The sequence below is a fragment of the Arcticibacterium sp. genome (assembly GCF_055134445.1).
The window spans coordinates 1-57,377 of sequence record NZ_JBSRVI010000083.1; the positions used below are offsets into that span (position 1 = coordinate 1).

Annotated in this window: 55 protein-coding genes (1 of these 55 running past the window's edge); 21 read left to right on the forward strand and 34 right to left on the reverse strand. The window is 38.4% G+C overall.

What is annotated here, in order from left to right:
• Window positions 1-376 precede the first annotated feature (376 nt).
• Window positions 377-1,999 (forward strand): dipeptidyl-peptidase 3 family protein, encoded by a 1,623-nt coding sequence (locus tag ACTBZY_RS10460; protein WP_463046282.1) that lies wholly within the window; start codon window positions 377-379, stop codon window positions 1,997-1,999.
• 94 nt (window positions 2,000-2,093) lie between these two features.
• Here ACTBZY_RS10460 and ACTBZY_RS10465 read toward each other — a convergent pair whose 3' ends face one another.
• From ACTBZY_RS10465 to ACTBZY_RS10480, 4 genes are all read right to left on the reverse strand, one after another.
• Entirely contained in the window at window positions 2,094-2,840 is a 747-nt protein-coding gene (locus ACTBZY_RS10465) for a cupin domain-containing protein (RefSeq protein WP_463046283.1), read from the reverse strand.
• 23 nt (window positions 2,841-2,863) lie between these two features.
• Window positions 2,864-4,231 (reverse strand): putative oxidoreductase C-terminal domain-containing protein, encoded by a 1,368-nt coding sequence (locus ACTBZY_RS10470; protein ID WP_463046284.1) that lies wholly within the window; start codon window positions 4,229-4,231, stop codon window positions 2,864-2,866.
• A gap of 77 nt (window positions 4,232-4,308) precedes the next feature.
• Complete coding sequence (locus ACTBZY_RS10475; protein WP_463046285.1) at window positions 4,309-5,688, reverse strand: Gfo/Idh/MocA family protein; 1,380 nt, start codon at window positions 5,686-5,688, stop codon at window positions 4,309-4,311.
• Window positions 5,685-6,923: a DUF6807 domain-containing protein gene (locus ACTBZY_RS10480; RefSeq protein ID WP_463046286.1), complete on the reverse strand. Its 1,239-nt coding sequence runs from the start codon at window positions 6,921-6,923 to the stop codon at window positions 5,685-5,687. Before ACTBZY_RS10480 ends, ACTBZY_RS10475 begins: the two co-directional genes overlap by 4 nt.
• A gap of 156 nt (window positions 6,924-7,079) precedes the next feature.
• On the opposite strand from ACTBZY_RS10480, the gene ACTBZY_RS10485 reads away from it, so the two are divergent.
• From ACTBZY_RS10485 to ACTBZY_RS10500, 4 genes are all read left to right on the forward strand, one after another.
• The gene (locus tag ACTBZY_RS10485; protein ID WP_463046287.1) at window positions 7,080-7,526 is read left to right on the forward strand and encodes an NUDIX domain-containing protein; all 447 of its coding nucleotides are present in this window, start codon (window positions 7,080-7,082) and stop codon (window positions 7,524-7,526) included.
• Window positions 7,527-8,498 (forward strand): phosphotransferase, encoded by a 972-nt coding sequence (locus ACTBZY_RS10490; protein ID WP_463046288.1) that lies wholly within the window; start codon window positions 7,527-7,529, stop codon window positions 8,496-8,498.
• Between the two features lie 13 nt (window positions 8,499-8,511).
• Window positions 8,512-9,612: an ADP-ribosylglycohydrolase family protein gene (locus ACTBZY_RS10495; protein ID WP_463046289.1), complete on the forward strand. Its 1,101-nt coding sequence runs from the start codon at window positions 8,512-8,514 to the stop codon at window positions 9,610-9,612.
• A 96-nt stretch (window positions 9,613-9,708) separates the two neighbouring features.
• Window positions 9,709-10,476, forward strand: coding sequence for a ThuA domain-containing protein (locus ACTBZY_RS10500; protein ID WP_463046290.1), 768 nt, complete (start codon window positions 9,709-9,711; stop codon window positions 10,474-10,476).
• 92 nt (window positions 10,477-10,568) lie between these two features.
• Here ACTBZY_RS10500 and ACTBZY_RS10505 read toward each other — a convergent pair whose 3' ends face one another.
• From ACTBZY_RS10505 to pdhA, 15 genes are all read right to left on the reverse strand, one after another.
• On the reverse strand, window positions 10,569-11,693 hold the full coding sequence (locus ACTBZY_RS10505) for a hypothetical protein (RefSeq protein WP_463046291.1): 1,125 nt from the start codon (window positions 11,691-11,693) through the stop codon (window positions 10,569-10,571).
• A gap of 280 nt (window positions 11,694-11,973) precedes the next feature.
• Window positions 11,974-12,858, reverse strand: coding sequence for a DMT family transporter (locus ACTBZY_RS10510; RefSeq protein WP_463046292.1), 885 nt, complete (start codon window positions 12,856-12,858; stop codon window positions 11,974-11,976).
• 171 nt (window positions 12,859-13,029) lie between these two features.
• A complete protein-coding gene (locus ACTBZY_RS10515; protein WP_463046293.1) occupies window positions 13,030-14,022 on the reverse strand; it encodes an aspartate-semialdehyde dehydrogenase in 993 nt (330 codons plus the stop codon).
• A 194-nt stretch (window positions 14,023-14,216) separates the two neighbouring features.
• Window positions 14,217-15,269 (reverse strand): hypothetical protein, encoded by a 1,053-nt coding sequence (locus ACTBZY_RS10520; protein WP_463046294.1) that lies wholly within the window; start codon window positions 15,267-15,269, stop codon window positions 14,217-14,219.
• A gap of 214 nt (window positions 15,270-15,483) precedes the next feature.
• The gene (locus ACTBZY_RS10525; RefSeq protein ID WP_463046295.1) at window positions 15,484-15,684 is read right to left on the reverse strand and encodes a hypothetical protein; all 201 of its coding nucleotides are present in this window, start codon (window positions 15,682-15,684) and stop codon (window positions 15,484-15,486) included.
• A gap of 95 nt (window positions 15,685-15,779) precedes the next feature.
• The gene (locus ACTBZY_RS10530; RefSeq protein WP_463046296.1) at window positions 15,780-15,974 is read right to left on the reverse strand and encodes a hypothetical protein; all 195 of its coding nucleotides are present in this window, start codon (window positions 15,972-15,974) and stop codon (window positions 15,780-15,782) included.
• A 288-nt stretch (window positions 15,975-16,262) separates the two neighbouring features.
• Complete coding sequence (locus ACTBZY_RS10535) at window positions 16,263-16,448, reverse strand: addiction module protein (protein WP_463046297.1); 186 nt, start codon at window positions 16,446-16,448, stop codon at window positions 16,263-16,265.
• 27 nt (window positions 16,449-16,475) lie between these two features.
• Entirely contained in the window at window positions 16,476-17,057 is a 582-nt protein-coding gene (locus ACTBZY_RS10540) for a 5-formyltetrahydrofolate cyclo-ligase (protein ID WP_463046298.1), read from the reverse strand.
• A 3-nt stretch (window positions 17,058-17,060) separates the two neighbouring features.
• A complete protein-coding gene (gene serS, locus ACTBZY_RS10545; RefSeq protein WP_463046299.1) occupies window positions 17,061-18,332 on the reverse strand; it encodes a serine--tRNA ligase in 1,272 nt (423 codons plus the stop codon).
• Window positions 18,333-18,334: 2 nt separating this feature from the next.
• Window positions 18,335-18,772 carry a DinB family protein gene (locus tag ACTBZY_RS10550; RefSeq protein ID WP_463046300.1) on the reverse strand — a complete coding sequence of 146 codons (438 nt, stop codon included), beginning with the start codon at window positions 18,770-18,772 and terminating at the stop codon, window positions 18,335-18,337.
• Window positions 18,772-20,103, reverse strand: a complete 1,332-nt coding sequence (locus tag ACTBZY_RS10555; RefSeq protein ID WP_463046301.1) for an aspartate kinase — start codon at window positions 20,101-20,103, stop codon at window positions 18,772-18,774. Before ACTBZY_RS10555 ends, ACTBZY_RS10550 begins: the two co-directional genes overlap by 1 nt.
• Window positions 20,104-20,158: 55 nt before the next feature.
• The gene (locus ACTBZY_RS10560) at window positions 20,159-20,521 is read right to left on the reverse strand and encodes a four helix bundle protein (RefSeq protein ID WP_463046302.1); all 363 of its coding nucleotides are present in this window, start codon (window positions 20,519-20,521) and stop codon (window positions 20,159-20,161) included.
• A gap of 40 nt (window positions 20,522-20,561) precedes the next feature.
• A complete protein-coding gene (gene ribH / locus ACTBZY_RS10565; RefSeq protein ID WP_463046303.1) occupies window positions 20,562-21,041 on the reverse strand; it encodes a 6,7-dimethyl-8-ribityllumazine synthase in 480 nt (159 codons plus the stop codon).
• Between the two features lie 74 nt (window positions 21,042-21,115).
• Complete coding sequence (locus tag ACTBZY_RS10570; protein ID WP_463046304.1) at window positions 21,116-21,817, reverse strand: tetratricopeptide repeat protein; 702 nt, start codon at window positions 21,815-21,817, stop codon at window positions 21,116-21,118.
• Window positions 21,818-21,975: 158 nt separating this feature from the next.
• Entirely contained in the window at window positions 21,976-22,995 is a 1,020-nt protein-coding gene (gene pdhA, locus ACTBZY_RS10575) for a pyruvate dehydrogenase (acetyl-transferring) E1 component subunit alpha (RefSeq protein WP_463046305.1), read from the reverse strand.
• A gap of 254 nt (window positions 22,996-23,249) precedes the next feature.
• On the opposite strand from pdhA, the gene recF reads away from it, so the two are divergent.
• Both recF and ACTBZY_RS10585 read left to right on the forward strand, forming a co-directional pair.
• The gene (gene recF / locus ACTBZY_RS10580) at window positions 23,250-24,326 is read left to right on the forward strand and encodes a DNA replication/repair protein RecF (protein ID WP_463046306.1); all 1,077 of its coding nucleotides are present in this window, start codon (window positions 23,250-23,252) and stop codon (window positions 24,324-24,326) included.
• A 16-nt stretch (window positions 24,327-24,342) separates the two neighbouring features.
• Entirely contained in the window at window positions 24,343-24,903 is a 561-nt protein-coding gene (locus ACTBZY_RS10585) for a YqgE/AlgH family protein (protein ID WP_463046307.1), read from the forward strand.
• Here ACTBZY_RS10585 and ACTBZY_RS10590 read toward each other — a convergent pair.
• Together ACTBZY_RS10590 and ACTBZY_RS10595 are read right to left on the reverse strand one after the other, a co-directional pair.
• Window positions 24,900-26,090, reverse strand: coding sequence for a molybdopterin molybdotransferase MoeA (locus tag ACTBZY_RS10590; protein WP_463046308.1), 1,191 nt, complete (start codon window positions 26,088-26,090; stop codon window positions 24,900-24,902). The two genes, ACTBZY_RS10585 and ACTBZY_RS10590, sit on opposite strands and share 4 nt — an antisense overlap.
• Window positions 26,090-27,178 carry an XdhC family protein gene (locus ACTBZY_RS10595; protein WP_463046309.1) on the reverse strand — a complete coding sequence of 363 codons (1,089 nt, stop codon included), beginning with the start codon at window positions 27,176-27,178 and terminating at the stop codon, window positions 26,090-26,092. Before ACTBZY_RS10595 ends, ACTBZY_RS10590 begins: the two co-directional genes overlap by 1 nt.
• Before the next feature lie 123 nt (window positions 27,179-27,301).
• Between ACTBZY_RS10595 and ACTBZY_RS10600 the strand changes: the two genes are divergently transcribed.
• Together ACTBZY_RS10600 and ACTBZY_RS10605 are read left to right on the forward strand one after the other, a co-directional pair.
• Window positions 27,302-27,544 carry a MoaD/ThiS family protein gene (locus ACTBZY_RS10600; RefSeq protein WP_463046310.1) on the forward strand — a complete coding sequence of 81 codons (243 nt, stop codon included), beginning with the start codon at window positions 27,302-27,304 and terminating at the stop codon, window positions 27,542-27,544.
• 9 nt (window positions 27,545-27,553) lie between these two features.
• Window positions 27,554-27,988, forward strand: coding sequence for a molybdenum cofactor biosynthesis protein MoaE (locus ACTBZY_RS10605; RefSeq protein WP_463046311.1), 435 nt, complete (start codon window positions 27,554-27,556; stop codon window positions 27,986-27,988).
• Window positions 27,989-28,008: 20 nt separating this feature from the next.
• Here the strand turns inward: ACTBZY_RS10605 and ACTBZY_RS10610 are convergent, their stop codons facing one another.
• The 3 genes from ACTBZY_RS10610 to ACTBZY_RS10620 form a co-directional block, all read right to left on the reverse strand.
• Window positions 28,009-29,106 carry an NTP transferase domain-containing protein gene (locus ACTBZY_RS10610; RefSeq protein ID WP_463046312.1) on the reverse strand — a complete coding sequence of 366 codons (1,098 nt, stop codon included), beginning with the start codon at window positions 29,104-29,106 and terminating at the stop codon, window positions 28,009-28,011.
• A 2-nt stretch (window positions 29,107-29,108) separates the two neighbouring features.
• Entirely contained in the window at window positions 29,109-29,600 is a 492-nt protein-coding gene (gene moaC, locus ACTBZY_RS10615) for a cyclic pyranopterin monophosphate synthase MoaC (RefSeq protein WP_463046313.1), read from the reverse strand.
• Window positions 29,601-29,720: 120 nt separating this feature from the next.
• Window positions 29,721-30,197: a hypothetical protein gene (locus tag ACTBZY_RS10620; RefSeq protein WP_463046314.1), complete on the reverse strand. Its 477-nt coding sequence runs from the start codon at window positions 30,195-30,197 to the stop codon at window positions 29,721-29,723.
• A gap of 168 nt (window positions 30,198-30,365) precedes the next feature.
• Between ACTBZY_RS10620 and ACTBZY_RS10625 the strand changes: the two genes are divergently transcribed.
• From ACTBZY_RS10625 to ACTBZY_RS10635, 3 genes are read left to right on the forward strand one after another with little or no spacing between them, the layout of a single operon-like run.
• Window positions 30,366-31,031, forward strand: a complete 666-nt coding sequence (locus ACTBZY_RS10625; RefSeq protein WP_463046315.1) for a nitroreductase family protein — start codon at window positions 30,366-30,368, stop codon at window positions 31,029-31,031.
• A gap of 36 nt (window positions 31,032-31,067) precedes the next feature.
• Entirely contained in the window at window positions 31,068-32,141 is a 1,074-nt protein-coding gene (gene prfA / locus ACTBZY_RS10630) for a peptide chain release factor 1 (RefSeq protein WP_463046316.1), read from the forward strand.
• 11 nt (window positions 32,142-32,152) lie between these two features.
• The gene (locus ACTBZY_RS10635) at window positions 32,153-32,737 is read left to right on the forward strand and encodes a non-canonical purine NTP diphosphatase (protein ID WP_463046317.1); all 585 of its coding nucleotides are present in this window, start codon (window positions 32,153-32,155) and stop codon (window positions 32,735-32,737) included.
• 31 nt (window positions 32,738-32,768) lie between these two features.
• Here the strand turns inward: ACTBZY_RS10635 and ACTBZY_RS10640 are convergent, their stop codons facing one another.
• Window positions 32,769-33,236 (reverse strand): DUF4293 domain-containing protein, encoded by a 468-nt coding sequence (locus ACTBZY_RS10640; protein ID WP_463046318.1) that lies wholly within the window; start codon window positions 33,234-33,236, stop codon window positions 32,769-32,771.
• A 27-nt stretch (window positions 33,237-33,263) separates the two neighbouring features.
• Entirely contained in the window at window positions 33,264-33,761 is a 498-nt protein-coding gene (locus ACTBZY_RS10645; protein WP_463046319.1) for a cupin domain-containing protein, read from the reverse strand.
• 60 nt (window positions 33,762-33,821) lie between these two features.
• Here ACTBZY_RS10645 and gldG point away from each other — a divergent pair, with 60 nt between their 5' ends.
• Together gldG and dnaN are read left to right on the forward strand one after the other, a co-directional pair.
• Window positions 33,822-35,480: a gliding motility-associated ABC transporter substrate-binding protein GldG gene (gldG, locus tag ACTBZY_RS10650; protein ID WP_463046320.1), complete on the forward strand. Its 1,659-nt coding sequence runs from the start codon at window positions 33,822-33,824 to the stop codon at window positions 35,478-35,480.
• Between the two features lie 97 nt (window positions 35,481-35,577).
• On the forward strand, window positions 35,578-36,702 hold the full coding sequence (gene dnaN, locus ACTBZY_RS10655; RefSeq protein WP_463046321.1) for a DNA polymerase III subunit beta: 1,125 nt from the start codon (window positions 35,578-35,580) through the stop codon (window positions 36,700-36,702).
• A 497-nt stretch (window positions 36,703-37,199) separates the two neighbouring features.
• On the opposite strand, the gene ACTBZY_RS10660 is transcribed toward dnaN, so the two are convergent.
• The 4 genes from ACTBZY_RS10660 to ACTBZY_RS10675 all read right to left on the reverse strand — a co-directional run bounded on the left by ACTBZY_RS10660 (window position 37,200) and on the right by ACTBZY_RS10675 (window position 41,961).
• On the reverse strand, window positions 37,200-37,652 hold the full coding sequence (locus tag ACTBZY_RS10660; RefSeq protein ID WP_463046322.1) for a cold-shock protein: 453 nt from the start codon (window positions 37,650-37,652) through the stop codon (window positions 37,200-37,202).
• A 157-nt stretch (window positions 37,653-37,809) separates the two neighbouring features.
• Window positions 37,810-38,652 (reverse strand): 1,4-dihydroxy-2-naphthoyl-CoA synthase, encoded by an 843-nt coding sequence (locus tag ACTBZY_RS10665; protein ID WP_463046323.1) that lies wholly within the window; start codon window positions 38,650-38,652, stop codon window positions 37,810-37,812.
• 35 nt (window positions 38,653-38,687) lie between these two features.
• Complete coding sequence (locus ACTBZY_RS10670) at window positions 38,688-39,593, reverse strand: DUF4249 domain-containing protein (RefSeq protein ID WP_463046324.1); 906 nt, start codon at window positions 39,591-39,593, stop codon at window positions 38,688-38,690.
• Window positions 39,594-39,597: 4 nt separating this feature from the next.
• Window positions 39,598-41,961 carry a TonB-dependent receptor gene (locus ACTBZY_RS10675; protein WP_463046325.1) on the reverse strand — a complete coding sequence of 788 codons (2,364 nt, stop codon included), beginning with the start codon at window positions 41,959-41,961 and terminating at the stop codon, window positions 39,598-39,600.
• Between the two features lie 221 nt (window positions 41,962-42,182).
• Between ACTBZY_RS10675 and nagB the strand changes: the two genes are divergently transcribed.
• A complete protein-coding gene (gene nagB, locus ACTBZY_RS10680) occupies window positions 42,183-44,105 on the forward strand; it encodes a glucosamine-6-phosphate deaminase (protein WP_463046326.1) in 1,923 nt (640 codons plus the stop codon).
• Between the two features lie 153 nt (window positions 44,106-44,258).
• Window positions 44,259-44,426 (forward strand): hypothetical protein, encoded by a 168-nt coding sequence (locus ACTBZY_RS10685; RefSeq protein WP_463046327.1) that lies wholly within the window; start codon window positions 44,259-44,261, stop codon window positions 44,424-44,426.
• A gap of 49 nt (window positions 44,427-44,475) precedes the next feature.
• Here ACTBZY_RS10685 and ACTBZY_RS10690 read toward each other — a convergent pair whose 3' ends face one another.
• The 4 genes from ACTBZY_RS10690 to ACTBZY_RS10705 all read right to left on the reverse strand — a co-directional run bounded on the left by ACTBZY_RS10690 (window position 44,476) and on the right by ACTBZY_RS10705 (window position 50,129).
• Window positions 44,476-45,201, reverse strand: a complete 726-nt coding sequence (locus ACTBZY_RS10690) for an RluA family pseudouridine synthase (protein WP_463046328.1) — start codon at window positions 45,199-45,201, stop codon at window positions 44,476-44,478.
• 39 nt (window positions 45,202-45,240) lie between these two features.
• Window positions 45,241-46,392 carry a 1-deoxy-D-xylulose-5-phosphate reductoisomerase gene (locus tag ACTBZY_RS10695; protein WP_463046329.1) on the reverse strand — a complete coding sequence of 384 codons (1,152 nt, stop codon included), beginning with the start codon at window positions 46,390-46,392 and terminating at the stop codon, window positions 45,241-45,243.
• A 73-nt stretch (window positions 46,393-46,465) separates the two neighbouring features.
• Window positions 46,466-48,898, reverse strand: coding sequence for a DUF5686 and carboxypeptidase regulatory-like domain-containing protein (locus ACTBZY_RS10700; protein ID WP_463046330.1), 2,433 nt, complete (start codon window positions 48,896-48,898; stop codon window positions 46,466-46,468).
• Between the two features lie 70 nt (window positions 48,899-48,968).
• Window positions 48,969-50,129, reverse strand: a complete 1,161-nt coding sequence (locus ACTBZY_RS10705; protein ID WP_463046331.1) for a PQQ-dependent sugar dehydrogenase — start codon at window positions 50,127-50,129, stop codon at window positions 48,969-48,971.
• Between the two features lie 342 nt (window positions 50,130-50,471).
• Here ACTBZY_RS10705 and ACTBZY_RS10710 point away from each other — a divergent pair, with 342 nt between their 5' ends.
• The 5 genes from ACTBZY_RS10710 to ACTBZY_RS10730 form a co-directional block, all read left to right on the forward strand.
• A complete protein-coding gene (locus ACTBZY_RS10710; protein WP_463046332.1) occupies window positions 50,472-52,445 on the forward strand; it encodes a YgiQ family radical SAM protein in 1,974 nt (657 codons plus the stop codon).
• A 352-nt stretch (window positions 52,446-52,797) separates the two neighbouring features.
• On the forward strand, window positions 52,798-54,528 hold the full coding sequence (locus tag ACTBZY_RS10715) for a M3 family oligoendopeptidase (RefSeq protein WP_463046333.1): 1,731 nt from the start codon (window positions 52,798-52,800) through the stop codon (window positions 54,526-54,528).
• 33 nt (window positions 54,529-54,561) lie between these two features.
• Complete coding sequence (locus tag ACTBZY_RS10720) at window positions 54,562-56,238, forward strand: ATP-binding protein (protein ID WP_463046334.1); 1,677 nt, start codon at window positions 54,562-54,564, stop codon at window positions 56,236-56,238.
• A 2-nt stretch (window positions 56,239-56,240) separates the two neighbouring features.
• Window positions 56,241-56,867, forward strand: coding sequence for a response regulator (locus tag ACTBZY_RS10725; RefSeq protein WP_463046335.1), 627 nt, complete (start codon window positions 56,241-56,243; stop codon window positions 56,865-56,867).
• 136 nt (window positions 56,868-57,003) lie between these two features.
• Window positions 57,004-57,377, forward strand: the 5' portion of a protein-coding gene (locus ACTBZY_RS10730; protein ID WP_463046336.1) for a hypothetical protein. 4 nt of this gene lie beyond the right edge of the window; only the first 374 of its 378 coding nucleotides appear in the window; it begins with the start codon at window positions 57,004-57,006; the stop codon falls past the right edge of the window.

A 57,377-nucleotide genomic window follows, 5' to 3' on the forward strand; every position in this document is an offset into this window, starting at 1 on the left:
GATAAAGTCTATGAAATCAACGAAGTATATTAAAAACCTAAAGTTATATCCAGAGCTGATAGAGAAGTTGTTAACTATTTAAAGTAGGCGGTTCTCCCGATAGCTATCGGGACCGTCCATCACCACAAAAAGACCATCTCGAAAGAGGTAGCTTTTTTTGTTTATAGAGCTTTTGATTATGATGTTCCGATTCGTTTTCATGAAAGCTTGTATTTAGAACATCGTTCAGCTCTTCCAGAACTCTTAAAATCAACAATTCCATTGCTTCGGAAGAAAACGGCATTTATTTCTATAGCCGCGTAATCAATATTCTAATTTCTATTTTGACTAAGGCCGTTCTTTCACGTTTTTTGTATACACTCAAAATCAATAACCTATGAAAAAATCAATAGCCTCCATTCTTTTAGCGAGTATACTTTTTGCTTGTACTCCAAATGGAGAAAAGGGAGTATCAGAAATGCAGCAAAAAGTAAATGAATATGCGGAGTTTACACTTAATGCTGACCTAAGCCACTTATCTGAGAATCAGAAAAAAATGATTCCAATTTTGATAGAAGTCGCAAAAATCATGGACGACATTTTTTGGAAAGAAGCCTATGGAGATAAAGAGGCATTGCTAAATAGCATAAATGACGAAGCAACAAAAACTTTTGTACGCTATAATTACGGTCCTTGGGATAGGCTTGGAGGAAACGAACCATTTTTAGAAGGAGCAGGCGTTAAGCCAGCAGGTGCTCAATATTACCCTTCTGATATGTCAAAGGAAGAGTTTGAGGCTTTTGACCATAAAGATAAAACCAGCCTTTATACCATGATAAAGCGAAACGATAAAGGGGAATTATATGCCGTACCCTATCATGAGGCCTTTGAGAAAGAAACTAGAAAGGCCGCAGACTTACTGAAAGAGGCTGCTGCATTGGCAGATGATCCAGGGTTTAAAAACTATCTTCAATTAAGGGCCGAGGCATTACTTACAGACGACTATTTCACCAGTGACATGGCATGGATGAATATGAAATCAAATATGATTGATTTTGTGGTGGGACCTATTGAAAACTATGAGGACCAACTATTTAATTATAAGGCAGCTCACGAGGCTTATGTTTTAATAAAAGACATGAAATGGAGTGAGCGATTGGCGAAGTTTGCGTCTTTTCTACCTGAGCTGCAAGCTAATTTGCCAGTAGAAGAAGCTTATAAAAAAGAGAAACCAGGTACCGATTCAGACTTGAATGCTTACGATGTTATCTATTATGCGGGTGACTGTAATTCAGGAGGGAAAACCATAGCGATTAATTTACCAAATGATGAGCGAGTGCAGTTAGCAAAAGGGACACGGAGAATTCAGCTTAAGAATGCCATGAGGGCCAAATTTGATAAGATTTTGATTCCTATAAACCAACTTTTGATTGACAAGGAACAACAGAAGAATGTCACTTTTGATGCATTTTTTGCCAATACCATGTTTCATGAAGTAGCTCATGGTTTGGGTGTTAAGAATACCATTAACGGCAAAGGAACAGTAAGAGAGGCATTAAAAGAGCATAGCTCTGCATTAGAAGAAGGTAAGGCAGATATTTTAGGACTATACATGGTTACGCAGCTTCATAAAAAGGGCGAAATAGACGGTGAGCTGATGGATTATTATACCACCTTCTTAGCTGGAATTTTTCGTTCTGTGAGGTTTGGAGCATCTAGTGCTCATGGGAAAGCAAACATGATTAGGTTCAATTATTTTAAGGAACAAAATGCATTTACCTATAACCCAGAAAAAGGAACCTATAAAGTCAATTTTAAGGAGTTTAAAATGGCAATGAATACTTTATCCGAGAAAATACTAATGCTTCAGGGAAATGGAGATTATGAGGGTGTAGGCAAGTTGTTTGACGAGATGGGCATAGTAGGAGCAGAACTTCAAAAGGATTTAGATAGAGTTAGTAAAGCCGGAATTCCAAAAGATATTGTTTTTAAACAAGGTGTGGAGGTCTTGGGTTTGTAAGCACACAGTGTGATACATATAAAAAGGCTTGGCAGAATTAACTGCCAAGCCTTTTACTTTTTGGGTTATTTAAACTCTCTAAAACCAAATGGTTTTATTCAAACTGATATGCGAAATATTGAATTTGTTTTGAATCAATATTCTTAATTCCGTGTGGCACCTCAGATTCTATAAAATAGAAATCTCCGGTTTGTGCTTTCACAATGTCGTTGCCTAGTTCCATTTCTGATTGACCAGTAGTCAGCAGTATAATTTCTGCCGCTCTATGTGTATGTGGCTCATGGCTTTTAATACCTGGGTTTAAATTGGTGACGTGCATTTCCATGCGTTTACAGTGTGCCGTAGGTCTGTCATAAAACTTTCTAATTCCACCTTTGTCATGGGTGTTGTAAGCCACCGCCTCCCAGTCTTCTAATAGATTGCCGCCACTATTTTCGTTATGCTCTTTCTTAGCTTTGTAAGCCATTACATAGAAAGACGCCTCTTTTTTGGCCTGTAATAACAATTTCTCTTTTGGCAAAAGCAAAGCCACGCTTCCTGCTCCCATGGTCTTTGTTTCTCCATTTAAACTAAAGGCTATTTCTCCTGTTTTAACGATTACAAGCGTCTCTAAAGCTTCGCTAGAAATAGTGTAATTAAGATTTTTTGGAGCAATTATGGCCTTCAAGCTCATCTGAGAAAAATCTAAAGTAGAGCCTTCAAAAAAAGTCTTTACTAAAAGATTGCCAGAAGCTACTGCGGGAGTATTTTCAAAAGAATACACCTTTGACGCTACTTGGGCAATGGATTGGAAAGCAATGCTTGCTATCAATAAAAACGACAAAGCCAATTTTTTACACATAAGGGTAAGGATTAAAATAAATTTTAATTTGCCTTTAGAGCCATTTCAAGAGCCTTTGTAGTTGTATAATATTTGGTAATCATATTTGGAACCTCCCATTTAGGCATGTTCTTGTTTTGTAGATATTCCAAATACTTCTGGGTAACTCTTGCAAAATGAGCCTCATGCCCTTCTTTATAATGCTCTGGAATAGTCACCACATATTCTTTGCCCTCTTTTTCAAAACCCACACCAGGATATGCCTTGCTTAAACCGTCCATAGCGGCCTGAATGGAACTTTCATTAATATCCGCAGCTAATGGCTCTATATATAGCGTAGGCTTAAAGTTTTGGGCCTCTCCTTGGCGAATGATAAGGTTTGCCTTAGTTCCTCTCATGATAGAATAATGGGTGTCTCCTGCTCCTTCTGGTGCTTGATAATTCCAGATAACAGAAACCTTGGCATGAACATCGTTGATGGTATAGTTGATTTCACCATTAGAATATACCTCTAGCTTATCATCTTTAATGTATGGCGAAAGGTAATTAGGGAACTGAGGGTTTTTGGTTACTTTCTCAAAATCATCTTTCGTCAATACCGTAGGCCATCTTTTGGCTTCCAAAATACTAACATTATTGGTGTCAATGACTTGTTCTGGAAAACACTCCCACTGCACTAAATCCACTAAATGCGTGGTAACATCTACAATGCCCTCTCCCTCTTGTTTCACATCAAAAAACCAAGATGGTCTTGTTAAAGCAGAACCAGAAACAAACTTAAAAAAGTGATGCACAGATTCTTTAGTCACCGCTGGGTTTTCTTTGGTTCCTTTTTCTAATTCACCAAAAAGTGATGGAATTTGAGAAAGCTCCTTTTGAAGCATGGTTGAAATCTCAAAACGCTCCGTCATGATATCGTAAAGCAATAAATCCTTTTCTTCTGCTGTTTTAAATGCCTTCTTTAATAAAGCAAAGCCTTCAGAGTTGATAACCATTGGTTTGTCGGCAAAGACATTAAAACCATTTTCAATGGAAGAATTAATGTACTCGGTTTTCTTCTTATTGTTTCCTGCCAGCATCACTACGTTTCCAGCTTTTTCTGAAAGCATTTTTTCAAAAAAGTCGGTGCCTTTGTACACAACCGAATTCCAAGAAGTGGGCTCTTCTGCCCTATTGTTATAGCTGTTGATCTTGTCTAAATGTAAACCTACATCCGGGCTGTCTGGAGCATAAATATGAACCGTACTGTCTACAGAATCATACATAGATTTTTGAACCAAAGCCGAATGGAAATGACCGGGGTCTAAAGTAATTAGTCTGATTTTTGAAGGAGATTCGGGGGTTTCAGTTGTGGCACAAGACATGATGACAAATGGAGCCAAAAGGCCCAGAATATGTTTAGGTTTTAACATGGTCAATCAAATAGATTTATTTAAACAAAGAGTTTTAAGAAAATGTTGGGTCAAGCGAACACTTGACCCTAACAAAATTACATTTTAATATAGTTAGTTCCGTAAGGATATCGCTGTGGTCTGCTCAGCATGGAATTGGCCACGTCGTCGTTGACAAAACGCTCTGTCGTAGGATTCCATTCTAGTTTGCGAGGCAGTTTCATAGCAATATGACTCACCAAGCAAACCGAACATGCTCTATGGCCAATCTCAACGGGAGAAATTGGCTCTTTTCCAGATTTGATACAGTCTAACCAGTTTCCATGCTGTTCGTCACTTTTGTATAGATGCACTTCATCTTTACCAATAACCGAGGTAAGGATTTTTGGGTCGCTGGCGTCAAGAGATTTAACACCATTATTTTCAGGAATCGGATCGGAGGCCGTAGCTCTGTATGCACCTCGCGTTACAAAAATCCACCCATCTGTTCCTTCATATCTTATACCGTTTGGAAAACCACCACTGGTAAGCACGGTTATTCCGTTTTCGTATTCGGCTTTGACCATAAAGTCGCCATGAACATTCCAGCTTCCAAATTTTGGAAATTCAGCCACCGCTTCTACCGAAATTGGACCTGTATATTCGGTATTCATTCCCCAGGCGGCGGAATCATAGTGGTGCTGTCCCCATCCCGTTATCATACCTGCACCAAACTGATCCATGCGTAACCAACCCGGTCTGTCGTATCCCTTTTGTGGGTGAACCAGCATCTCAGAATACGGCATTTCAGGCGTAGAGCCTAGCCACATGTCATAATTGAAACCTTTTGGGATTGGACCACTTTGTGCCAATGGTCCAGCAGGATCGCCAGGAAGCCCTACTTTCACAGTATGTATTTTACCTATGCGTCCGTTTCTTACCAGTTCTGCGGCATATCTAAATTGGGGAGAAGAACGCTGCTGTGTTCCTACCTGTAAAGTAATGCCTTGACGGTGAACAATATCACTCAGTTGACGGCCTTCGGCAATCGTTAGAGAGGTTGGTTTTTGAAGGTAAACATGTTTTTTTGCCAAGGCTGCCTCAATAGCCGGTTGCGAATGCCAATGATCTGGTGTACTAACGATAACCGCGTCAATATCCTTGTTTAAAAGCATTTCTCGGTAGTCGTCGTACATTTTTACATCTACGGTTTGGCCCTTTTTGGCATAATAACCTTCAACCAGTTTTTTGCCATCTTCGGTTCTGTTTCTGTCCAAGTCGCAAACGGCCATAATTCTTGCGATATCATGCTGCCATGTTCCTGGAAGGTCATGACCACGGGCTATTCTTCCACAGCCAATCTGACCAATATTTATTTTGTTACTAGGAGCACTTTTACCAAAAACCGTGGATGGTACAATGTACGGTAAAGCCACCGCCACAGCGGTTTTTTTGATAAAGCTTCTTCTGTTCAGGGAGCTTACTTTTATTTTATTCATTTTAAAATGGTTGTTTCAATTTTTATAGGGTTGACATATGACTGCCATGCTGCCTCAGCCTTTTCTGTAGTCATATCGCCATTAAATACTAAAATCCTGTATTTCAGATTATAGGTTTTGTTGGGTTCCAAAATCCAATCCATGTTTTTGGTAGGTGCAAAGTTCACAAATAGGTCGCCGTCGCCATTGGAGCCTTCAGGCCAAATTCTTAAAGGTTCTGGATGGTTGAAGTTGGTCGGATGAGACATCAAAACCGCACCGCCATAGTTTTTGCCTAACTCGCCTTTTACAATGCACCACCTTGCTGTACTGCCGTCAGAATCTTTTCTAGATTTTCCTTCAGAAGTGATTACGGTACTATTTTTATCATTCCATTGCTCCGTGGCTCTCCAGCCAAAACCGCCATACCTGTATTCTAATATATGAAAAGGAGCATCTCCTGCGGGGCTCATATCAATAGAAAAATCTAAAACGTAAACGTCCTTTTCTGGCTGATAAACGCGTACATTTTGCACTTCATTAAGTGCAACAGTCTCTTTACCATTTTTGAAAACTACATGCTCATGAAGGGTAGCATAGGATGCGAAGATGGAACCTTCTTCTTGGCTCAGAAACTGAGCGAAGCGTACGGTACCTTGTTTCTTGTTCAAGTTCCAAAAATCTAAGGTATCCCCTTCAAAAAGAACATGCGTCCATGGATTCCATAGGCCATAATGATGGTAATGATCTGCTGGCTGAATCCAAGTTAGCGTATCTCCTTTAGGCGTGTTTAGTGGGTGAATAAATCCGCTTCGGCCGTAAGCAGGGTCTTTGCCCGCAGGTGCTGGCATAAATTCATATTGATATCCCAGTAAGGTTGAGTTTTGATGGTTTATCTTCAATAAACCATTTTCTCTTTTAAGTTCTAATTTAGAAGTCAGAACATTGGGCTTCCTTTTTATGAGCTCGTATCTAAGAGTACCAGAAGTGCTTTCTTCGTTTATTTTCCAATGCAAAATTCTACTTTTCCCATGCTCTATTTGAAAAGGCACCTCGTGTTTTACGCCTTCTCTTACTTCTATGAGAGAAAGCTGATTTTCATTTAAAAAGGTAAGGTTGTCAAGTACTACTTGGGCATTAAACGACAGGTTATGGGCATTGTAGGCTTTAGGGCTTACCTTAAAGCTTGCAATGCTTTGTGATTTTGCCTTAAAGGCTAAAAAGGATATTGCTATTAGCAATATGTTTTTGTTCATAGGAGTTGAATTATTTCAAGAAGAAATTTAAAGATAAGCAAATAAAGAAAAATTTTATGCAATCGGTTGAAATTTTATTAACAAAACGGGTGCGTTGGTATGTGGTCATTTATTTCTTTTAAAATTTCTATTGATTTCTTCTAAAAAGAGGCCAAATTGGCAACACTAAATGAAGGAAATTTGAAAGTAAGAGTAGCAGGAATTATAAAAGAAGGAAATAAGGTTTTAACCATGCGTTATAATTACGGAGGAGTAGACGTTTTTGCTCTTCCTGGTGGTAATCTGGAATTTGGAGAAGACATGAAAGAAGCTCTTAAAAGAGAGTTTTTTGAAGAAATACAAATTGACATTAAAGTGGGGGAAGCGTTTCTTACTGCCGAGGTGGTAAGAGAAAAGCAGCGAACACTGCATCAGATATTTGAGTGTCGTATTTCTAGTGGTCAACCCATATTAAACCCTGAGGAAACCTCAGCTTTAGAGGTATGCTGGCTAGATGTGGAGCATATTCAGAACTATAATTTATACCCAAACATCAATATTTATCTTGGAGAAGGCATTTTAGCGAACAAATACGTAGGTGTTATTGAACAAAAATGGTTTTAAATGATTTTAACGGAAAAGCTAAGTAAGGAAACGGAAGCCTATTTTAGGAGAAAGGGTTGGTTGAAAGCGGAGGACGAACTACTGGAATACGCTAAAGCAGGCGAAGGAAATATGAATTTTGTGGCTCGTGTAAAAACCAAAAAATTTAGCTTTATTGTTAAACAATCTAGAGCATATGTAGAAAAATATAAGCAAGTTCCAGCTCCAATTGAACGAATAGCGGTAGAGCATGCCTTTTATGAAGCGACTTCACCGTCGGAATTTATTAGTTCGTTTTCGCCAGAGATTTTGGACTTTGACGAAGAAAATCATGTCTTGGTCATGGAAGACTTGGGAGAGGGAACAGACTTTCTTGGACTTTATGCTGGAAACATTGAAATCACGAAACAGGAGATTGTTGTATTGATAAAATACATGACCACCTTACATGGTTTGAAACCCAATATTTTTCCAGACAATTCTGAAATGAAAGCTCTTAACCATGAGCATATTTTCAACTATCCTTATTTGGACGATAATGGTTTTAATCTAAATGCTGTGCAAGAGGGACTCCAAAACATGGCAAAACCATTAAAAGAAAATGAAGGATTAAAGCATGAAATTAAGCGTGTTGGAGACCGATATTTAGCTGAAGGAAAGACATTACTCCATGGAGATTTCTATCCAGGAAGTTGGCTAAAGGTCGGAGACAGTCTCAAGGTGATTGATCCTGAGTTTGCTTTTATAGGAGACCCGGAGTTTGATTTGGGCGTGATGCTGGCACATTTTAAATTGGCGGGATTGTCGGAAGACTTCATAGCATTTACCAAAAGCCAGTACGAAAAAGAAAGAAGCATCGACGAGAAATTACTGCATAAATATGTGGCTGCTGAAATTTTAAGAAGACTTATTGGCTTGGCTCAGTTACCATTAAAATTGTCTTTGGAACAGAAAAAAAGTTTGATGGACGAAGCCACCGAAATGCTATCATAAAATAATACAAGCTATGGCAAACACAAAACAAGAGCGTCTTTACAATAAAATTTTGGGAAATATTGTAGGCTCTGCCGTTGGGGATGCCATGGGTGCTCCTATCGAAATGTGGAATAGATATGAAATCAAAACCACTTATGGTTTTGTGGACAAACTCTATCCTCTAAACAGGGAGGCTTCAGCAGAAGGGCCTTGGAAACATAATCTTCCATCTGGTGGCACCACAGATGACACCAGATGGAAGGAGCTGGTATTTAAGTATCTGGCGAAACAAAAATCTACAGATTTAGACCCCAAGGATTTTGCGACTGAAATCTTAACTTTTTATGAAGATGCATCAGCAGGAAATGATAGCCCAGAAGTAAAAGTTTTAAAGACAGATTGGCTAAAGGAATGGGTGAAAGTGGCTCGTCCCTATAAAGAGAATGACTTAGTAGGTTTTGCAGATGGCTTGAGCTCTTTTTATGGTGGCGAAATGGTTTGTGCCGGTTTATTGTATGCTACGGCCATTGGTGCTTTTTTCCCAGAAGAACCGCTCAAAGCGTACAATGAAATGTACAAGTTGAGCATTTTTGATATTGGTTATGCAAGGGATTTGAGCAGTTTATCTGCCGTCATCACTGCGGCGGCCATGGCCGAAAACCCTTCAAAGGAAAGCGTTATTAACCTACTGAAAGAGATTGACCCCTATCAATATTCAGAGAGTAGACTGGTGGGTCGTACCTCAATAAAAATACTGGAAAATGCTCTAGAAATAGCGGAGCAGTCTAAAGGTAAATCCTTAGAAACAGTCTTTGAATTACTGGATGCTCACCAACAAGACATGGCTTTTCATGCAGGAGAAATATATCTTCAGGTGCTGGTAGCCATGCTTTACAGTGAGTATAAGTTTGAAGAAACATTGCAGTTTTTGGTCAACTACGGTAGAGATAATGATACCACGGCGGCCTTAGCTGGTGGGATTTTAGGGACGTTTCATGGCTTTGATGCCTTGACTTCTTCTCTGACGCAAATGGTCATGAAAGTATCTAAAGAGGAACTGAATATTGATTTAGAAAAGCTAGCAAGTGGGTTGACTGAAGCGGTATTAAAAGTCAACCCAAGTATGCGTTAATGAGGGGCGGACTGGAGCTGTTTATCTACTTTGATTTGGCAATAACACTTTTATTAGAGTACTTCAAGTTTTTTAAATCATAAACCTAATTGAAGTATGAGAAATAAGATAGTAGCATTGCTGTGTTTACTTACGATAGCATTTACAGCCAATGCTCAAAACGGAGGCTTAAAAGCTCTTTTGTTTACAAAAACAGCAGGTTTTCACCATGAATCTATTCATGAGGGTGTGGCAGGAGTAAGAAGTTTGGCGGCTAGACATTCTTTTCAAGTAGATTGGCAGGAGTCTGCTAGTGTCTTTAATGACGATAACCTTAAGAAGTATGATGTGGTAATTTTTCTAAGCACCACAGGAGATATTTTAAATGCGGAGCAGCAAGCAGCTTTTGAAAAGTACATAAAAAATGGTGGAGGTTTTGTAGGGGTACATGCAGCCGCAGATACAGAGTATGACTGGGAGTGGTACACAAAAATGGTGGGTATGATGTTTAAAATTCACCCAGCTCAGCAAACGGCTTACTTGAAAGTAGAAGATAGTAATTTTCCAGGAATGGAGCGTTTTCCTAAAAAATTATTATGGACAGATGAGTGGTATGAGTACCAAAAGCCAGCTTTATCAAAAGACCTTAAGTATTTAGTTTCTGTAGACGAAAAGACTTACAAGCCTTACGCCAAATGGGGAGATAACGAAGGAAAAGGAATGGGCGACTTTCACCCAATCGCTTGGTATCATAACTATGATGGTGGAAGAGCTTTCTATACGGGCTTAGGTCATATAGGAGCCATATATTCAGATCAAACTTTCCTTGATCACCTTTATGGCGGCATTTACTGGGCAGCCACGGGTAAAGGAATTGAGAAGTAAGGTTCATCCTTATTCAAGTTTCAAGACAAAAAAGAAACCCAAATGGCATTTGCCATTTGGGTTTCTTTTTTTCCATCCTAAAATAGTTTTTTCTAGTCTCTAGAACTTCTTGAGGATGAGCCTCTAGAAGAAGAACTTGTTCCTGAACTTCTAGATGAGGAGCTTCTGCTAGATTTTGCTGTTGAACTTGGTCTACTAGTGCTCGAAGTTCTCACAGAGCTGCTACTTCTGCTAGAGCTCGAAGGTCTCACAGAGCTGCTACTTCTGCTAGAGCTCGAAGGTCTCACAGAGCTATTGCTGCTACTTCTGCTAGAGCTCGAAGGTCTTACAGAACTATTGCTGCTACTTCTGCTAGAGCTCGAAGGTCTGACAGAGCTGTCGCTACTACTTCTGCTAGAACTCGAAGGTCTTACAGAGCTGTTTCCGTTACTTCTGCTAGATGAAGAACTAGGGCTGTAAGTTCTGCCACTTGCAGAGCTGCTAGGTCTGGTGCTGCTTGAAGTTCTTCCAGCGTTTCCGTAGGTTCTTCCAGATGCAGCGTTAGAGGTTCTGCTAGAAGTACCAACTCTGTTGCTAGGACTTGTTCTGTCTCTTCTAACCGCATTTGAGTTTGCTCTATTATCTATGGCAGAGTTTCTACTATTTCCTTTCGAATACACATTGTGGTTCTCGTATCTTCTACCGTTTTTGTAGATATAACGTTCGTTATTATAAACGTATACGTTAGTTCTTGGATAGTAATATCTTGGAGCATAGCCATATCTATAACTTCCCCAACCTAGGTTGTCAAATCTGTAGAAATTCCAGCCATTCCCGTAGTATCTATTATACCAGAATGGATAAGTGTTAAAACCGATATAGATTCTGTTGAAACCATAGTAGCTTCTGTCGTAGTCGTTCAATTCTAGACCTACTTTCCTGTTTAACCAAGTTACGTCTTGCCACACATCATCTTGCTCCCACTCGTCGTAGTTGCCATCTGCCATGTAGTCGTACTCTTTCTCTTCTATTTTTTCTAACTTATTATAAAGTCTTTTAGACTCCCAATTTGTTATTTGTCCGGTTTTAATACCATCTGAAATACGCACACGCACGTCCCAGTGCCAGTCAAACTCCTCGTCGTAGTAGTATCTGTCGTCGTACCTTTCATAGGTGGTCTGAGCGGCGGCGGTTAGTCCGAAAAGGCCCAGGAAAATTATTGTTATTAGCTTTTTCATTGTCTTAATATTTAGGATGTATACTTCTTAGATGCAGGAAAAAGGGTGGAGGTTGTAAATGAGTTGTTAATAAATGAAATAATTAAAGATACTTTTAGACTATTCTATTGAAGCAAATCACAACCTTCTTTAAATAAAGTGGTTACAATTTCTTATTTCCTTTCGCTTTTCTTAAAACGCAATAAAATGCATTTCGCATATATGAAACTATCTGTTTCTAATGCGAAACAGGGTTTTAAGCCTACTAAGTAAACAATAGGATTTACGGGTAAGTTTCCTTTTAGCTTTTCCCAATCATTAGCACACCCGCCAAAACCAAAGCAGAACCCATGATTTCCTGAATGCTCAAAACTTCATTTAAGAAAATATAGGCCAGTAATATGGTAGAAACAGGCCCAATGCTGGCCACAATGGATGCTTTGTTTGCTCCTAAAAGTTTTATGCCCTCCATCACTAAGAATGTTGGGATAATAGTGCTGACTATGGCCAGTAGAATACCGTAAATATGAACGCCCATTTCAATGCTCTCAAATTTAATATCGGAGAATAGATTGAAGTGTAACAAAACATATAAAGAAGAAAGTACCATAGAGATACTGTTGAAATTGATAGAGCCGTATTTGTTTATCAACTCCCCACCAAAAACCAGATATAAAGAATAAGTAATGGCACTGATTATAATAAAAGTGCCACCTTTCAAGAAGTTTTGTGATTCAAAAATGCGAGGCTCCGCCGCAATAATTAAAACACCGATATAAGTAATGATTAAAGCGATGATGGCATTTCTGCTGATACGTTTATTTAAAAATATACGAGAGAAAAGAACCACCAGCGTAGGGTATATAAAAAGGATAATTCTTTCTAAACCAGCCGAAATGTAAACCAGACCTTTAAAATCAAACCAGCTGGCCCAATAATAACCGAGCATGGCCAGAATCGCTATAAAGCCCCAATCTCTTTTACTTATGCTTTGTAATTGTCCTTGTTTAAATCGCCATAAAGCAATGATTAGGAACACAGGCAAGGCATAACCAAAACGGAGTGTAAGAAGGGTGATATCGTCAACATCGTAGGTTTGATAAGCCAGTTTAATAAAAATGGCCTTAGCCGAAAAGCAAATGGCTCCTAGAGCTACGAACAAAATTCCTTTTTGAGTTTGCGTCATGTTTTACTGGAATATCAATCAAAAGTGTATGCTTTTTCTGGTTCTATGGCCTCTTTGAACGAATATGGATGTTTATAGGACTTTAATCGGCAAAATAGATAAGCATTTGAGATAGGTTTTAACCAAAAAATCCCGCCCGAGGGCAGGATTTTAATTCATTTAATTAAGGAATTAAATCATTCCCTTTCCATTCAAATATTCCGCAATTTGAACTGCATTGGTAGCAGCTCCCTTACGAAGATTATCCGCAACACACCATAGGTTCAGTGTATTTGCTTGAGACTCGTCTCTTCTAATTCTTCCAACAAAAGTCTCGTTTTTTCCGTGAGCATTAAGCGGCATAGGATAAACATTATTGGCAGGGTCATCTTGAACAACCACGCCTTCCATGTTTGCCAAAAGTGATTTCACTTCGTCTAAGTCGAAATCATTCTCAAACTCAATGTTAAGAGATTCAGAGTGCCCACCAACCGTAGGAATACGAACCGTAGTAGCCGTAACGCGGATACTATCGTCTTCCATGATTTTGTTGGTCTCTTTTATCATTTTCATTTCCTCTTTGGTATATCCGTTTTCTTGGAATACATCAATATGAGGAATGACGTTCAAATCTATTTTATGAGGGTAAGCAGGATTGGTTACCGCCTTTCCTGCACGTTCGTCAAATAACTGATCTACGGCTTTTTTACCAGAACCCGTCACAGATTGGTAGGTGCTAACCACCACCCTCTTAACTTTATACTTATCATGAAGCGGCTTCAAAACTACGACCATTTGAATGGTAGAGCAGTTTGGATTGGCAATGATTTTGTCTTCTGCGGTTAAAGAACTAGCGTTAACCTCAGGTACTACCAATTTCTTTGTTGGATCCATTCTCCAAGCAGACGAGTTGTCAATCACCGTAATGCCTGCTTCTGCAAACTTTGGAGCTACATTTAAAGAGGTGTCGCCACCTGCAGAAAAAATGGCAACGTTTGGTTTCATCTTTATAGCGTCTTCAAAACCCACGACCGTGTATTCTGTACCCTTATAAGAAACCTTGTTTCCGATAGACCTCTCAGAGGCTACAGGGATGATTTCTGTTACCGGAAAGTTTCTCTCCGCTAATACTTTTAAGATTTCGCCACCTACAAGACCAGTGGCACCTACTACTGCTACTTTCATGTTAATTATCATGCCCCCCGACCCATGGCAGAGCATTTTTTATGTAATAAAGAGATAGGTCTGTTCTCTTTGGTTCCTTTATAAAAGCCAACAATTAAGCTGGTTAAACTGTTTGGAATGCAAAAGTAGTGGTAAAAGGTTTAATTTGGAAGTGTAATTTCTTTTAAGAGAAAACATCTTATATAATTAGTTGATTAACCAACATCCCATGTGTAACCCTTCTTATTTAAAAAGTATTCCGCAGGCACATAGAAAAAAGGGCTCTCAACAGGAGTTATTTTGAACCGTGGTTTTTCATCAATAAAGGTTTGTCTTAAATATTTTTCGATTCTTACGGAGTCTGCGTAGTCATATCCTTGGGTAAAAATTTTAGTTCCGGATTTTAAGTTGTGGAAAAAAGCATTATCAACGTCTCTGTTAAACGAAGGAAATGAGTATCCTACTATGACAACGTATTTCGATTTTCCAGCGAATTGATTCAACATTGATATATTTTTATCAGCATCTTCTTCCCAAGCAAATTTTAAAGGGTTTTCCTGTGGCTTGTTTATAAGTTTTAAATAGATTTTGATTAAAAATTCGAGCAAAACAGGTTCAGAAAGTTTGACCTTTTCTTGGAGCTCATCTAATACCTGAGAGGAGCCATTTAAATTTATAATATCGAGCTCGAAAGGACGAGTTAAATTTTCATCAAGAGCCTGATTTTGGTCTACATTTACTCTGTCTCTATTCAAAGTAGCTTCCAGTTGGAAGTCGTAATTCCATGAAATGAAATTGAAGTTCTTGGGAACGGTAAATATTGATTCTGAAGAACTAGAAGAGTGATTGATGGAACGAATTAGGTTTTCATATCTGCCCTCAAGCTCACTGCTAACATACGCTTCTTTATCGTCTTTTCTCTTCTTTGAATAATGAAAATAGTTGAAAAGAACGCAAAGAAAAACTTTATAATCAAAGTATTCCTGGTCATTCCCTTGGTCATTATATCGTTTGGCTAAAGTATCTATGCTAGGAGAGAGTAGGACCAATTGTGACCATTTCCGGCAGAGGTTTTTTAGGTTATCTAAATTTTCGGTAATTAAAGGGGTTTTGGTATTTTCTCCATATCGCCGTTGAAACCCTATGAGAAACTCTTTGAAATCTTTAAGTCTATCAGCTATTTGACCAACCATTGGAATGGCATTTGCACTTGCTCCAGCACCCAAATAATAGGTTATTTTTTCGTCTAGGTTTCTAATGGGTAGCATAAGTTGTGTTTTTTATTTTGGCGAAATAAGCGTGTTTTTCTAGAATAGAAAACTACATACTTTTAATGATTAACTTATGTTTGAAGCTTTCACCTTGCCTTAACATTAAACGAAGATATAGAGAAATTCTAAAAGTCCTTAATATTGTTAAGTCGGATTCCACTTGAGAAATTATGAATTATTTCCGGCACGGGAAGTAGTGTTTTTGTGTGTATTATTTTTTTAATAACCCTCTTATAGATTCGACAATACCAGCCATAAAAGGCAATCCACCTGCATTATCACTTATTGTCACAAGTGCTAGTATTCCGAGCCACATTAGAGTTTTTGGGTGATTTTCGAAAGCTGAAAGAATTTTAGTTGCCCATCTAATTGGAATATTCCCTAACTGTTCGATTATTTTTAAGAGTTTCATATTCAAAACTTGTTCTTATTTCAAGTAAAGTTGAGAGCTCTTAATTACTTTTTAAGTAAACATTGTTTACATTTTTCGATAAACATGAAATTTGTTTAAGGGTTTTTCAAAGAGCCCAGAATTTCTTTGATATGTATTCCGTCAAGAATTAAGAGAATTGGAGATTTATAAATGATTGCAAGAACTAATAGAACAATTAGCTTTATCAACCATTTCCACTCTGAAAGGGCTTTGCCCCAAGCAGCAACCTTATCCGAACTAAATCTATTATCTTGTTTTTTTTCAGGCATAATACATCAATTAAAAAAATAGATGTATTCATATTTATGGCTCTAGCCGCCATAAATTTATAAGAAATGTCTTAGATAAAAAAGGGCTGAATTTCGTAACGTTTAGTTATTGTTGTAAATGTCGGCAATTGGAAGTAAATGTTAGTTAAAGGCAGAAAAGGGATGGTTTTGTGGCTTTTCGTCAAGGTATTTTTATCAGCAATGGCCACTACGACTATAAAATCATGGAGGTTCGAAAATTTATAAGCCGCTTGCAGAGTTTCAGGGTCAAGGGAACGTATAAATATTTCAAATAAGACCATCTCTAATAAGCTTTTTCTTAAACTCTTCAAGGCTTATTCCTCTATTTGGGTCTTTCAAGTATTCCTCATATCGTTCATCCAAAATAGCTTTGTGCCACTCAGGAATATCTAGGACCTCCGTTTTATTAGGTTCGGAATTGTTTTCTGGAACTGAATCTTTTTGCTCGCTCATAGTTCTATAAAGCTAAGTCAAATTCCCCTAAAAACTATAAATCCGCTCTGGAGTAATCACATAATGTAAAGGAACATCCGTCTCCTCCACATCATCAATTTCTTCTTCTGCTTCAAAAAACGATAAGCCTGCTATGGTGGTGTTTTCGGTGGCTAGTTCTAGAAAACGGTCGTAGAAACCTTTTCCGTAGCCTACTCGTTGGCCTTTTTTATCAAAGGCTAGTAGGGGAACCAGAATCAGAATGTCGTCATCGGTATCAAAAAACTCCTCAGAATAGATTCCTTCTGTAGTGGGCTCAGGTACGCCCCATTTGTTTTTGGCTGTCTCTGTGTTGGATTCGAAGAGATGATGCGTTAGCACGCCACTTTCTCTTATTTTAGGCACATATACACTTGTGGGGAAGTCTTTGTGAAGCGTATGGATGATAATGGTGGTATCCACCTCGTTTCGGTCTTTTACAGGCAGAAAACAATGCACCTTGTCGTACCGGTGCATCATAAGTCTACTGAAAAGCAATTCCTTTATCGCCAAGCTCTTTTTAGAAACCTCTGTAGGGCTTAGCAGGAATCGCTTTTCAAGGTATACTTTACGCAAGTCCGACTTTTTCATGGTCTAACTAATTATGTCGAAGCCACAAAGCGGCTGCAAAAATTTAGGAACAACAATACCCTCGGGGGTTTGATTATTCTCTAAAATAGAAGCCAAAATTCTAGGTAAAGCCAGTGCCGAACCATTTAAGGTATGCAGCAACTGCGTTTTGCCGTCTACTTTATAGCGTAATTTCAGTCTATTAGATTGATAGTTTTCAAAATTAGAAACAGAGCTCACTTCCAGCCATCTTTCTTGTGCGGCAGAATAAACTTCAAAGTCGTAAGTAAGTGCAGACGTAAAGCCCATATCACCACCACAAAGGCGTAAAATTCTGTAAGGAAGATCCAATTTCTCCAATAAACCTTTTACGTGCTCCACCATTTCTTCTAGAGCAGCATAAGAATCTTCAGGTTTGGTAATTTGAATAATCTCAATTTTATCAAACTGGTGCAATCTATTTAAACCTCTTACGTGTGCACCCCAGCTTCCTGCTTCTCTTCTAAAGCACGGCGTGTAGGCAGCATGTTTTATCGGAAGAGCTTCCTCTTTAATAATCTCGTCTCTATACATGTTTGTTAGAGGGACTTCTGCCGTAGGTATCAAAAAGAGCTTGTCGGCCGTAGCCTCATACATTTGGCCCTCTTTGTCTGGCAGCTGTCCCGTTCCATATCCAGAAGCCTCATTTATCATGATAGGTGGCTGTATTTCACCATAACCAGCAGCTTCGGCTTCGTTTAGGAAGAAATTGATAAGGGCTCGCTGAATTTTAGCTCCCTTGCCTTTATAAAAAGGAAAGCCGGCACCCGTTACTTTATTTCCCAATTCGAAGTCTATGATATCATAATCCGAAATTAGCTCCCAGTGAGGCTTGGCTCCCTCATGCAAAACAGGAACACCACCGTGCTTGTAAATTTCCTCGTTATCTTCTGGTGTTCTTCCAGCAGGAACAGACGCATGCGGAAGATTGGGAATGGTGTACATGAGATCTTGCAGCTCGGCAGCAAGTTCTTTTAATTGTTCATCCAGTTCCTTTGATTTCGCTTTTAAATCACCAGTTTCTGCTTTGGCAGCTTCCGCTTCTTCTTTTTTACCAGACTTCATCAGCATACCAATCTCTTTGGCAATGCTATTTGACTTTGATAAAACTTCGTCCAGTTCTTGCTGCGTGTTTCTTCTTTTTAGATCCAGCTCCAGAGCATTGTCAATAATGCTTTCGGCATCTTTAAAATTTCTCTTTTGCAGTCCAGCTAAAACCGTCTCTTTATTATCTTTAATATAGGCTATTTGAAGCATAATTACTTATTTATTAGTCGTCTATGGTAGTTTATTTGGCCTAAGTGATAATTCAAATGACCTAAAAGGTGGTAAAGGAAAAAGTCTGTTTTCATTTCGCCACCAAATATGTTTTCAGGGTAAGGCCGTGATAAGTCCGAAGCACTCAAAGCACCGATGGTTTCAGACACCACAGTGATAGTCTCTTCTATATCTGCCACAATTTTCTCAATAGAAAACCTTCCTGAAAATTCCTCGTCTCTGTTTCTGACATAACCAGATTTGCCCAAGATGTCACCAATGAAATGTTTCAAATTCCCATTTAAATGCATGGCTAAATTTCCACCAGAATTAGTGATTCCTGGAGCAACAGAAAACAAATCGTCTTCTGAGTCATAGCTCAAAACTTCTTCTTTGAGCTTTTTAAGATCTTTGGTAAAAACAGAGATTAAGGCTTCCATTAGTTTTCAAATTTAAAGAGACCCTCGTTTAAAGCCTCCAATGCGTCATTTTTGTGAACAGAATCTACTAAAAGAGAGATGTTATGTTCAGAAGCACCGTAAGAAATCATTCTGATTGGAATGTGTTTAACGGCTTCCAAAATTTTGATGGCAATACCAGATTTGTCGGCCAAGAAATTTCCAACAACACAGATAATACTCTGATTTCTGTCGTTTTCTTCTAGGTCGGCAAAGAGTCTTAGTTCGGCACTAATTTCCTCCAATCTTTCAGAGTTGTCAATGGTCACGGCCACAGAAACTTCTGAGGTGGTAATCATGTCTACAGGTGTTTTGTATTTTTCAAAAACATCAAAAACCTTTCTCAAGAAACCATAGGCATTCAGCATTCTGGTAGAATGCACATAAATGGCCGTGATATTGTCTTTTGCGGCAATGGCCTTTATTTCTGCTCCATCACTAATCTTAGAAGTAATCAAAGTGCCGGCTGCTTCTGGAGCCATGGTGTTTTTTAACCTTACCGGTACGCCTCCCATTTTTGCAGGCGTAATGGTGCTTGGATGCAATATTTTAGCTCCAAAGTAGGCTAATTCGGCCGCTTCTTCAAAAAGCAATTCACGCACAGGGAAAGTTCTTTTAACTATCCTCGGGTCGTTATTATGCATGCCGTCAATATCGGTCCAGATTTGAATTTCTTCTGCTTTTATGGCTCCACCAATAAGAGAAGCCGTATAGTCAGAACCCCCTCTTTTAAGGTTATCAACTTCGCCTCTTGGGTTTCTACAGATAAATCCTTGCGTTACCAATATTTGTTCGGCTTGGTTTTGAAGTATGACTCCTAGCTTTTCTCCTATTTTCTTGAACTCAGGTTCGCCATCCGTATCAATACTCATAAATTCTAGGGCAGGAAGTAGCACCACAGATTCTCCTTGCTCCTTCATATATGCCGCAAATAGCTGTGTGCTCAAAATTTCACCTTCGGCCACCATCTTTTTGTCTTGCTTTGGGGTGTATATGTTGACATTGGCCAGAGAGCTGATAAAGCTAAACTCTTTTTCAATAATTTTTTTCCCTTCTACAAGGCCTTCTTCGGTAACAAATAGCTCCTCTATAAATGTTTCATAGTGAGCAAATAGCTCATCAATTTTACTAAAAGCAGATTTTCTATCACCTCCAGATAAAGCTTCTCCAATGCTCAAAAGGGCATTTGTAGAGCCAGATAAGGCAGATAAAACCACAATTTTTCGGGTATCGTTAGCCGTAACTAAGTCCCTAATTGATTTCATACGTTCTGGCTTTCCAACGGAAGTGCCTCCAAATTTCCAAACTTGCATTTTATAATAATTTTCCTTTTATGATAACTGTATTGAATAATTTCTGATTTGGGATTTAAGATTTCTGATTTTTTGAATTGATAGTTTTTATTGAAGCCACAATTATAGAAAGAAGCTCATCACCTTCTTTATACAGTGGCTGAATTTCTAAATTAAAATCATTAGAAATACCTTCAATAAATTCAAACCAAAATAAACTTTCATCTAACTCCTCTTCAACGATCTTTAATTTGTTGACAAAATCAGCCGTTGATTTTCCTCTACAAGCTGCTCGATAATTAGCCGCAGAAGAACTAGAACTTTTTATTAATTGATATCGTACCACTTTGAATTCAGGATTACTTGGTAGTTTTCTAAGAAAATGAATCGTGCTAATAGCCCATTTTTTAAACCGGTCTTTTAGAACATTTTGATTCATAAATAATTATTTAAATCCGCAATCCAAAATCACTTTTATCTCATTTCAAACTCAACATCTTCACTGCCGTAATCGCGGCTTCGTCTCCTTTGTTGCCATGAATTCCTCCTGCCCTATCTACCGCTTGCTGATGCGTGTTTGGTGTTAAAACCCCAAAAATCACAGGCTTGTTATATTTCAAACTAACGGTGGTAAGCCCTTGAGCTACGGCGTTATTGATATAATCGTTATGTTTTGTTTCTCCCTGAATAACACATCCTATGGCTATTACGGCGTCAATGTTTTCTTTCGCGGCAAAAACCTGAGCACCATAGCTTAGTTCATAACTACCAGGAACATCCACTTTAATGATATTCTCCTTCTGGGCACCATGTTTAAGTAGGGTGTCAAAAACGCCTTGGTATAAAGCACCAGTAATTTCTTCATTCCATTCTGCCACGACTACCGCAAACTTCTTATTAGAAATATCTATAATACCATCGGTGTTATAAACAGAAAGGTTTTTATGTGCTGAGCTCATTTTTCTAAAAATTGATTTATAAAAAAAGGGATAAACCTGCTGGCTTACCCCTTATAAATATTATTATGCTTGGGTTAGTTACCAGCCTCAGTTTCTAATTTCGTCTTATACTTGGTAGCAGCTAAAACGTTAGTAGACATTGGATATTTTTCCATAATCTCCGAGTAAGCCTTCATCGCACCCTTTTTATCACCAGCCACCTCGTAGGCTGTAGCCAACTTCATAAGGTATCCTGGGGTAATCTCTTTATTAACTTTATAGTCAGCCGCTTTTTGATAATAAGAAATGGCTTCATCAGTATCTCCTTTTTCAAGGTATGCATCACCAATCAAGGCGTATGTTTTTCCTTGAATCACTAAATCACTAGCACTAAAATCTTTTAGATAAGATATAGCATCATCAAATTTACCTTGTTTCATGTAAGTCACGCCTACATAATATTTAGCCAAGTTGCCTGCTGGAGTAGAGCCATACTTTTCTGTTATTTCTAAAAGACCCGCGTTACCTCCTGTTCCTTGAAGAGCAAGATCTAAAGAATCTGCTTCAAAATAATAAACAGAATCAAACATAGCAGTCTGTGTTTCCGCAGTCTGTTGTTTCATCCAATAGTTATAGCCAACTATCGCTAGAGCAATAACTATCACTACTCCACCAATAATTCCGAACAGGTTCTTATTTTTTTCAAAGAAGCTTTCAGCTTTGCTAAATTCTTTCTGAAGGGCCTCTGCACTTTCTAGAATCTCAATACCTGACTTGTCGTCTTTCTTTTTTGCCATCTGATGCTTTCGCTTAAATTTTCGAGGTGCAAATTTAGTTAAATGATTTCTATTTCAATCATTCCTTTGCTCAAAATGTATTAAATGCTTTTTATAACTACGCTGAATATCAAAAGAAAAGGCACCTAAGTGCCTTTTCCAATAGATTTTAGAATAAATTATTCCATTAAAAATGGATAATCTTCTTGTACATATATGTCTTTAAAGGCATCTGAAGCATCTGGGTAAGGAGATTCTTCTGCAAATTTCACAGATTCCGCCACCTGACCTTTTATTTTACTATCGATAGCGGCTAATTCTTCTTCGGTAGCAATTTTACCAGAAAGAATACGCTCTTTAGTCATCTCGATTGGGTCACGAGACTTCCATTCTGCTACTTCTTCCTTCGTTCTGTATTTCTGAGGGTCAGACATAGAGTGACCTCTGAAACGATAAGTTTTAAACTCTAAGTAAGTTGGGCCATCTCCTTTTCTTGCTCTTTCTGCTGCTCTGCTTACTGATTCGTGAACGGCTTCCACATCCATGGCGTCTACAGGCTCTGCAGGCATGTCATAGGCTTCTGCCAAAGTGTAAAGGTCTTTTACGTTTGAGCTTCTTTCTACAGAAGTACCCATAGCGTATCCGTTGTTTTCCACTACAAAAATCACAGGGATTTTCCAAGTCATGGCTAGGTTAAAGGCTTCGTGAAAAGCTCCTTGACGTACAGCACCATCACCCATATAGCAGATACAAAGGTTTTTAGTTCCTTTATATTTTTCTGCAAAACCAATTCCAGCACCTACAGGAATCTGAGCACCCACAATACCGTGACCACCCACAAAACCCACTTCTTTATCAAAAATGTGCATTGAGCCTCCTTTACCTTTCGTGGTACCTGTAACTTTACCAAAAAGCTCTGCCATGATAGCATTAGGGCTTGTACCCAATGCCAGTGGCTGTCCATGATCTCTATAAGAAGTGATGTATTTATCGCCTTTTTCAAGAGCAGAAACTGCACCAGAAGAACAAGCTTCTTGACCTATATAAAGGTGACAGAATCCACGAATTTTTTGCTGACCGTACAATTGACCTGCTTTTTCTTCAAACTTACGCTGAAGCATCATTGATTCATACCAATACAGGTATTGCTCTTTGGAGTATTTAGTTTTCGCTGCTTCTTTTTTCTTTGTAGCTGCCATATATTTATTACTTTTCTTAGCTCTAAAAAATCAAAATCAAATATCCCTATCGAAATAGATATCCTTTTTTAAAGGAGAGCAAAAATAGTTATTAAAGGTTTATAGAAGAAAAATATCCTTTAAATCTCTCCAAGAGAATTAAGAAAAAGGAGAATTTGTACTTAGCAAATTGATTCTATAGGACTTTCAAAGTCAAATATGGTTTGGCTATTGTCATTTGTTTGGTCAAATTTGCCCCTATTAGCACAAAGAAAATGTATTTAAAGTCAATAAGACTCTTCAATTTTAGAAACCATACCGACGCTCAATTCCAATTTTCGGAAAGGGTAAATTGTATTGTGGGAGAAAATGGGGAAGGTAAAACGAATCTTATTGATGCCGTATACTTTTTGGCTTTGACCAAAAGCTCCATCCAAAAACAAGACCAACTAAGCGTAACACATGATGAGCTTATGATGGTTATTGATGGTAATTTTGTAACGGAGAAAGGCACAGAAAATATTACGTTGTCTGTTCAGAAAGGTCAAAAGAAATCGCTTCTGGCAGATAAAGTACCTTATGATAGACTCACGGAGCATATTGGCAAATATCCTGTGGTGCTTATTGCTCCAGATGATACAGACATGATTCGTGACGCCAGTGATACACGTCGGAAGCTGTTTGACGGAATTATATCACAGTTTGATGTGGAATATCTAAAGTCCTACCAGAAGTACAATAGACTGATGGATCAGCGAAACAGTTTATTGAAGCAATTTGGTGAAAGGGAATATTTTGATCAGCAAATGTTGGATAGTTATTCACAGCCATTGGTGTCTTTGGCTGTTGAGATTGCCCAAAAAAGAGCCCAATTTTTAGAAACATTTGAGCCAGAAATAATCAAACACTATCAAGAAATTAGTGGAGGTAAAGAAAGAATCAGTATTTCTTACCAAACAGAGGTTTTAGAAGGCTTCGCCGCAAAATTCAAAAAAAACGAACAGAGAGATAGGTTGGCTCAAAGAACCACCATGGGTGTCCATAAAGATGAATATCTTTTTCAACTGGATGGCTTGCCGGCCAAAAAATTTGGTTCTCAAGGTCAAAAAAAGTCTTTTATACTTTCGGTAAGGCTAGCTCAGTTTGATTTATTGGAAATACAAAAAAAGGTAAAACCGCTTCTTTTGTTAGACGATATCTTCGATAAATTGGATGACCGCAGAATTCAAAAACTGATTGAAAAGATTGACAATGATACTTTTGGTCAGGTTTTTATCACCGATGCCAGACCAGAAAGAACAAAAAGGATTTTAGAAAATGTTAGGGCAGAGGTGAAGTATATTAAGCTCTAAAGCTTATGTTTGCTATATGTCAGAATCCTTATTAGAGCCCACTTCCGGTTGTTTACTTGTTGCAGAACCTTTTCTAGGGGATCCTAACTTTGAGCGTAGCGTTATTCTTTTATGCGAGCATAACGTTCAGGGGTCCTTTGGCTTGGTCTTGAACCAGCGTTCTAATATTACCTTACACGAAGCCGTGGAAGATTGCTATTCTGATCTTCCTTTATATGTGGGAGGACCTGTAGAACATAGCACGCTTCATTATATTCATAGGCTTGGAGAATTGGTGCCAGAAAGTGTTCCCTTAGGTAATGGCTTGTTTTGGTCTGGAGACTTTGAAATCTTAAAGGGCTTGCTAAATCTTGGTAAAGTTCAAGAGAAAGATATTCGATTTTTTATAGGCTATTCAGGTTGGGGCGATGGTCAGTTGGAGGCAGAAATGAAAAAGAATTCATGGATAATCTCTGAAACAGACACGAACCTTCTTTTTGATGCATCGCCAGATGAATTTTGGAGAAAAGTGCTTAGAAATATGGGTGGTTCTTATAAGGTTATGAGTAACTATCCTACAGACCCAAGGTTAAATTAAAACCGCCAAACAGGGAAGATGCTTCCCTTATCAAAAGACGTGGTTTCTTGGTTTGGGATTTCTAAAAAAGCATCGCTTAAACTTAAATTAGCCAAGTCTCCTGAGCCGCCACCTTCTATTGGAATGGCTTTCAGTATTCCTTTTTCGTTTTCAAGTTTTACTTGTAAAAAATAGCCTAAGCTTGGTTTGAAGTTTACTTTTTGAGCCAAAAAGGCCATTTCGTTTTCTATTTTGATACCGATTGATTTCTGAAGCCAAGGCAAAACATATCTTACGGCACACATAAACGAAGAAACAGGATTTCCAGGAAGTGCAAAAACTATAGTTTTTCCCTTTTTGCCGAACCACATGGGCTTACCCGGTCTTTGTTGAATTTTATGAAATAGTTTTTCTGCCCCTATAGCTTCCAAGGCTTGCGGGAAAAAGTCTTTTTTTCCCGCGGAAACTCCTCCAGACAATATGATGGCGTCATACTTATCACAGATTATAAGTAGCATATCAATGCTTTCCTGAAGTTCATCTTTGAGGTGAAACTGGTTAATTTCCGAAACAAAAGGCCCTATTAAAGAGGAAATAGCGTAGGTATTTGATTTTCTAATTTGATGGCTTTCGGGAACTTCATTGACTTCCACGAGCTCATCCCCTGAGGTAATGATGGCAATCTTCGGTAGCCTGTTTACTTTGACATGCTGCTTTCCTGTAGTGGCTAAAACAGCCAGATCGGCACTCTTTAGATGATGTCCTTTAGGTATTAAAACATCGTCTCTTTTTCTGTCATGCCCTTTTTTATGCACGTTTTTAAACATGGCTAGGTCATCAATTAAGGTGGCTATCCCATTTTTTATGTTCACATCTTCATACCTGATGACAGAGTCTGTGTTTTTTGGCAAGGAAGCCCCAGTCATTATTTCTAAACAAGAATTTGGGTTCTCCAATGTCTTCTGTGCCTCTCCGGCATATTGAATGCCTTCTATATTAAAAGCCCTTTGGCCATTTTTGTAGGATTTTCCTTGAATAGCAATACCATCCATGGTTACCCTGTCAAAAGGAGGGAAGTCTCTATCTGCTGTTATTTCTTCTGCCAATACTCTTCCTTTTGAGGCCGTAAAATGGATACTTTCAACTCCAAAATTGGAAGTATGTTCTAAAACAATTTGACTGGCTTTTTCTACGGTAATAAAATCCATTAGTTGAAATTCATAGGTTGATCACGCATGTGAATAGGACTTTGTCTTTCTCTTAAATGTAGTCCCGTTCTTTCAGAAAAGACCGTTTTTATTTCTGCTAATATAGAAAGGGCTATTTCCTCAGGATTGGTAGCTCCGATGTCTAGACCTGTCGGGGCGTAAATTTGTTTCAAAAGTTCTTCAGATACTTGATTTCCTTCTTCTGCCAATTCTTTTAAAATTCGTTCAGAACGTACTTTTGGGCCTAGCATCCCTATATATTTAAGTTTTCGCTTTGATAACTTAAGGAGGTTTTCTTTGTCGGTACTTAAGGAGTGTGACATTAAAATGGCTGCGGTGAATTCATCAAAAACCAGTTCATTCATATTTTCAGGAGCCAATACGTTTTCATCTCTGACCTTAGCAGGTGGTGCAATGACCGTATAATCCCAGCCTAGTTCTTTTATCTGTTTGATAAGGGGATATAAATCATACTGATGTCCGAAAAGTAGAATTTGTAAAGCGGGTGGAACCACCTCAACAAACAGTGTAAGTTGCTCATTGAGCACTATATTTTTTGACTTATCTAGGTTTTCTATAAGGCTATCCAGTTTCTCAATATTGGCGTAATCCTCCAAACTTGTCAAACGCTCCAGTCCCGTAAACTCCAAGAGTTTTCCAAGGAGCTTTTTGTCTTCGGTAGAGGTGACAGAAATTAATTTACGGATTTTTCTGGGTGTCTGGTTTGTGGCTTGGAGTACCGAAATAGCGTTGGAAGGGTCTTGTTCGTCAATCGGGGTAAAGAGAACATCAATGATGCCATTGCAGCCTAGGCCAACGCCTATTTGGTGGTCGTCGTCGGTGGAGGTGTCATAAGTAATTACGGAGGCACGATCTTTTAAAATGGCCATTCTCGCTCGCTTTAGGGCATCACCTTCTAAGCAGCCACCACTAATTCCTCCTATCCAAGTTCCATTTTCTGAAACCAACATTCTGGCTCCCATTCTTCTGTAAGATGATCCTTCTACCCGCACCACTGTGGCGAGTGCCACCTTCTCCTCAGGTTCTTTTTCGGCATAGGTTTTTAGAATGCTTCTAATCTCTTTCATCAAATCAAAAATAGGCAATGAATTTTAACAAATGTAGGCTTCGATAACTCAAAAGAGTAATGCTATTTTGAATATATGTTGCACTTTTGTAGTGGTTCAACGGTTTTATACGAAAGTTTAGGTATGAAAGTAAAAATATTGTGTTTTGGAATCACCAAGGAAATTCTAGGGGGCTTTGAAAAAGAAGTGGAACTAGCCGATGGAAGCACCGTGGATATACTTAAAGCAAAATTGATTAAAGATTATCCAAGTTTTTCAAAACTAATTTCCTTAAGAATAGCGGTGAATGAAGAGTATGGTGATGGCAATTTAGTACTTACAGAAAGGGACGAAGTGGTTTTAATTCCACCAGTGAGTGGAGGTTGATTTAAGAAAATGAATGATAACACGTCAAATATTGATATTGCTTTAACGGATGAGCTGCTTTCGCTAGACGCTTGTCAAACTTTTGTGTCTGAAGCTAAGGTGGGCGGAATAGCCCACTTTGTAGGTACTGTAAGAAATAATACGAAAGGAAAGACGGTATATCGTCTAGATTTTGAAGCCTATGGGCCTATGGCAATTTCTGAAATGCGAAAAATAGCGGAGATCGCATTGGAGAAGTTTGGATTAGAAAAGATTGCTATTCATCATAGAATTGGCATTTTGAAAATTGGGGAGATACCCGTTATTATTTCGGTATCTTCTGCCCATAGAAAAGCAGCTTTTGAAGCTTGTCAATTTGCTATAGACACCCTCAAAGAAACCGTTCCTATTTGGAAAAAGGAATATTTTGAAGATGGAGAAGTTTGGGTAAGTGCTACACCCTGATTTAAAATGCCATTAAGCATTTAACTTTTTCCCGAAAGGTATTCATCCCTTTCCTCTGGCGTATTTACGTTTTTAAGAATTTCAGGATGTTCAGCTTGAATCAATTTCACATCACTATTTATCAAAACTTTTCTTGGACAAGAGTAGCCAAGTGCTAGAAATTCTAGCATCCTCATATAGCCATAAGGCTCCCAAAGTGTAATGAGTGGGTCTGGGAAGCCTGTTTCTGGATTGTAAAAACAGGTAGCCAATTTAGAAGGGTCTCGTTCTTTTAGGAGTGTATTAAAAACCGCAGCGTTTACCAAAGGCAGATCACAGGCAGAAACCAACCAAGCCGCATTTGGATCGGCCTGAAAAGCGGAGAGTATAGCTCCATAGGGTCCTAATCCATCAAATTTATCGGTAATTCTGTGATGCTCTTCGTATTGATCTGGTCTACAAGAAACAAAGGGCTCCACATTTAAACTTTTGAATTCTGCTAAAAGGAAATCAATCTGGCTCACACCGTGATAGTTTATTTGTCCTTTGTCACTTCCCATTCTCTGGCTTTTTCCGCCAGCTAAGATCAATCCCTTTACGAGAGGCGATGAGATAGAACCTTTTATTTTTTGCGATATTTCAGCTATGTTTTCAACAGAAAACGTCGGTTTCTCACCCAGTTTTTCTAAAAGCCAATTAAAGGGTTTTGATATATCTTCGCAAAGGATATAGGCCACTACGTTTGAAAGCTGTGGGAGGCGTTTTTTAAGCGATTCTTCCTTTTTTGAGTGAATAAAGACGAATTGCTTTTGGGCTTCAAAATGATTTCCGTTGACTAAAATTAAGTCTTGGTTGTTTAGGGCTACTTTTTTGTCAAAATCATTCATTGAGACTTTGTCTAGTCTAAAGAATTTGATTTTGTCTATAAGCTCATTCGACTTTAAGTTAGGAATTTCACTATCGCCAAAAGCATGATCGGCATCTAAATAGGTACAATTATTTTCTGGAAAGTTTGCTAATATTTTCTGAGCCGTTTCTTGAATTAATCCACATGGAGCACCTACGAGAGCAAATTCATTTCTCCCGAAATTTCCTATTTCTGGTTTAATCAGCTTGGCATGTTTTTGATGTTTTTTCATATCTATTTAGCGGTGGTCAAATCAAAATCTCTTTTCCCACCACTTTTAGCAATAAGGCGAGTTTCTTTGATGATAATATGATGAGAAAAGGCCTTACACATATCATATATAGTGAGGGCGGCTACGCTGGCACCTGTCAAAGCTTCCATCTCTATGCCCGTTTTCCCTGTTAATGAAACGGTGCAAATAATCTCTACTTCGTTATTTGTGTTAACGCTAATTTCTACCTGACAGTTTTCCAAACCAAGCGGATGACAAAGCGGTATAAGCTCACCCGTTTTTTTTGCGGCCATTACGCCGGCAATGATAGCCGTTTGAAAAACGGGACCTTTCTTGGTATGAATTTCCTCATTATTGAGTTTGTCCATTATTTCCTTATCCAAAACCACAATGCTTCTGGCTTTGGCAATTCTTTTGGTAACGGGCTTATCCCCTACATCCACCATAGAAGGGTTGCCATGGGGATCTATATGCGTGAAATTTTCAGTGCTCATGCTTCAAAGATAGAGACAGCTATTTGAAATATTGTTCTGGAGGGCTATTAAACAAAAATGGCTCTCTCAAAAATATTGAGAAAGCCATTTGTAAAAATATGTGGGCTTTAGCCCGAAAACTTAAAGTTTAAAAGTAATACCTACAGAAGAGTAAGGAGAACCTGCTTCTGCATAAACGCCGAATTTGTCAGACAGGCCATATCTATAACCTACCATTCCTCCGAAAAATGCACCATTGCTTAAGACACGAGTTCCGTTGCCATTAATTCCTCTGAAACCTAAAGTAGCACCAACATATGGGTCAGATTTAGAATCGTCAAAGTTAAACCAATCGTTGAAGTGAGCACCAAAGTGATAAGCTCCTCTTCCACCAATAGCAAAGGAATTGTATCCCCAATAACCTGTATTAAAAGATGCACCAGCTCCAATGCTAATGCGTTCTGTAATTCCAACATCATAACTACCTTGAACACCAATTCCCCAGCCAAGGTTAAGACCTAGGTTTACATTACTTACACCCTTATCAAAGCCCTGTGAGAAACTAGAAAAGGAGGCAATTAGAATGACTGCTAGAGTTAAAACTACTGATTTTTTCATTAATGGAAATGTTTTAAATTATTACAATTTATTTAGCGACTGTATCACTTCAAAAACGTTAGTTGCGTTTCGAAAACTTATTACAAAGTACCGTAAAAATGGTAATTTGTATCCCATCTAATATTCAAATTTATACTAGAATTTTATTTTACGGAAGAAAAAGATAAAATGAATACTGAAAAGCACATGTTATTCGAGTTTAGGGCAATTCCAGAAGAAGAAGTTCTTAAGAAAAGTCATGAAAATAGGTCAGAAATTATCAAGCGGAGGTCTATTAGAGACTTTTCTGGCGAGCCGGTTTCAAAGGAGGTCATTGAAAATATTATAATGGCAGCCGCTTCGGCACCTAGTGGAGCAAATAAACAACCATGGACTTTTTGTGCCATTCAGAGTCCAAGTATAAAAGCTGAAATAAGAAAGGCCGCAGAAAAAGAAGAGTATGAAAGTTATCATGGTAGAATGAGTGAAACATGGCTTGAAGATTTAAGGCCTTTGGGCACAGATTGGCAGAAGCCATTTCTAGAAGACGCACCTTGGCTCATTGTGGTATTTAAGCAATCTTATGGTTTAGGTGACTCTGGCCACAAAATTCAGCATTACTACGTCAATGAAAGCGTGGGAATAGCATGTGGTTTTTTGATTTCTGCCATTCATCAAGCGGGTTTGGTTACTTTGAGCCATACCCCCAGCCCAATGAGTTTTTTATCAAACATTCTTAAAAGGCCAGAAAATGAACGTCCTTTTTTGCTTTTACCGGTGGGTTTTCCGAAGAAAGGAGCCAAAGTGCCAGATATTCTTAAAAAGCAAGAAGCGGAGGTAATAGCTTGGTACTGAAAAATCGTCGTAAATTTGCGATCTGAATAGAAAAATATGTTAGAACAGTTAGAGGCTATAAAGGAACGTTTTCATGAAGTTTCTCAGCAAATAGGGATGCCTGAGGTGGTATCCGATATGGCCAAGTTTAAGAAGATTAGTAAGGAATATAAGGATCTTGAAAAAATTGTTAATCAGTTTAATGCCTATAAAGAGGTTTTGGCAAATATCTCAGGAGCTAAAGAAATCCTGAATAACGAGAAGGATGAGGAGCTAAGAGAAATGGCGAAGGAGGAGCTTGACGAGTTAGAGCCAAGTAAGGAGGAAATGGAGGTTATTTTGAAAGAAATGCTTATTCCAAGAGACCCGAATGATGCTAAAAATGTGATTTTGGAAATTAGAGCAGGAGCAGGAGGTGACGAAGCCTCTATTTTTGCGGGAGATCTTTTCAGAATGTATGAGCGTTTTGTGGAAAACCAAAGTGGCTGGAAAATGACTATCATGGATGTGAACCATGGAACGTCTGGTGGTTTTAAGGAAATCATTTCCGAGATAGAGGGAGAGGATGTTTATGGTAGGATGAAGTTTGAATCTGGTGTTCACAGGGTACAGCGGGTACCAGCTACAGAATCTCAAGGGCGTGTTCACACTTCTGCAGCTTCGGTAGCCGTTTTGCCAGAGGCAGATGAAGTTGATTTTGTTTTAAATAAGACAGACATCAAAAAAGATACTTATCGAGCATCTGGAGCAGGAGGGCAGCACGTGAATAAAACGGAATCTGCTGTAAGACTTACGCACTTACCGACCAATACGGTGGTGGAATGTCAAGATGGTAGGTCGCAGCATGCTAACTATGCAAAAGCCCTTACGGTTCTTAGGTCTAGGCTTTATGAGGCTGAGCTTAAAAAGCACAATGATGCCGTCAGTTCTGAGAGGAAGTCGTTGGTGGGTAGTGGAGACAGATCGGATAAGATTAGGACATATAATTATCCTCAAAGCCGTGTCACAGATCACAGAATAGGTTTTACAGTGTATAATTTACCTGCCGTAATGGATGGAGAAGTAGGAGAGTTTATGGAGCAGCTTAGAATAGCAGAGAACGCCGAAAGAATGCAAGAAGGGGTTCAGTAAGGATAAAAATTATGAAAACAGTAATTTGCTTAGCGAGCAATAACGCACACAAAATAGACGAGCTAAAGAGCCTTTTAGGAGATACTTTTGAAGTTAAAACACTTAAAGAAATAGGGTGTTTTGAGGAAATAGAAGAGACCGCCAATTCTATGGCTGGAAATTCCTTGATAAAGGCACAGTATGTTTTTAATACCTATGGTTTAAACTGTGTGGCAGACGACTCCGGTTTAGAGGTAGATGCCCTTAACGGAGAGCCAGGTGTTTATTCTGCAAGATATGCCGGAGAGCATGGTAACCATGAGAAAAACATGGACAAATTGCTGGAAAATCTAAAAGGAAAAAGCGATAGAACGGCGAGGTTTAGAACGGTTATCACGCTTATTTTAGATGGAGTGGTGGAAATGTTTGACGGTACGGTGGAAGGTCAAATTATAGCACAAAAAAGAGGATCTCAGGGCTTTGGCTATGACCCAATTTTTATTCCAAATGGCTATGAAACCACTTTTGCAGAAATGACAATGGAACAAAAAAATCCAATAAGTCATAGAGGCAGAGCCATTCAGAAACTTATTGGATTCATAAAAATGAAAGGGTAGTAGCTTATTCTTCAGAAATATCTGAAATAGACTACCTCATTCTATCCGCACTTTTTACGAGCTTATCATCTTTTTTGATGAATCTATTCGCCAGCCAGTTTAAGGCTAAAGAAGCAAAACCAGCATAAAGACCAATCTCAAAAGTACCTTCGCCAGCACCTTCTAAGGTCATGGCGTCATTTTTTACATGGTAAATACTAACAGCTACTGCAGCCCCAATTAGAAGCGAGTTTAACGCTACAAAAAGCATCTGCCTCACTCTGTTTCTAAACTGGAATATGGTGAAAATGGCCAAAACTATGGCGATTCCAGCCATTACGGCTACATAGAAAATATCCTTACTGTAAGAAGCCAAGCTCCCCTTAGTGGCTAAAATATGATAAGCGTTTACTATAATTTCTCCAGAAGCTGTTTGGCTTGACCAAATGTTGTTAGACAAAAAGATGCCAAGGCCTGCGGCAGAAAGGAGAAGTAAAACAGATTGAATTCTTTGAAGCATAAAAGTCAAAATTTTTTGCAAAGATATTTATTCTCTTGTAAGCTCTTCAATAATTTGTTTATGATATGGAAATTCTTGTGCTAATTCGGCTCTTATGGCCATTTGGAAGTCATTAAAATCAAATCCGGGTGAGACTGTACAGCCCACCAATGCATATTCTGAACCATGCTGTGGTCTGGAGGCAAACCAGACATGAGCAGGGATGCATGCTTGGAACACTTCTCCTTTTTCAGGATTAGACCCTAAAACTGTTTTAATGAGGTTTCCGTCAAAATCTATATGAAAAATTTCTAAAGGGTCGCCAGCATAAAAATGCCAGAGTTCATCAGATTGGATTTTATGAAAGGCAGAGAAGTTTCCCTTTTCCATTAAAAAATATATGGCAGTGGAATAGTTTCTTTTCTTTTTAGTGCCCGCCATTTCAAAAACAGCATCTTCATCAGATCTGTAAGTTTCCTTGTAAAAACCACCTTCTGGGTGAGAAATGAGATCTAATTTTCTAATCCAGTATGCTGCGTTTAACATTTATTCGTTTTTGTTCAAAAATAATGTAATTTTTGTGTCAAATTTCTCGCAATTGCTTTCATGAATAAAACCTTTAGGTCTTTTATTTTTCCTGTTCTTCTAGTTTTGGTCAATCTCATTTCTGTCTTTTTCTTTTTTAGAAAGGATTTAACGGAGGAGAAAAGGTACAGTATTTCTGAGGCCAGTAAGAATATAGTCCGCAACCTTGATGAGCCTATTGAGATACAGGTACTTTTGGATGGGAGTGACTTACCCGGTGGTTTTGAAAGATTAAAACAAGCAGTAGAGGAAACGCTTGATGAGTTTAAAAACTATGGCGGAGCAAATGTTTCTTTTAGTTTTTTTGACCCCAATTCTATTGGAGATCCTGCTCAGAAAAATGCTTTGATTGACTCGCTTTATAGCAAAGGGGTTCAACCTACCAATGTTTTTGATACTAAGGGAGGTAGAAAAACAGAGACCATGGTCTTTCCTTATGCTCTTGTTTCTTACCAGGGAAATCAGCAGGGAGTTCTTCTTTTACAGGGAAATCAGGCCTTATCAGCAGAACAAAAGCTAAACCAGTCTTATGAAAACCTAGAATACTCCTTTGCATCGGCTTTTAGGAAACTAACATTGAAAGAAAAAAAGAAGATAGGTTTGTTAACTGAGTTTACGAGTTTGGCTCCTATGAATTTTGCCGGTTTAATAAGTAGTCTTCAAGAGTATTACGATTTGTATTTTGTGGATGCAGCCACTTCGGAGTCTTTCTTAGGTTTGGATGCCTTGATTTTACCAAAACCAGACAGACCTATAAATGATTCTACAAAATACAAGATTGATCAATATGTGATGTATGGTGGAAAGACACTTTTCTTTGTGGATGGTTTGAAAGTAGATTCGGTGGGTTTGGAAGGGAGTTTTGCTCAACCTTTTGAAAGTAACCTTCAGGATTTGTTTTTCAAATATGGCCTTAGGTTAAACTATGACATGATAAAAGATGGAGGCAGTGCCGCTATGGTTCCATTGGTAGTAGGAAATATGGGCAACAAACCTAACATCCAGCCTATTCCATATCGTTTTTTTCCATTGATCAATAACTTTGGGAAAAGTCTTATTACCAAAAATCTAGATTTAGTGGTGACCAAATTTGCATCTTCTATTGACACGGTTCGTAGTTCAGGAATAGTCAAAACATCATTGTTAAAAACATCGGCATATACCAAAATTTTAAACGCTCCAGCCCTTATTACTTATAATGACGCTCGAACAGATACAGATCAACAAGAGTATAATAGTGGAGAGAAATCTATTGCCTATTTATTAGAAGGCACCTTTACATCTCTTTATGAAAACAGGATTTTGGAGTCCGACGAAAGGAGTGAAAGCTTTAAAAGCGTCAGTGAGCCCACCAAGATGATTGTTTGTTCGGATGGAGATCTAGTTGTAAATGAAATTGAAAGACGTTCTGGTGAACCATTTCCTTTAGGTTATGATAAGCTTAGTAAACATACTTTTGGTAATAAGGATTTTCTAATGAACGCTATTGATTATTTGGTAGACGAAAATGGTGTAATAAATGCTCGGGGCAAGGAGGTAAAATTAAGGCCACTGGATGCTATTAAAACCAGGGATAATAGATCAGAAATACAGTTAGTTAATCTTCTTATACCTTCGGTTTTGATAATTATCTTCGGCTTACTAAGAGAGCTCTTCTGGAAGCGGAAATATGCACGTTAATTTCTAAGTCATTAAAAAGTAATAAGAAAGGCCAAGTTTCTTTCAATTTGAGTAACTTTGCCTAATTTTAAAACCCATATAAAACAGAGATTCAAATATGAAGTTTGTTGTTTCTTCTTCTGAATTATTGAAGCACTTGGCGACTATAAGTGGTGTTATTGCCAGTAACCCAATAGTTCCGATTTTAGAAAATTTCCTATTAGAGCTAGATGAAGGTAACCTTACCATTACAGCTTCTGATATGCAAACAGTTATGATGACTGAAGCACAGGTAGAATCTTCTGATAAAGGTTCTATTGCAGTTCCAGCAAAGTTGTTGATGGAAACACTGCGTAGTTTACCTGAGCAGCCAGTTACTGTAAATGTGGATCAAGATAGTTTTGGTATAGAGCTAGTAACCTCAAATGGTAGGTTTAAACTGGCCGGAGAGAATCCAATGGATTTTCCTCGTGCTCCAGAAGTAAACAGAAATTTCAGCATAGAGTTAGATTCTAATGTTTTGGGTGCTGCTATTTCAAATACTATTTTTGCGACAAGCACGGATGATTTAAGACCAGCCATGACGGGTGTTTTTATTCAGGTGGGTTCAGAACATACTACATTTGTAGCTACAGATGGTCATAGACTTATAAGATATAGAAGAGAAGATGTGAAGTCTGAAAATACGACTTCCATGATTTTGCCGCGTAAGGCTTTAACACTTTTAAAGTCAAGTTTACCAAGTGGCGTTGTTCCTGTGAAGGCAGAGTTTAGTAACTCTAATGCATTTTTTAGCTTTGGAAACATAAAAATGATTTGTCGTTTAATAGACGAGCGTTATCCAGACTATGAGAATGTAATTCCGCAAAACAATCCTAATCACATGAAGATTGGCAGAGCGGAGTTGCTAAGTACTTTGAAGAGGATATCTATCTATTCTAATAAAACAACGCACCAGATAAGGCTTAAAGTGACAGGAAACGAGCTTGAGATTTCTGCCGAGGACTTAGATTATTCTAACGAGGCCACCGAGAAGCTAGTTTGTGAGTATACTGGAGAAGATATGGAAATTGGCTTTAACGCAAAATTTCTGGTAGAAATGTTAAGCAATTTAAATACAGATAATTTAACGCTAGAAATGTCTCAGCCAAACAGGGCTGGGCTGATAGTTCCTGAAGATAAAGAAGAGAATGAAGATATGCTATTATTGGTAATGCCAGTAATGCTTAATTCGTACTCATAATAGATACTTACCCGTTTTCTATGAAAAAAGAGCCTGGCGAAAGTCGGGCTTTTTGCGTTTTTAGAAGATATCAATATAGACCGCTTTATTCATTAGGAAATCTCCCGATTTTATCGGGACTGAAGCTAAATTGCTTCCCATCGGCAAGCTCAGGGTAACTCAAATCAGTTCGCAAACCCATTTAAACTCAATCACCAGAACCCTTCGACCAAATGCTCAGGGTAAACTGCTATGCTAATCTCGTTTAAATGTCTGATTTATTCCACTTTAAAACTTATTACGATTCTCCAAAGCATAAAACGGGTTGAATTCAGGGAAGGCTAGTACACAAATTTCTATTGCGTTTATAGTATTAGGCCAGGTAAAATTTAAAATAAGTAATACAAGAGCGTTAGATATCAGGGATATTTTTTCGGGGAGAATGTATACCCTAAAGCATAAAAAAAGCTTCGTCAATTTGACAAAGCTTTCTTATTAAAACGGGAGGTAAATCCTTATTAAACAACTTTCACCCTTACGGCTGTAGGTCCTTTGGGGCCCATTTCTATTTCAAAGATAACTTTGTCTCCTTCGCTAATTTCATCAAGTGTATTATTCACGTGAACGAAAATACTGTCTTGGCTTACCACATCTTTAATAAAACCGTAACCTTTAGAGTCGTTATAGAAGCTTACTGTACCTTTTCTCTCTATATCTTCAGGTGGTCCATCCTCTCTCTTTGGTATTCCAATTTCTATATCGTCTGCGTCTATTTCCTCTTTTACTCTAGTAGGATCTGGCGGAGTGTTGGTAATGTTTCCAAACTCATCCACATAGGCAATCATGTCTTCTAACTTTCCAGATTTGTCAATATCCTTCCTAGCAAGTCGTTTTTCCGCCTTGTCTTTCTTTCTTTTCTCTTTTTTGTTTCGTACTTCTTTTTTACTGAATGTTTCTTGCGACCTACCCATATTCTAATTTAAATTAAACAATAAATACAACCTCTAGCTGCACACCAATATTATACAAAAAAGAAGCGGAATGCACAAAGGTATTCTAAAAAAACCTTTACTCAATGAGATAGTAAGTTAATATTAACGTATTGGAAGCCGAATTTAATATATACAATTAAGAGTACTTTGGAAATTGGTCAAAATCGGGTTTCCTTTTTTCTAAAAACGCATCTCTGCCTTCTCTGGCTTCATCTGTCATATATCCTAGACGGGTGGCTTCTCCAGCAAAAATTTGCTGACCTATCAGTCCATCGTCAATCATATTAAAAGAGTACTTAAGCATTCTGATGGCCATTGGACTCTTCTCTAAAATTTCTTGTGCCCACTGAAAGGCCGTGTCCTCCAGCTCTTCATGAGGAATTACAGCATTAACCATACCCATATCAAAAGCTTCTTGGGCATCGTAGTTTCTCCCTAAAAAGAATATCTCGCGTGCTCTTTTTTGTCCTACCTGTCTGGCTAAATAAGCAGAACCAAAGCCGGCGTCATAGGAAGCAACATTGGCGTCTGTTTGTTTAAAAATGGCATGCTCCTTACTGGCGAGAGAAAGATCACAAACTACGTGAAGGCTATGCCCTCCACCAACAGCCCAACCAGGAACCACACAGATAACAGGTTTGCTCATGAAACGTATTTGTCTCTGAACATCTAATATGTTTAACCTTCCTACGCCTACCTCATCTTTATAACCGTCTTTTCCTCTTGCGTTTTGGTCCCCGCCACTACAGAATGCCCAGCCACCGTCTTTGGATGATGGACCTTCGCCAGATAGCAAAACCACACCAATATTTCCATCGTTTCTGGCGTCTTCAAAGGCATCTATAAGTTCAAAAACAGTTTTAGGTCTAAATGCGTTACGCACTTCTGGTCTATTGAAGGCTATTCGTGCTACTCCATTAGCCTTTTTATAGGTGATGTCTTCGTATTCTTTGGCGATAGTCCACTGTGGGCTTGGCATAATGTTCCTGTTTTTTGAGCTTAAATTTAATATTATTATTGTGCTGGACGAGCTAAAGTGCTATCCAAAATGGTAGAAAGTTCGCTCACAGCGGATATACCAAAGAAACCGAGAGCCTTTTTATTGGAATTGGCATTTAGATTAAAAACGTTAGTTGGGATATTTGCTGGAGGTGTAGCAAAAATACCACCGTTGCCAGACTCTTGCCTTACCTGCTGAAGGTATAAGTAGGCGTCAGGGGTTATACTCCAAAGTTCCACTTTTATTTTGTCGTTATGTTGATAAAGACCATCGTTTATAGAAGATCTCAAAGGCAAAATAAAAAGAATACCGTCAGATTTAGAGCCGGGAGAAAAACCAGCGTCATAAGCCAATGATATTTGAGAGGGTTTGTTTAATAACACATCGTTTTTGATTGTCCTTATCCAATAGGTGTCATCTGGCCCAATAAGGTCTTTGGCATAAAATTGAGCAAGATAACCGTCTTTTTTAGAGCCATCCGTAGGTTCAATAGGGAAGGAGAAAGATTCATAGGCGATAGAGTCTATAGCGGGCACACGTTTTAGTTTAGAAAGTGCAGCATATTCTTCGTTCTCATATTTTATGTATAAAACATACTGGCCATCTTCTTTCAGAAACTTGGCATTTTCTTTCAGGAGAATGTACTCTCCATTTTCTAATTCTGTAAATGGGTGTGCGGTGCTGTCTTCTTCCCAAATAATGACTTCAGCACCCGTTACGCCCCTCACAGGAGCGTTGTCAAAATAACCTTGAGAGAGGCTTAGTTTGATGCGTTGGTCTTCATCTTTATTAGTTAACCAACCATCCACTACCAGTTGGTCTACGCCTTCCTGAATGTCTATGTTTACCACGTCTTCGCAAGAGAATATGGCAACAGAAGAAATGGTGAGTAGAAAGCCAAATATTGTTATCTTTTTCATAGGACTAAAATTTGAAGTTGTAGGTTACCGCAGGTAGGATAGAGGCAAAAACGGAATATTTGACAGCCTCTGTCATTTGAAGGTTATCTTCGTTTTGTCTCACATATACAGAAAAAGGATTTCTGCGGTTATAAACGTTATATATGGAGAATACCCATTCGCTTTCTCCCTTTTTAAAGAAAGCATGTTTGTTCTTTTTTGTAGCAGCAAGATCTAACCTGTGAGAAGCGGGTATGCGGTAAGAGTTTCTGGTGTCGTAAGGGTTATGTGGTAGAGCTATTCCTTGCCAAACGTATTTATTGGTAGGGAAAGATGCGGGTGTGCCTGAAGAAAAATTGAAAGTTGTAGAGAAGGTCCATTTATTGCCTTTGTCGTAGATTCCAACAAGAGAAAGGTTATGCGTTTTGTCTATTCTTGCAGGAAACCAATTGTCGTTATTTAGACCTTCTACAAGTCTTTCTGTCCTTGCCAAGGTATAACTGATCCAGCCATTAAAAATCCCTTTATTCTTCTTAAGGAAAAATTCGGCACCGTAAGCTCTCCCTTTTCCGTTAAGAAGGTCGGCTTCAACGGCAGGGTTTAAGAACAAATCGGCATTTCTAACGTAATCAACCTGATTCTGAAGTTTTTTATAGTATACCTCAACAGACGCTTCAAAAATATTATTATTAAAATTTTGGAAATATCCCAAGGCTACTTGGTCGGCAATTTGCGGCTTTATGTTATTGCTACTCGGCGTCCAAACATCTAAAGGAGAAGAAGCCGTGGTGTTGGACAAGAGGTGAACATATTGAGCCATGTGATTATAGCTTACTTTAATAGAGTTTTTGGAGCCTAAGCCGATGTTAGCAGAGATTCTTGGCTCCCAATTGCCGTACTGCTGAATGACCTCACCTTTTGGCACAGTGACAATAGCCTCTACGTTTTTACGCTCACCAGGTGCTACACCTACGTCATTTAGAATGACTTTATTGCCTTTACCTATATAGCGATAATCAGAATATCTAATACCGTATTGTACAGATAATCGATTGGTAATCCTTTGCTCATTCGCCAGATATAGGGCAGACTCTACGGCGTACTTATCTGGTAAACCGATGCTGATGCTTTCTCCACCAGAAACCGCCTCGGCCTGACCAGGGTTAAATCTGTAGTAGATGCTTTGTCCTCCAAAAGAAAGGGTATTATTAGGGTTTAAGAAATATTGAAAGTCGGGTTTAATACTATAATTTTCTACGTTAGAGTCCCATCTGAAAGAATCTTGGTCGTCTTTGTTGCTCAAGTCGGTATCCAGCAAGTAGTTGTAATTGCTATAGAAAACGGTCGTGTTTAGAAATAGTTTTTCGTTAAATATATGATTCCATCGCAATGAGGTGGTGGTGTTTCCCCAGTTAAAACCAAAGTCGGCTCCGAACACATCTCGTCCTAAATATCCACTTAGGAAGACCGTGTTTTTGTCGTTAATTTTATAATTACCCTTAGCGGTGAAGTCATAGAAATAGAACTTGGAGTCTCTGAGGTCCTTATTAAGAAAGGGTTTTGCCAGAACGTCAATATAGGATCTTCTCAAAGCCACGATAAAGGAACCCTTTTCTTTGAGAAAAGGACTTTCATAGGCAAATCTTGAAAAGATGGTGCCAATGCCGCCGTTAAATTCCGGTTTTTTAGAATTTCCCTCCTTCATTCTTACGTCGAGAATAGATGATATTCGTCCTCCATAATTGGCAGGAATTCCGCCCTTTATCAGTTTCACATCTTTTACAGCGTCGGGATTGAAAACAGAGAGAAATCCAAATAGGTGAGAAGAGTTATAAACTGGGGCTTCGTCTAGTAGCACCAAGTTTTGGTCAATCCCGCCACCTCTTACATTAAAACCAGAAGCACCTTCGCCTACAGTACTTACGCCAGGTAGAAACTGAATGCTTCTTATAATGTCTACTTCGCCTAGAAAAGCAGGCATCTTTTTAATGGTTTTCATTTCCACCTTATTGACAGACATTTCAATGCTGGTGACGTTTTCGTCTTCTCTTTGACCTTTAACCACCACTTCTTCTAAGGAAGAACTTGTAGGGTTTATTTCTAGATTAAGTTTCTGGTTTTCGGAGAGGTTGATTCTTTTAACTAAGGTTTCATAACCTATATAGGTCAATGTTAAGGTGTAGTTTCCTTTAGGAAGTGTTAGGGAGTAAAAACCATATGCATTTGTTTGAGTGCCTGTTTTTAATTCGTTAACGTATACCGAAAGACCTATCATTCCTTCGCCGTTTTCGCCATCTCTTATATATCCGCTAAGGCTACTGCTCTCTTGAGAAAAAGAGAAAAAGGGAAACAATAAAAGGATAAGAATCGAGTAATTGTTTATCTTCATTTTATGTTGATGCCGTATTTTTTTCAATGTCACGCAAAGATAAGGGTCTATAGGATGGTTTGTTATGGTTTTAGTGCTTATTGGCATAAAGAGTTTTTAATAAGGCTATTTTGTATTATAAACGGTTGAGGAATCCCATTAATTAAAATAATTTAATATATATTATTTCAATAGGCAATTTATTTAATATTATATTTGTCTAGTTTACACCCAATAAAAAAATGCAAGAAACCCAAATTATACGTGAGCCAATAGCCTACGAGAAGGTGCCAACTAGGATTTTCCAAAGTTCTGAGGAGGCCTCAAAAGCTGTTGCAAATGAAATAGCCGACATAATTAAATCTAAAACCAAGGCTGGTAACATGGCTGTTTTAGGTTTGGCTACAGGATCTTCTCCTAAAACTGTTTATGCAGAATTAATTAGAATGCATAAAGAGGAAGGGCTTAGCTTCAAAAATGTCATCAGTTTTAACCTTGACGAATACTATCCAATGCATCCTGATGCTGTTCAGAGCTATTGGAGGTTTATGAAAGAGCAGTTGTTTGACCATGTGGATATTCAGGAAGGTAACTTTCACATTCCGGATGGAACAGTACCACCAAGCCTTTTGGCAGCTCATTGTCAGGAATACGAAAAGAAAATTAAAGAGGCCGGTGGTCTAGATTTTCAACTTTTGGGAATTGGGGGAAATGGACACATTGGTTTTAATGAGCCAGGCTCTTTAGAGAATACCAAAACCAGGTTAATGATGTTAGACCAGTCGACCAGAGCGGCTGCAAAATCAGATTTTGGTGGAGAACTAACAAAGGTGCCTAAGAAAGCCATAACGCTAGGTGTGGCCAAAATACTTCAAGCCAAAAGAATCGTTTTACTAGCCTGGGGAGAAAGAAAAGCCCCTATGATCTGTAACGCTGTTGAGGGTACCGTTTCTGCCCAAAATCCTTCCTCTTATCTTCAAAAGCACCCTAACGCCCTTTTTGTGATAGACGAAGCGGCGGCATCTGGTCTTAAGAGAATGAAAACACCTTGGATGGTAGAAGATGTAGAATGGACCAACAGCATGACTAAAAAAGCTGTAACAAGTCTTTCTATAAGCTTAAACAAGTCTGTTCTTAAGCTGACCAATGAGGATTATAACGATAATGGCTTAAGTGACTTATTGGCATCAGCAGGTAATGCCTACGACATAAACATAGATATTTTTAATCAGCTGCAAAGAACCATTACGGGTTGGCCAGGTGGAAAACCGAAAGCAGATGATACGCATAGACCAGAAAGGGCTCAGCCAGAGAGAAAAAGATGTTTGATCTTTAGTCCGCACCCAGATGATGATATCATATCTATGGGAGGAACCTTTCACAGGTTGGTAGACCAAGGGCATGATGTACATGTGGCTTATCAAACCTCGGGGAATATTGCTGTTTCCGATGAAGAGGCACTTCGCTTTATCGAGTTTGTGGTGGACTATAACGAAAACTTTAAAGTAGAAAATGAACAAACTTTAAACGTGTACAAAGAAGCCCTAGACTTCCTTAACAACAAAAAGGACAGTGAGCTTGATAGTGATACTGTAAGATTAGTAAAAGGTATAATTAGAAAAGGAGAAGCTAAGGCTACTTGTAGGTTTGTAGGAATCCCTCCCGAGAATATACATTTCTTGGATATGCCATTTTACGAAACAGGAAGAGTTCAGAAAAATCCATTGGGCAAGGCAGATATTAAAGTCGTTTCAACGGTCATTGAAGAAATTAAACCGCATCAGATTTATGCCGCAGGAGACTTGGCAGATCCGCATGGTACTCATAAGGTGTGCCTAGACGCCATTTTTGAGTCTTTAAAAGAGCTGAGGCATAAAAATTACATGAAAGACTGCTGGGTTTGGCTATATAGAGGAGCTTGGGCTGAGTGGGATATTCATGAAATTGAAATGGCCGTTCCAATGAGCCCGCATCAGGTTATGCAGAAACGTATGGGTATTTTTAAGCACCAGTCTCAAAAGGATGGCGTGGTTTTTCAAGGTTCAGATTCTAGAGAATTTTGGCAAAGAGCAGAGGAGAGAAACCAAGGTACAGCAAAACTTTATAATGCTCTTGGCTTAGCAGAGTATGAAGCCATGGAAGCTTTTGTGCGGTATCATTTCTAAATAATTTGAGCATTTAATTGTTGCCGTAAAATAAAATTCTTAGGTTAGTAAAAAATTGTACTTAAAGGCATTTTTTTATAATAAACCTAAGAATTTTTGCGTTAAGTATATGTCTAACCCGACCACCTAAAGTACTAACGTGCAATAACCGATATGAAAAAAAGAAACATCAATCTGTTTATGGTTGTGCAATGGCTAATTTTTATGCCATTACTCTTACCGATGGGCATTTTAGCCGGAGCTTATGAAGGCATGAAAAAAACCTTTAATCAAGCCAATGCCGATATTTTTGAAAAGCAGGCTAACCTTACTGAAGTATAAATACCTCTTAATTGTCAAGAAGTATTTATGAAGTTCAGGTAGTTCTTCCTTAATGAAGGAATTTCATTGTTTCGTCTTTTATTTCCTCAGTTTCTAATTCAAGAAACTCTTCCCAAAAAGCGTTTTCTGGAAGCGGAGCTTTACAAAGAACAGGCTCTTTTTTCGTTGGATGAATGAAATAAACCCTTCTGGAGTGAAGGTTAATAGAAGCGTCTAGGTTTGGTTTTGGATAACCGTATTTCAAGTCGCCCCGTATTGGACAGCCCATGCTGGCTAGTTGTACACGAATCTGATGTGACCTACCAGTGATAGGCTCTACCTCAATCAAATGATGTTTATTAAGCGTACCTACATACCTGTAGTTTAGTTCGGCTTTTTTACTATTGGGCACCTCCTCATCATGGGCTGTAACGATGTTTCTGTCTTGATCCTTTACCAGCCAGTGAATCAGTTTGCCTTTTGGAATGCGTGGTTTATTTCTAGTAATGGCCCAGTATGTTTTCTGAATATGTCTTTTACGGAAAAGTTCGTTCATCCTTTCCAGTGCCTTAGAGGTTCTTGCGAAAATAATTAAACCACTCACGGGTCTATCTAACCTGTGCACCGTGCCTAAATAAACGGCACCAGGCTTATTATATGTCTCTTTGATATATTCTTTGACGTACTCTTCAAGCGTCTTGTCACCAGTTTTATCCCCATGGACAATCACGCCAGCTCTTTTATTGACTATTATCAGGTGATTGTCTTCGTATATTACTCTAAATGGTTTTTTCATATCTGTGCACCGTCGGTTTAACGAAGGTGTATTTTGTATTTACAATAGTTCCAAAGCCTTAATTCTGGTCTGCTTATCTGTTTCAATATAGTCTTCCAAAGTTGGAAGCTTCACAAAATCAACATTTTGCATACAGTTTTCAATCAAATCAGACATTTGGAGAAAACCAATCTTATCTTTTAGAAAAGCATCAACAGCAATTTCGTTGGCTGCGTTCACTATACAGGCCATATTGCCGCCTTTATTTAATGCCGAAAACGCAAATCCAAGATTCCTAAATGTTTCTAAGTCAGGTTTTTCAAAGGTAAGGTTGGGATAGTCTATAAAATTAAACCTTGGAAAATCAGATTTTAATCGCTGTGGAAAACCAATGGCATATTGAATAGGGAGTTTCATGTCTGGTAGGCCCAATTGGGCTTTCATACTTCCGTCTTCAAACTGCACCAAGGAGTGAATAATACTTTGCGGATGTACTATGACTTCTATCTGTTCAGGTTTTAAATCAAAAAGCCATTTGGCTTCAATAACTTCTAAACCCTTATTCATTAAGGAAGCCGAGTCAATCGTGATTTTGGCTCCCATTTCCCAGTTGGGGTGTTTGAGGGCTTGCTCTTTTGTAACAGTTTCTAAAAAAGCTCGGTCTTTTCCTCTAAAAGGTCCACCAGAAGCAGTTAGTACTATTTTTTCAATGGGGTTTAAGTTTTCTCCAACAAGGCATTGAAAAATGGCAGAATGCTCAGAGTCTACGGGCAATATCTCTACACGATTTTCAATAGCTAATTTGGTGATCAGCTCCCCAGCCACCACAAGGGTTTCTTTATTTGCAAGAGCAATATGCTTTTTAGCTTTTATGGCCCTTATCGTTGGAAGAAGTCCAGCATAACCCACTAAGGCAGTAAGTACCATATGTACTTCGTCAGACTCCACGACAGCTCCTAAGGCGTTGTCGCCCGCATATACTTTAATATCTAATGGGTCTAGGGCAGCAGATACTTTATCATAGAGCATTTCATTGCCAATAACTACCACATTGGGTTTGAATTTGACAGCTTGCTGAATGAGTAATTCGGCGTTATTTTGGGCGGTGAGTACTTCAACCTGAAATAGATCGGAGTGAGCTTCTATAACCTCAAGAGCCTGAGTGCCGATAGAACCCGTAGAACCAAGAATAGCAATATTTCTTTTTTGCATGCAAAAGGATTTGACCGCAAAGGTCTAAAAAAAATAGGGATTAAACGTAAGACTTGCTTTTTGAGTGTTTTTATCAGAAACTCCAAGTGTTCTTTTCTCTGTTATAGGGCTCTAAGGAGAATTTGAACCCACTTCTAAAGCCAAACTGATTTGATTGTGAGGTAACATAATAAGCACCGAGTCTAAATCTGGATCGGCCTAATTTAAAAACCCTGTTTAGGCCAGCATAGAATTCGCTATATTGGTAGTTTTGGTCTGGCACATATAGGAGTCCTGCACCCGCTAGCGTATTTATTCCAGATTTATTTAGCAAAGGGATTTTACTCATCAGAAAGCCATTGAATTGGTGTTCATAATGAGATTCAAAAAACCATTTAAATGTGGAGAAGGTATTCGGAATTAACTGATAGCTATACATACTCGGTGAAAACCAGATAGGATCTCCACCTCTTTGGTATTGATAGTCCATGGGAGCCACTTTGGTGGTGTCTAAAAACCTACCAATGCCTATTCGGTATTCTGACGTGCCTAAAATGCCAACATTGAAATATTGAGAAATATTAAATTCTATATTGGTAAAGGCTTGCTTTAGCTGGTTGTCGAGCTGAAAAGCCCTATTATATCTAAAGCTAAAGGTTGGAAACTTGGAGCCAAGAACTATTTTTTCGTTAGGTTCAGAGATGTAGAGCTGTTTTGGGGTGTAGTCTATTCTAATATTCGTTTTAAGTATTTTACTATTAGGGAACACCGCAGGAGTGTTATTATTAAAGAGTTCATCACCGAGCTTGGAAAACATAAAATCACCGAAGTCCTCCCTTTTATTAAATTCTAAATTTGTTTGGAGATAAAAGCCATTAAATAATTCGGTTCGGTGCCGAACGTTGAGACCCGTTTTGATGTAAAAATTGTTTCTTTTGATGATGTCAGAAATTGTGGCGTTTCCGTTTATAACATCAAAGCCTTGACCTACACTTATAAAAATGCTGGATTGTTTAACGGGATTATATAAGTAGTCCACAGAAATCTGACCTCTAAGATCTTGGTTCAGAAAACCATAATTAAGGTAAGGTGTTATGGTTAGCCTTTGTCTATTTTCAAACTTCTTATAAAAGTTTAGGTTATACTGTATCCTCCAGCCGCCTATGGCTAAGGGATTTATTAATGAAGGAATGGAACCGTATTCCCAATTGGTTTTTTTGGCTCTATTAATGTGTCCAAAACCATTCCAAGCAATCTTTAGAAAGGTAATTTTATTATATACGGCGTCAATTGAATCGAGATATTCTTTAGAGTTAAGTTTTATTTCGAGAGCCTCCTGCTTCCTAACTATTTCATGTTCCTTTTTGGAGAGGGGCTCAGGCCTTATACTGTCCCAGAATGTAGAATCTCTTTTATAAGCCAGTTCGGTAGTTTTGGCTATTTCTGGGCCAAAAAAGTTTTTGGAATAGGTACTGTCAAAAACAAAGTCTGACTGACTCACCAAGGTGTTTCCGGTCTTGATTTTCCCTGCTTCTTTAAGGTTCCACGTAAAACTTTGGTTACTTATTATCCATTTATCTTGAACTTTTTCATAGGTCTGTTTAAAAGAAAAGTCGTCATAGATAATGAGCGATTTTTTGGAAAGTTTTAAGTCGACACTTTTAAGGCACCATAAACGGTCGTAAACTTCTATTTCCCCTTCATATAGAGCATTACCGGTTTGTTTGGGTTTAATGGAGATTTTATAAACCAGTTGACCATTTTCGTAATACGAATCTACCATCCGATATTTGTAACTCGCAAAACCCAAGGGGCTAATAGGCGATACAAAGGCGTTTTCACTTAGTTTCTTAATTTGTTGTAGATTTTGATAGAGGTCAAACTCGCCATCCGACGTAGAAGTGAAAAATATGGTTTCCTGTTCGCCTATTTTTTTAACGGCAGTTCTTTCTTCTTTGAGTTTATTGGGTAAAGCCACAAACTTTTCAACATTCGCTTCAAAATAACTTTGTTTTGGGAGGCTATCTAGGCTAGAGAAAGGGTCGTCTTTATCTTTTCTTTGCTTTTGAGGATTTAGGTATTCTATATTTTCTAGAGCTTTAATGTAGGTCTTACATCTGTAGTTTTGGTATTGATTTAGAAAGCTATCTTTATGTTCAATAACTTTTCTGATAACCTCATAACTAAAGTCCTTCTTTTTTACGTTCACTACCACCTCAGAAAGCATGGCGGTATCTGGCTGTAAAAAGATGTTTTTAACTAGATCACCATCAACGACCAATTCCAAGAATTGGCTGGTGTAACCAATATAGGTGATACCAAGGCGGTTTAAGCCTTGCTCTAGATTAACTTCAAATTGACCTTCGTCGTTTGTTTGTGTTCCGGTTTGAGAATTATAAACACGGATATTGGCTCCTGGTAAGGGCAGGTTCTCTTCGGAATAAATGTAACCTCTAAGCTTAAAAAAGGTTTGAGCCCGCAGGCCAAATACAGTAAGGAATAATAGAAAGAATAAAAATGCCCTCATTTAAATGAGTTTATTGAACCACAAAATAAGGGCATTTTATCGTAACAAGTTCTTAAAAAGATTTAAAGGCTTATTCTTGAAGTTTATAAATCTTGCCATCGAAGGCACAGATGAAAAGTTCGTTATCCTTATCAACGCCAAAAGCGGAAATATTTTGATACTGGTCAATCAAAATTTCATTGCTGAAAGAACCATCGGCATTTTCTGATAATGCGTAAATTCTGCCAGAAACATAATCAGCAAAAATGTATTTACCCACTAAAGATGGAAGGAGTGTGCCTCTGTAAACAAAGCCTCCAGTGATAGATTTGTCACCCGTGCTTTGTGCTATTTCTAATACTGGAGCGATATAATCAGAAGAGTTGCTGCCCGATTTGTACGTGTGCAAGCCTTCCATTTCATTCCAACCATAGTTTCCGCCTTTTGTAATAATGTCTACCTCTTCGTAGGCGTTTTGTCCTACATCAGCACACCATAGTCGTCCATTTTTAGCATCAAAACTCATACGCCATGGATTTCTTAAGCCGTAAGCAAAAATCTCTTTTCTTTTGGTGGCACTATTTACAAATGGGTTGTCTAAGGGAATGCCATAGCTTTTTCCGTTTTCGGTTTTATCAACGTCAATTCTCAAAATAGAACCAAGTAGTGTTCCGGCATTTTGTCCATTCCCTTTTGGGTCGCCACCAGAACCACCATCACCTACTGAAATATATAAGAATCCATCAGGTCCAAAAGCGACTTGTCCGCCATTATGGTTTCCATAAGGTTGGTCATATTTAAGAATGACTAATTCGCTTTCAGGCTTGGCCTTGTTAGGATTAGATGGGTCTACAGAGAATCTAGAGATATAGGTCTCGCTGGTTCCTACGGTGTAATTGACATAGAAGAAGCCATTACTTTTATAATTTGGATGAAAGGCTAATCCTAATAAGCCTTCTTCGTTGTCATTGTCGTCAACTTTTGATTTGATATCAAGGAAAATAGATTTTTCACGAACCTTGGCGTTATTATCAAATACAGAAATGAGGCCTTCTTGTTCCACTACAAATATCCGATTGGTACCATCTTTAGGTGATTGAAAGTCAACGGGTCTTTGAAATTCAAGATTGCTAAAGGCTACGACCATTTTAAGCTCGTCATTCGATTCCGCATCAATGGTTTTTGGTTTGGAATCTGAACATGAAGGAGCAAAATATAGAAAGCAAGAGATTAAAACGAATATGGTTTTCATAGTATGGCTTATCTAATTGTATTTAATGTTTTAACTGAAATTTACGGTATCTATTTGAAAATCTGTTCCTTATTTATTTTGACGGTGTTAGTCTTTTCTTCATTCTGCTTAATATAAACGAAAGTAAACCGCTTTTGGCTTTTTATTAAATAAGTTATTTTTAGCTAGATGAACCTATAAGTTCAGAAGTTGTTGTGGTTATTATATTGCGGAATTGGAAGATAGAATGCAGTTTATAAGCCTTTTATTATTGTTAAGTATAAATAGGAGTTATTGAACAAACTGCACCAATTCAGAGATTTGTGCCAATTATTCAAGTACTTTGTAAAAAATTCGAGGATTATGATAACTGTAAGAGAAAGACCTGTGACACATTGGCTACCTATCACCATGAAAGAAGTGGAGATGCGAGGATGGGATGAAGTGGATGTGGTGCTGGTGTCTGGTGATGCCTATGTGGATCATCCATCTTTTGGTACAGCTGTTATTGGTCGTATTATAGAAAGTGAAGGTTTTAGGGTGGCTGTTATACCTCAACCTAACTGGCGAGACGACCTTCGTGATTTTAAGAAATTTGGTAAGCCAAAATACTTTTTTGGTGTAACCGCAGGCTGTATGGATTCCATGGTGAATCACTATACGGCCAATAAGCGTAGACGTTCTGATGACAGTTATACGCCAGGTGGAGAAGCTGGTTTCAGACCAGATTATGCCACTACGGTTTATACGAAAATATTGAAAGAGCTCTATCCAGACGTTCCTGTTTTAATAGGTGGGATAGAGGCTTCACTGCGTAGGGTTACCCATTATGACTATTGGGCCGATAGACTTTTTCCAAGTATTCTGGAGGACTCTGGTGCCGACATGTTAGTTTACGGCATGGGAGAGCAGCCCTTAAGAGAAATATTAAAGTTGGTGCAGAAGGGAGTGCCTCTTGGAAGCATTAAGGATGTCAATCAAATATCCTATTTGGAAAATACAGCCGAGGAGGTTAAATCTTATAAGGGTTGGAACACTGTTGAGCTTTCAAGCCACGAAGACTGCTTAAAGGATAAAATCAAGTATGCCTCTAATTTCAAATTAGTGGAGGTGGAATCTAACAAATGGCAGGCGAATAGATTAACCCAAAAAATTGGTGAAAAAACCTTGGTTATCAACCCACCGTTTGTAACCATGAATGAGCAGGAAATGGACCAGTCTTTTGATTTGCCATATACTCGATTACCTCATCCGAAATACAACAAAAGAGGACCAATTCCGGCATATGAAATGATCAAGTTTTCGATTAATATGCACCGAGGTTGTTTTGGTGGTTGTAGTTTTTGTACTATTTCTGCACATCAAGGCAAGTTTATTGCGTCCCGTTCTCAGGAGTCTATCATGAAGGAGGTTGACGAACTGGTGAAACACCCAGACTTTAAGGGATACATTTCTGATTTAGGAGGGCCTTCGGCTAATATGTACCGAATGAAAGGTAAGGATGAAGCCATTTGTGGAAGATGTCAAGCCCCTAGTTGTATTCACCCCGTGATTTGCTCTAACCTTGACACTTCGCATAATCCATTAACAGAAATCTATAGAAAAGTAGACGAACACCCAGATGTGAAAAAGGCCTTTGTGGGTTCTGGTATTCGTTACGATTTGTTGGTAGATAATTTTAATAAAAACAACCAAGACGGCAACCATGATGAATACATGGAGCAGCTGGTGACACGCCATGTGTCTGGCAGATTAAAGGTGGCTCCTGAGCATACCGCAGACAATACCCTGAAGGTAATGCGTAAGCCTTCTTTTAAATACTTCAGAATGTTTAAAGAGAAGTATGATGCCATTCAGGAAAAACATGGCTTGAAACAGCCGCTTATTCCATATTTCATTAGCTCTCATCCTGGCTGTGAAGAAACAGACATGGCAAACCTAGCCGCAGAAACCAAAGACATGGGTTTTAAGCTAGAACAAGTACAAGACTTTACACCTACGCCTATGACTGTGGCTACGGTTATTTACTATTCTGGGGTACATCCATATACCTTGCAGCCTATAAATACGGTAAAAACAAGAGAAGAAAAGCTTACTCAAAACAAGTATTTCTTCTGGTGGAAAAACGATATGAAAGGTTGGATAAAGAGTAGGTTGACCAAGTTGGGTAGGCCAGACTTAGCCAAACAATTGATAGAGCAACCTGTTAAAGCAGAGCATAAAGAGTTTTCAAAAACGAAATCTTCTAAGCTCAAAAAAGAGAAGGTTGTGACTCCGGAGGCATCTACACCAAAGAAAAAAAGGACTTTTAAAAAGAAGAAGAAAGGCTGGGCTTAAATATAGCACCGTTTACTTTTAGTCCGAGCGAAACAAGGTTCGTTATTTACAAAGGGTTTCTTTTGAAAATGTAGGACTGTTCTCGCTTTCACTCGAATGATATGCTCTTGTTTGAATTGACGACCTTTATGCTTGTATTAACAAGCTCTTCGTTACTATTCAAGCTCTCTGGTTGATTGTCTTTAATCTGCTCAAATCGCCAAATTGATACCGTAATCTTGGCAAAAATTGTCAGAAATTCGATTTAATCCCGAAAATTTAACAAAATGCAATGGATGGGCTCAATTCCCAAGCTGACCCAAACTTTCCAGCTATGTACAACGTTTACTATTTTTGACCAAAACATAATACATTGAAACAAATAGCTATACCAACACGTAAGCCAAGAATATTTTTAGGAGAAGACTTTGAGCTAAACGGCTGGGAGAGTCTAAAAGGCTTTTATGAAGACCTAGTGAGTAGAGAAATAAATTCTGGAAACGAGCTAGAACAATGGTTTAAAGATAGAGACGAATTGGAGTCATACTTGTCGGAGGACATGGCATGGCGTTATATCAAGATGACTTGCGACACCAAGAACGAAGAAGCTCAAAAAAAATACCAATATTTTGTTACAGAAGTTCAGCCCCACCTGGCTGTTTATGACGACAAGCTGAATAAAAAGGCCTTAGAAAGTCCTTTCTTAAAGGATTTAAAAGGCAGTGGTTATTCCATAGCTCTGAGAGGAATGAAAAAGTCCGTGGAGATATTTAGAGAATCAAATATCCCTTTAGTAACAGAAATTCAGACGAAGTCTACGGAATATCAGGCCACCACAGGTGCGATGACCGTTACTATTGACGATGAGGAAATGACGCTTCAAAAAGCGGGTTCATTAATGATGGGAACAGACCGAGCTAAAAGAGAAGAAGCGTGGTTAAAAATAAGCGAAAGAAGAGAAAAGGACCGAACTAAACTGGATAAGCTTTTTGATGATTTAAAAGGCTTAAGACAAAAAGTGGCTGAGAATGCCGACTTCAAAAACTACAGAGATTATGCCTTCGCTTCCTTAGGAAGGTTTGACTATACCCCTCAAGACTGTTTTGATTTTCATGAATCGGTAGCGGAAACGGTGGTGCCATTGCTAAATCTGGCAGAGAAAGAAAGGAAGGCTAAATTAGAATTGGAGGCTTACAGACCATGGGATAAAAAGGTAGATGTAGAAGGTAAAGAGGGTTTGAAACCATTTACAAATGGAGAGGATTTGTTGGACAAAACGGAGGCTTGCTTTGATAAAATTGATAAAACGCTAGGTGATTACATTCGCATTATGCGTAAAATGGGGCATTTTGACGTAGAGTCTCGGGTAGGAAAGGCCCCAGGAGGGTATAATTATCCTTTGATGGAAATTGGTGTTCCTTTTATTTTTATGAATGCCACAAGTACACTTAGAGATGTCGTGACCATGGTGCATGAGGGTGGGCACGCCATTCATTCTTTTGAGGTGAGAGACTTGCCTTTAAGTATGTTTAAGAACACAACCTCAGAAGTGGCAGAAGTAGCTTCTATGGCTATGGAGTTAATTTCAATGGAACATTGGGATACATTTTTTGAAACTCCAGAAGAGCTAAATAGGGCTAAGATTGAGCATTTGGAAGATATCTTAACCGTATTACCTTGGATAGCCACAGTAGATAAATTCCAACATTGGATTTATGAGAATCCAGATCATACTGTAGAAGAAAGACAAGCGGAGTGGATAAGGGTTTTTGAGGAGTTTTCTGATACGCAAACGGACTGGTCTGGACTTGAGAAATTTAAGGAAGCGAGCTGGCACAGGCAACTACATATTTTTGAACTGCCATTTTATTATATTGAATATGGAATGGCACAGTTAGGAGCTATTTCTGTTTGGAGAAATTATAAAAATGATCCCAAGAAGGGCTTGGAAGCTTATTTGAGAGGGTTGAAAATGGGTTATACGGGTACCATTGGCGAAATTTATGAAGCCATGGATATTAAGTTTGACTTTTCAAAATCCACTATTTCTGAGTTGATGGATTTTGTTAGAGCAGAATTGAGCAATTTAAAAGGTTTGAACTAGTTCTAATAATTCAGCTAAAATCATTTAGAAGCTTTGAACAAATTCGTAAGCATAAAATTCTGGATTGTCTTTTTAGTCAATCTTCTATTTATACCTACTATTTTGGTGGTATCGCTATTCTTTTACCAACAGTTCAAGGCTTCTATTGACGAGCGTGTTTTGTTACAGCTAACTTCTATAAAAGGTTTAAAGAGGGTTCAGATTGAAGACTTTTTAAAAAGAGAGTGGAAGGCTTTTAATGACACTGAGGCCCAAACCGAAATACTTTCTAATAGGCAGTTGAGGGAGATTTTTGGCGAATCTTTTAAAAATCAAAAGCTAAATGGTGTTTATGATCTGACAGGTGTGGCGAGCCAAGGTCAGTTGAGATTAATTTTTGTGAAGCAAGTAGAAGATGGAAACTATAGCGTTCGGTTTGAAGACGGAGAAGAAATAAAGAAAATATTGCTGGAAAGAACGGGTATGGGGAGGAGTGGGGAATCCTATTTAGTGGGCGAAGACTTTAGGTTACGTTCAAGGTCACGTTTTTTTCCAGACAAGCCACCGTATGATTTTGAGTGTAGAACACTGGGTGTTTTAGAGTCTTTTGAAGGTAAGCAGGGTAAGGGAATTTATAAGGATTACAGAGGAGTGGAGGTTTATGGAGCATTTCAATATCTGCATTTTAAAAATCTTAAATGGTCTATTTTGTCCGAAATAGATACCGATGAGGCATTGGAGCCGCTCATTTTACTGAAGCGAAACCTCATTTTTATTATTTTACTCTCCATCTTAATTACATTTATTTTGTCCCTGTTTTTAGCTGGGGCATTGACGCGTCCTCTCCTTAGAATGAAGTATTATTTGGACAGGATGTCTCAGGGCGACTATGATTTTGATGTCAATGGCAGACCCATTGGTCATGAAATGAGATTAATGTATGAGTCTTTGGCAGAGATGGTGGTTAAGTTTAAGTCTACCATAGATTTTTCAAAAGAAATAGGAGGAATGAACCTAGAAGCTGATTATCGGCTAATTGGTGAAAATGATACACTGGGAAAGTCTTTGCTTTCTATGCGGGAGCAGCTAAGAAAAATTAATGAATCGGAAGCAATAAGACAAAGAGAGCTTAGAATGGCGATCATTTCTGGTCAGGAAAAGGAGAGGCTAAGGCTTTCTAAAGAATTGCATGATGGTCTAGGTCCCATGCTTACTCATTTAAGACTTCTGATTCAAAGTCAAGATTTGGCAGCGGAGAAAAAGATAGAATTTAAAGAGATTATTGACGATACTGTGAGCGAAGTAAGAAGGATGACGTTTAACCTCATGCCGCAGTCGTTAATGGATTTTGGAGTGGCTAAATCTGTGCAAAATTTGGTGATGATGCTAAAGCCGTTGACGTCTTCAGGAATTGAATTTATTTATCACCGTGGAGAAAAGGACGGCAATTTTGGAGATGAGATAAACATTTGTTTGTTTAGGATAAGCCAAGAATGTCTTAACAATGGCATTAAGCATTCGCAGGCAGATAATATTGTTCTGGTATTAACAGATGAAGGAGACCGTGTCAATCTTTACTATTCTGACGATGGCAAAGGTTTTGACCCTAATACCGTTTCTGGTGGCTCTGGATTAAGTAATATGAAAGCTAGAGTAGATGTTTTAGGGGGTAGTTTTGTAATAAGCAGTGCCGATGAGGGCACTACCATTGAAGTAACTTTACCGTTTTAAGTATGATAAAAATAGCGATTGTAGATGATCATCATTTGTTTAGCAATGGACTCTCAGCCATGTTTTCTAAGAAGGAGAACATGGATGTGATTGGTATTTTTGGTGATGGTGAGGAATTTATAGCGTTTCTTAAAAATGGCGGCGAACTAGATGTGGTTTTGCTAGATATTACCATGCCTAAAATAGGAGGCTTAGAGGTGCTTGAGATTCTTAGAAAGATAAAGCCTAAAGTGAAATCAATTATGCTTTCTATGCATAACGATGGCAACTATATTGTACAGAGTGTTAGGAATGGAGCCATGGGCTATTTGCTTAAAAACACGGATGAAGAAGAATTGTCATTGGCCATTGAAACCGTGTATTTAGGTAAGAAATATTTCAATCAGGAAACCACCGAGCTATTACTAAACAATATGTCTATTGAAGGGGATGTGGTTAAGAAACTATCACCGCGAGAAAACGAAATTTTGGAATATATAGCCGAAGGTTTGACGACGAAGGAAATAGCAGAAAAGCTTTTTATAAGCACTAGAACGGTGGAAACGCACCGTGTGAATATGCTTAAAAAACTGAATGTTAAAAATTCTGCGGAGCTTATTAAAAGAGCATCTGAGCTGAAAATGATCTGACCATCCGTATTTATACGGATGGTAATCATAGCGATAAAAACTCTAAAAAATCACATGTATTCTTAGATTGTTAATACATAGTAGATTGCTGATTTTTGTAATGAAGATAAGTTTTCAACAACAAAATAGAGCAACTATGAAAAGCATTTCAATATTGATCCTAATACTTTCATCTAGTGTGGCTTTTGCACAACATCCTTTGTATAAAAAAGGGCCGAAAGCAAAGAATTATATGGTGGCGAAAAGTGAGAAACTAGAACCAAGTCAAGTAAGTCTGTATGCCCAACCTTCAGATAAATATGAAGCAGGTGCTAATGCCAAAAATAGAACGTTAAGCTCAGAGAACGACGAGAAAATTACCGGTTATGTACAAACCGGAATAAAGAGAGGTACAGGTGCTAACGCTAAAAACCGATACGTTAGGGCAGAAAATCAGGGTGGAGATGAAATAAGAAGCAACCAAATGGAAGAGCAGAAAGAAAATGCTAGTTCTGAATTTTTGCAACGAAA

What these genes read in the sequence shown, in the direction of transcription:
- ACTBZY_RS10460 (WP_463046282.1), top strand. Translation starts at nt 377, where the DNA reads ATGAAAAAATCAATAGCCTCCATTCTTTTAGCGAGTATACTTTTTGCT.
- ACTBZY_RS10465 (WP_463046283.1), bottom strand. Translation starts at nt 2,840, where the DNA reads ATGTGTAAAAAATTGGCTTTGTCGTTTTTATTGATAGCAAGCATTGCT.
- ACTBZY_RS10470 (WP_463046284.1), bottom strand. Translation starts at nt 4,231, where the DNA reads ATGTTAAAACCTAAACATATTCTGGGCCTTTTGGCTCCATTTGTCATC.
- ACTBZY_RS10475 (WP_463046285.1), bottom strand. Translation starts at nt 5,688, where the DNA reads ATGAATAAAATAAAAGTAAGCTCCCTGAACAGAAGAAGCTTTATCAAA.
- ACTBZY_RS10480 (WP_463046286.1), bottom strand. Translation starts at nt 6,923, where the DNA reads ATGAACAAAAACATATTGCTAATAGCAATATCCTTTTTAGCCTTTAAG.
- ACTBZY_RS10490 (WP_463046288.1), top strand. Translation starts at nt 7,527, where the DNA reads ATGATTTTAACGGAAAAGCTAAGTAAGGAAACGGAAGCCTATTTTAGG.
- ACTBZY_RS10495 (WP_463046289.1), top strand. Translation starts at nt 8,512, where the DNA reads ATGGCAAACACAAAACAAGAGCGTCTTTACAATAAAATTTTGGGAAAT.
- ACTBZY_RS10500 (WP_463046290.1), top strand. Translation starts at nt 9,709, where the DNA reads ATGAGAAATAAGATAGTAGCATTGCTGTGTTTACTTACGATAGCATTT.
- ACTBZY_RS10505 (WP_463046291.1), bottom strand. Translation starts at nt 11,693, where the DNA reads ATGAAAAAGCTAATAACAATAATTTTCCTGGGCCTTTTCGGACTAACC.
- ACTBZY_RS10510 (WP_463046292.1), bottom strand. Translation starts at nt 12,858, where the DNA reads ATGACGCAAACTCAAAAAGGAATTTTGTTCGTAGCTCTAGGAGCCATT.
- ACTBZY_RS10515 (WP_463046293.1), bottom strand. Translation starts at nt 14,022, where the DNA reads ATGAAAGTAGCAGTAGTAGGTGCCACTGGTCTTGTAGGTGGCGAAATC.
- ACTBZY_RS10520 (WP_463046294.1), bottom strand. Translation starts at nt 15,269, where the DNA reads ATGCTACCCATTAGAAACCTAGACGAAAAAATAACCTATTATTTGGGT.
- ACTBZY_RS10525 (WP_463046295.1), bottom strand. Translation starts at nt 15,684, where the DNA reads ATGAAACTCTTAAAAATAATCGAACAGTTAGGGAATATTCCAATTAGA.
- ACTBZY_RS10530 (WP_463046296.1), bottom strand. Translation starts at nt 15,974, where the DNA reads ATGCCTGAAAAAAAACAAGATAATAGATTTAGTTCGGATAAGGTTGCT.
- ACTBZY_RS10535 (WP_463046297.1), bottom strand. Translation starts at nt 16,448, where the DNA reads ATGAGCGAGCAAAAAGATTCAGTTCCAGAAAACAATTCCGAACCTAAT.
- ACTBZY_RS10540 (WP_463046298.1), bottom strand. Translation starts at nt 17,057, where the DNA reads ATGAAAAAGTCGGACTTGCGTAAAGTATACCTTGAAAAGCGATTCCTG.
- serS (WP_463046299.1), bottom strand. Translation starts at nt 18,332, where the DNA reads ATGCTTCAAATAGCCTATATTAAAGATAATAAAGAGACGGTTTTAGCT.
- ACTBZY_RS10550 (WP_463046300.1), bottom strand. Translation starts at nt 18,772, where the DNA reads ATGGAAGCCTTAATCTCTGTTTTTACCAAAGATCTTAAAAAGCTCAAA.
- ACTBZY_RS10555 (WP_463046301.1), bottom strand. Translation starts at nt 20,103, where the DNA reads ATGCAAGTTTGGAAATTTGGAGGCACTTCCGTTGGAAAGCCAGAACGT.
- ACTBZY_RS10560 (WP_463046302.1), bottom strand. Translation starts at nt 20,521, where the DNA reads ATGAATCAAAATGTTCTAAAAGACCGGTTTAAAAAATGGGCTATTAGC.
- ribH (WP_463046303.1), bottom strand. Translation starts at nt 21,041, where the DNA reads ATGAGCTCAGCACATAAAAACCTTTCTGTTTATAACACCGATGGTATT.
- ACTBZY_RS10570 (WP_463046304.1), bottom strand. Translation starts at nt 21,817, where the DNA reads ATGGCAAAAAAGAAAGACGACAAGTCAGGTATTGAGATTCTAGAAAGT.
- pdhA (WP_463046305.1), bottom strand. Translation starts at nt 22,995, where the DNA reads ATGGCAGCTACAAAGAAAAAAGAAGCAGCGAAAACTAAATACTCCAAA.
- recF (WP_463046306.1), top strand. Translation starts at nt 23,250, where the DNA reads ATGTATTTAAAGTCAATAAGACTCTTCAATTTTAGAAACCATACCGAC.
- ACTBZY_RS10585 (WP_463046307.1), top strand. Translation starts at nt 24,343, where the DNA reads ATGTCAGAATCCTTATTAGAGCCCACTTCCGGTTGTTTACTTGTTGCA.
- ACTBZY_RS10590 (WP_463046308.1), bottom strand. Translation starts at nt 26,090, where the DNA reads ATGGATTTTATTACCGTAGAAAAAGCCAGTCAAATTGTTTTAGAACAT.
- ACTBZY_RS10595 (WP_463046309.1), bottom strand. Translation starts at nt 27,178, where the DNA reads ATGAAAGAGATTAGAAGCATTCTAAAAACCTATGCCGAAAAAGAACCT.
- ACTBZY_RS10600 (WP_463046310.1), top strand. Translation starts at nt 27,302, where the DNA reads ATGAAAGTAAAAATATTGTGTTTTGGAATCACCAAGGAAATTCTAGGG.
- ACTBZY_RS10605 (WP_463046311.1), top strand. Translation starts at nt 27,554, where the DNA reads ATGAATGATAACACGTCAAATATTGATATTGCTTTAACGGATGAGCTG.
- ACTBZY_RS10610 (WP_463046312.1), bottom strand. Translation starts at nt 29,106, where the DNA reads ATGAAAAAACATCAAAAACATGCCAAGCTGATTAAACCAGAAATAGGA.
- moaC (WP_463046313.1), bottom strand. Translation starts at nt 29,600, where the DNA reads ATGAGCACTGAAAATTTCACGCATATAGATCCCCATGGCAACCCTTCT.
- ACTBZY_RS10620 (WP_463046314.1), bottom strand. Translation starts at nt 30,197, where the DNA reads ATGAAAAAATCAGTAGTTTTAACTCTAGCAGTCATTCTAATTGCCTCC.
- ACTBZY_RS10625 (WP_463046315.1), top strand. Translation starts at nt 30,366, where the DNA reads ATGAATACTGAAAAGCACATGTTATTCGAGTTTAGGGCAATTCCAGAA.
- prfA (WP_463046316.1), top strand. Translation starts at nt 31,068, where the DNA reads ATGTTAGAACAGTTAGAGGCTATAAAGGAACGTTTTCATGAAGTTTCT.
- ACTBZY_RS10635 (WP_463046317.1), top strand. Translation starts at nt 32,153, where the DNA reads ATGAAAACAGTAATTTGCTTAGCGAGCAATAACGCACACAAAATAGAC.
- ACTBZY_RS10640 (WP_463046318.1), bottom strand. Translation starts at nt 33,236, where the DNA reads ATGCTTCAAAGAATTCAATCTGTTTTACTTCTCCTTTCTGCCGCAGGC.
- ACTBZY_RS10645 (WP_463046319.1), bottom strand. Translation starts at nt 33,761, where the DNA reads ATGTTAAACGCAGCATACTGGATTAGAAAATTAGATCTCATTTCTCAC.
- gldG (WP_463046320.1), top strand. Translation starts at nt 33,822, where the DNA reads ATGAATAAAACCTTTAGGTCTTTTATTTTTCCTGTTCTTCTAGTTTTG.
- dnaN (WP_463046321.1), top strand. Translation starts at nt 35,578, where the DNA reads ATGAAGTTTGTTGTTTCTTCTTCTGAATTATTGAAGCACTTGGCGACT.
- ACTBZY_RS10660 (WP_463046322.1), bottom strand. Translation starts at nt 37,652, where the DNA reads ATGGGTAGGTCGCAAGAAACATTCAGTAAAAAAGAAGTACGAAACAAA.
- ACTBZY_RS10665 (WP_463046323.1), bottom strand. Translation starts at nt 38,652, where the DNA reads ATGCCAAGCCCACAGTGGACTATCGCCAAAGAATACGAAGACATCACC.
- ACTBZY_RS10670 (WP_463046324.1), bottom strand. Translation starts at nt 39,593, where the DNA reads ATGAAAAAGATAACAATATTTGGCTTTCTACTCACCATTTCTTCTGTT.
- ACTBZY_RS10675 (WP_463046325.1), bottom strand. Translation starts at nt 41,961, where the DNA reads ATGAAGATAAACAATTACTCGATTCTTATCCTTTTATTGTTTCCCTTT.
- nagB (WP_463046326.1), top strand. Translation starts at nt 42,183, where the DNA reads ATGCAAGAAACCCAAATTATACGTGAGCCAATAGCCTACGAGAAGGTG.
- ACTBZY_RS10685 (WP_463046327.1), top strand. Translation starts at nt 44,259, where the DNA reads ATGAAAAAAAGAAACATCAATCTGTTTATGGTTGTGCAATGGCTAATT.
- ACTBZY_RS10690 (WP_463046328.1), bottom strand. Translation starts at nt 45,201, where the DNA reads ATGAAAAAACCATTTAGAGTAATATACGAAGACAATCACCTGATAATA.
- ACTBZY_RS10695 (WP_463046329.1), bottom strand. Translation starts at nt 46,392, where the DNA reads ATGCAAAAAAGAAATATTGCTATTCTTGGTTCTACGGGTTCTATCGGC.
- ACTBZY_RS10700 (WP_463046330.1), bottom strand. Translation starts at nt 48,898, where the DNA reads ATGAGGGCATTTTTATTCTTTCTATTATTCCTTACTGTATTTGGCCTG.
- ACTBZY_RS10705 (WP_463046331.1), bottom strand. Translation starts at nt 50,129, where the DNA reads ATGAAAACCATATTCGTTTTAATCTCTTGCTTTCTATATTTTGCTCCT.
- ACTBZY_RS10710 (WP_463046332.1), top strand. Translation starts at nt 50,472, where the DNA reads ATGATAACTGTAAGAGAAAGACCTGTGACACATTGGCTACCTATCACC.
- ACTBZY_RS10725 (WP_463046335.1), top strand. Translation starts at nt 56,241, where the DNA reads ATGATAAAAATAGCGATTGTAGATGATCATCATTTGTTTAGCAATGGA.